This is a genomic window from Sphingobium sp. TA15 (genome assembly GCF_037101235.1).
Taxonomy (GTDB): domain Bacteria; phylum Pseudomonadota; class Alphaproteobacteria; order Sphingomonadales; family Sphingomonadaceae; genus Sphingobium; species Sphingobium indicum.
Map to the genome: position 1 here is coordinate 3,493,072 of NZ_AP025355.1, position 55,639 is coordinate 3,548,710.

55 protein-coding genes and 1 tRNA gene (2 of these 56 running past the window's edge) are annotated in these 55,639 nt (G+C 66.0%); 27 read left to right on the top strand and 29 right to left on the bottom strand.

Annotated features, from left to right (window positions below; genetic code table 11):
* The 8 genes from yihA to Sj15T_RS17115 all read right to left on the bottom strand — a co-directional run.
* Positions 1-471: the 5' portion of a ribosome biogenesis GTP-binding protein YihA/YsxC gene (gene yihA, locus Sj15T_RS17080; protein ID WP_013039270.1), read on the bottom strand. Its footprint begins 177 nt before the window's first position; 471 of the gene's 648 nt are visible here — the first part of the coding sequence; it begins with the start codon at positions 469-471; its stop codon lies beyond the left edge, outside the window.
* Positions 472-481: 10 nt separating this feature from the next.
* Positions 482-2,185: a membrane protein insertase YidC gene (yidC, locus tag Sj15T_RS17085; RefSeq protein WP_013039271.1), complete on the bottom strand. Its 1,704-nt coding sequence runs from the start codon at positions 2,183-2,185 to the stop codon at positions 482-484.
* A 25-nt stretch (positions 2,186-2,210) separates the two neighbouring features.
* Positions 2,211-2,423 carry a membrane protein insertion efficiency factor YidD gene (gene yidD, locus Sj15T_RS17090; RefSeq protein ID WP_013039272.1) on the bottom strand — a complete coding sequence of 71 codons (213 nt, stop codon included), beginning with the start codon at positions 2,421-2,423 and terminating at the stop codon, positions 2,211-2,213.
* Positions 2,420-2,830, bottom strand: coding sequence for a ribonuclease P protein component (gene rnpA, locus Sj15T_RS17095; protein WP_013039273.1), 411 nt, complete (start codon positions 2,828-2,830; stop codon positions 2,420-2,422). Before rnpA ends, yidD begins: the two co-directional genes overlap by 4 nt.
* 32 nt (positions 2,831-2,862) lie before the next feature.
* Positions 2,863-2,997 carry a 50S ribosomal protein L34 gene (gene rpmH, locus Sj15T_RS17100; RefSeq protein ID WP_007683189.1) on the bottom strand — a complete coding sequence of 45 codons (135 nt, stop codon included), beginning with the start codon at positions 2,995-2,997 and terminating at the stop codon, positions 2,863-2,865.
* Positions 2,998-3,346: 349 nt separating this feature from the next.
* Positions 3,347-4,117, bottom strand: coding sequence for a DsbA family protein (locus Sj15T_RS17105; protein WP_013039274.1), 771 nt, complete (start codon positions 4,115-4,117; stop codon positions 3,347-3,349).
* The gene (locus Sj15T_RS17110) at positions 4,114-5,484 is read right to left on the bottom strand and encodes a M48 family metalloprotease (RefSeq protein ID WP_013039275.1); all 1,371 of its coding nucleotides are present in this window, start codon (positions 5,482-5,484) and stop codon (positions 4,114-4,116) included. The genes Sj15T_RS17105 and Sj15T_RS17110 overlap by 4 nt, the downstream gene beginning before the upstream one ends.
* A 569-nt stretch (positions 5,485-6,053) precedes the next feature.
* Complete coding sequence (locus Sj15T_RS17115; protein ID WP_049775029.1) at positions 6,054-8,720, bottom strand: ribonuclease E/G; 2,667 nt, start codon at positions 8,718-8,720, stop codon at positions 6,054-6,056.
* Between the two features lie 469 nt (positions 8,721-9,189).
* Between Sj15T_RS17115 and Sj15T_RS17120 the strand changes: the two genes are divergently transcribed.
* The 3 genes from Sj15T_RS17120 (at position 9,190) to Sj15T_RS17130 (ending at position 14,234) form a co-directional block, all read left to right on the top strand.
* Entirely contained in the window at positions 9,190-10,194 is a 1,005-nt protein-coding gene (locus Sj15T_RS17120) for an N-acetylmuramoyl-L-alanine amidase (protein WP_013039278.1), read from the top strand.
* A 195-nt stretch (positions 10,195-10,389) separates the two neighbouring features.
* Positions 10,390-12,927, top strand: coding sequence for a transglycosylase domain-containing protein (locus Sj15T_RS17125; protein ID WP_013039279.1), 2,538 nt, complete (start codon positions 10,390-10,392; stop codon positions 12,925-12,927).
* Between the two features lie 566 nt (positions 12,928-13,493).
* Positions 13,494-14,234, top strand: coding sequence for a DUF72 domain-containing protein (locus tag Sj15T_RS17130; RefSeq protein ID WP_013039281.1), 741 nt, complete (start codon positions 13,494-13,496; stop codon positions 14,232-14,234).
* A gap of 304 nt (positions 14,235-14,538) precedes the next feature.
* Here Sj15T_RS17130 and Sj15T_RS17135 read toward each other — a convergent pair whose 3' ends face one another.
* Positions 14,539-14,724 (bottom strand): PspC domain-containing protein, encoded by a 186-nt coding sequence (locus tag Sj15T_RS17135; RefSeq protein WP_007687609.1) that lies wholly within the window; start codon positions 14,722-14,724, stop codon positions 14,539-14,541.
* A gap of 308 nt (positions 14,725-15,032) precedes the next feature.
* Between Sj15T_RS17135 and Sj15T_RS17140 the strand changes: the two genes are divergently transcribed.
* Both Sj15T_RS17140 and Sj15T_RS17145 read left to right on the top strand, forming a co-directional pair.
* A complete protein-coding gene (locus tag Sj15T_RS17140; protein ID WP_013039283.1) occupies positions 15,033-15,434 on the top strand; it encodes a gamma-glutamylcyclotransferase family protein in 402 nt (133 codons plus the stop codon).
* A gap of 155 nt (positions 15,435-15,589) precedes the next feature.
* Positions 15,590-16,489: a dienelactone hydrolase family protein gene (locus tag Sj15T_RS17145; RefSeq protein WP_007687615.1), complete on the top strand. Its 900-nt coding sequence runs from the start codon at positions 15,590-15,592 to the stop codon at positions 16,487-16,489.
* Positions 16,490-16,524: 35 nt separating this feature from the next.
* Here Sj15T_RS17145 and Sj15T_RS17150 read toward each other — a convergent pair whose 3' ends face one another.
* A complete protein-coding gene (locus Sj15T_RS17150) occupies positions 16,525-17,058 on the bottom strand; it encodes a peroxiredoxin (RefSeq protein ID WP_025771437.1) in 534 nt (177 codons plus the stop codon).
* A gap of 194 nt (positions 17,059-17,252) precedes the next feature.
* Here Sj15T_RS17150 and Sj15T_RS17155 point away from each other — a divergent pair, with 194 nt between their 5' ends.
* The 4 genes from Sj15T_RS17155 (at position 17,253) to Sj15T_RS17170 (ending at position 20,380) form a co-directional block, all read left to right on the top strand.
* Positions 17,253-17,795: a hypothetical protein gene (locus tag Sj15T_RS17155; protein ID WP_013039284.1), complete on the top strand. Its 543-nt coding sequence runs from the start codon at positions 17,253-17,255 to the stop codon at positions 17,793-17,795.
* 336 nt (positions 17,796-18,131) lie between these two features.
* A complete protein-coding gene (gene prfB / locus Sj15T_RS17160) occupies positions 18,132-19,259 on the top strand; it encodes a peptide chain release factor 2 (RefSeq protein WP_013039286.1) in 1,128 nt (375 codons plus the stop codon).
* Positions 19,259-19,993 (top strand): methyltransferase domain-containing protein, encoded by a 735-nt coding sequence (locus Sj15T_RS17165; protein ID WP_007687622.1) that lies wholly within the window; start codon positions 19,259-19,261, stop codon positions 19,991-19,993. The genes prfB and Sj15T_RS17165 overlap by 1 nt, the downstream gene beginning before the upstream one ends.
* A 90-nt stretch (positions 19,994-20,083) precedes the next feature.
* Positions 20,084-20,380 carry a PilZ domain-containing protein gene (locus tag Sj15T_RS17170; protein WP_013039287.1) on the top strand — a complete coding sequence of 99 codons (297 nt, stop codon included), beginning with the start codon at positions 20,084-20,086 and terminating at the stop codon, positions 20,378-20,380.
* Positions 20,381-20,393: 13 nt separating this feature from the next.
* On the opposite strand, the gene Sj15T_RS17175 is transcribed toward Sj15T_RS17170, so the two are convergent.
* Genes Sj15T_RS17175 through Sj15T_RS17185 form a run of 3 tightly spaced genes read right to left on the bottom strand, consistent with a single transcriptional unit; the run spans position 20,394 to position 22,494 of the window.
* On the bottom strand, positions 20,394-20,549 hold the full coding sequence (locus tag Sj15T_RS17175; RefSeq protein ID WP_007687627.1) for a hypothetical protein: 156 nt from the start codon (positions 20,547-20,549) through the stop codon (positions 20,394-20,396).
* A 15-nt stretch (positions 20,550-20,564) separates the two neighbouring features.
* Positions 20,565-21,278, bottom strand: a complete 714-nt coding sequence (locus Sj15T_RS17180) for a hypothetical protein (protein WP_007687628.1) — start codon at positions 21,276-21,278, stop codon at positions 20,565-20,567.
* A gap of 4 nt (positions 21,279-21,282) precedes the next feature.
* Positions 21,283-22,494: a toxic anion resistance protein gene (locus Sj15T_RS17185; protein ID WP_013039288.1), complete on the bottom strand. Its 1,212-nt coding sequence runs from the start codon at positions 22,492-22,494 to the stop codon at positions 21,283-21,285.
* A 127-nt stretch (positions 22,495-22,621) separates the two neighbouring features.
* On the opposite strand from Sj15T_RS17185, the gene Sj15T_RS17190 reads away from it, so the two are divergent.
* From Sj15T_RS17190 to typA, 3 genes are all read left to right on the top strand, one after another.
* Positions 22,622-22,984: a DUF485 domain-containing protein gene (locus tag Sj15T_RS17190; RefSeq protein WP_013039289.1), complete on the top strand. Its 363-nt coding sequence runs from the start codon at positions 22,622-22,624 to the stop codon at positions 22,982-22,984.
* Entirely contained in the window at positions 22,981-24,687 is a 1,707-nt protein-coding gene (locus Sj15T_RS17195) for a cation acetate symporter (RefSeq protein WP_013039290.1), read from the top strand. The genes Sj15T_RS17190 and Sj15T_RS17195 overlap by 4 nt, the downstream gene beginning before the upstream one ends.
* A 121-nt stretch (positions 24,688-24,808) precedes the next feature.
* On the top strand, positions 24,809-26,629 hold the full coding sequence (typA, locus tag Sj15T_RS17200) for a translational GTPase TypA (protein WP_007687636.1): 1,821 nt from the start codon (positions 24,809-24,811) through the stop codon (positions 26,627-26,629).
* Positions 26,630-26,958: 329 nt separating this feature from the next.
* On the opposite strand, the gene Sj15T_RS17205 is transcribed toward typA, so the two are convergent.
* The 3 genes from Sj15T_RS17205 to Sj15T_RS17215 form a co-directional block, all read right to left on the bottom strand.
* Positions 26,959-28,032 (bottom strand): M48 family metallopeptidase, encoded by a 1,074-nt coding sequence (locus Sj15T_RS17205; RefSeq protein WP_013039291.1) that lies wholly within the window; start codon positions 28,030-28,032, stop codon positions 26,959-26,961.
* 5 nt (positions 28,033-28,037) lie between these two features.
* Positions 28,038-29,114 (bottom strand): YjgN family protein, encoded by a 1,077-nt coding sequence (locus tag Sj15T_RS17210; RefSeq protein ID WP_013039292.1) that lies wholly within the window; start codon positions 29,112-29,114, stop codon positions 28,038-28,040.
* Between the two features lie 120 nt (positions 29,115-29,234).
* Positions 29,235-29,672 (bottom strand): biopolymer transporter ExbD, encoded by a 438-nt coding sequence (locus tag Sj15T_RS17215; RefSeq protein ID WP_013039293.1) that lies wholly within the window; start codon positions 29,670-29,672, stop codon positions 29,235-29,237.
* Positions 29,673-29,845: 173 nt separating this feature from the next.
* On the opposite strand from Sj15T_RS17215, the gene thrS reads away from it, so the two are divergent.
* On the top strand, positions 29,846-31,843 hold the full coding sequence (thrS, locus tag Sj15T_RS17220; protein WP_041385700.1) for a threonine--tRNA ligase: 1,998 nt from the start codon (positions 29,846-29,848) through the stop codon (positions 31,841-31,843).
* Between the two features lie 126 nt (positions 31,844-31,969).
* Positions 31,970-32,503: a translation initiation factor IF-3 gene (gene infC, locus Sj15T_RS17225; protein ID WP_013039295.1), complete on the top strand. Its 534-nt coding sequence runs from the start codon at positions 31,970-31,972 to the stop codon at positions 32,501-32,503.
* 215 nt (positions 32,504-32,718) lie between these two features.
* On the opposite strand, the gene Sj15T_RS17230 is transcribed toward infC, so the two are convergent.
* The 4 genes from Sj15T_RS17230 to gluQRS form a co-directional block, all read right to left on the bottom strand.
* Complete coding sequence (locus tag Sj15T_RS17230; protein ID WP_013039296.1) at positions 32,719-33,594, bottom strand: GGDEF domain-containing protein; 876 nt, start codon at positions 33,592-33,594, stop codon at positions 32,719-32,721.
* A gap of 201 nt (positions 33,595-33,795) precedes the next feature.
* Positions 33,796-34,365, bottom strand: a complete 570-nt coding sequence (locus tag Sj15T_RS17235) for a cob(I)yrinic acid a,c-diamide adenosyltransferase (RefSeq protein WP_025771764.1) — start codon at positions 34,363-34,365, stop codon at positions 33,796-33,798.
* Between the two features lie 13 nt (positions 34,366-34,378).
* Positions 34,379-34,612 (bottom strand): twin transmembrane helix small protein, encoded by a 234-nt coding sequence (locus Sj15T_RS17240; protein ID WP_007687646.1) that lies wholly within the window; start codon positions 34,610-34,612, stop codon positions 34,379-34,381.
* A 9-nt stretch (positions 34,613-34,621) separates the two neighbouring features.
* Positions 34,622-35,524, bottom strand: coding sequence for a tRNA glutamyl-Q(34) synthetase GluQRS (gene gluQRS / locus Sj15T_RS17245; protein ID WP_013039297.1), 903 nt, complete (start codon positions 35,522-35,524; stop codon positions 34,622-34,624).
* Positions 35,525-35,621: 97 nt separating this feature from the next.
* Here gluQRS and Sj15T_RS17250 point away from each other — a divergent pair, with 97 nt between their 5' ends.
* Positions 35,622-36,188: an HNH endonuclease gene (locus tag Sj15T_RS17250; RefSeq protein ID WP_007687648.1), complete on the top strand. Its 567-nt coding sequence runs from the start codon at positions 35,622-35,624 to the stop codon at positions 36,186-36,188.
* A gap of 51 nt (positions 36,189-36,239) precedes the next feature.
* Here Sj15T_RS17250 and Sj15T_RS17255 read toward each other — a convergent pair whose 3' ends face one another.
* Positions 36,240-36,977: a Crp/Fnr family transcriptional regulator gene (locus Sj15T_RS17255; RefSeq protein WP_025160496.1), complete on the bottom strand. Its 738-nt coding sequence runs from the start codon at positions 36,975-36,977 to the stop codon at positions 36,240-36,242.
* A gap of 205 nt (positions 36,978-37,182) precedes the next feature.
* Between Sj15T_RS17255 and murA the strand changes: the two genes are divergently transcribed.
* Both murA and Sj15T_RS17265 read left to right on the top strand, forming a co-directional pair.
* On the top strand, positions 37,183-38,466 hold the full coding sequence (gene murA / locus Sj15T_RS17260) for a UDP-N-acetylglucosamine 1-carboxyvinyltransferase (RefSeq protein ID WP_007687655.1): 1,284 nt from the start codon (positions 37,183-37,185) through the stop codon (positions 38,464-38,466).
* Complete coding sequence (locus Sj15T_RS17265) at positions 38,459-39,982, top strand: PAS domain-containing protein (protein WP_013039299.1); 1,524 nt, start codon at positions 38,459-38,461, stop codon at positions 39,980-39,982. The genes murA and Sj15T_RS17265 overlap by 8 nt, the downstream gene beginning before the upstream one ends.
* Here Sj15T_RS17265 and Sj15T_RS17270 read toward each other — a convergent pair.
* The 3 genes from Sj15T_RS17270 to Sj15T_RS17280 form a co-directional block, all read right to left on the bottom strand.
* Entirely contained in the window at positions 39,927-40,364 is a 438-nt protein-coding gene (locus tag Sj15T_RS17270; protein WP_007687657.1) for a response regulator, read from the bottom strand. The two genes, Sj15T_RS17265 and Sj15T_RS17270, sit on opposite strands and share 56 nt — an antisense overlap.
* 72 nt (positions 40,365-40,436) lie before the next feature.
* Positions 40,437-40,664, bottom strand: a complete 228-nt coding sequence (locus Sj15T_RS17275) for a hypothetical protein (protein ID WP_007687658.1) — start codon at positions 40,662-40,664, stop codon at positions 40,437-40,439.
* On the bottom strand, positions 40,665-41,282 hold the full coding sequence (locus tag Sj15T_RS17280) for a DNA-3-methyladenine glycosylase (protein WP_013039300.1): 618 nt from the start codon (positions 41,280-41,282) through the stop codon (positions 40,665-40,667).
* A gap of 77 nt (positions 41,283-41,359) precedes the next feature.
* Here Sj15T_RS17280 and Sj15T_RS17285 point away from each other — a divergent pair, with 77 nt between their 5' ends.
* Positions 41,360-41,677, top strand: coding sequence for a 2Fe-2S iron-sulfur cluster-binding protein (locus tag Sj15T_RS17285; protein ID WP_007687660.1), 318 nt, complete (start codon positions 41,360-41,362; stop codon positions 41,675-41,677).
* Between the two features lie 183 nt (positions 41,678-41,860).
* On the opposite strand, the gene Sj15T_RS17290 is transcribed toward Sj15T_RS17285, so the two are convergent.
* Together Sj15T_RS17290 and rlmB are read right to left on the bottom strand one after the other, a co-directional pair.
* Positions 41,861-42,601 carry a hypothetical protein gene (locus Sj15T_RS17290; protein WP_041386262.1) on the bottom strand — a complete coding sequence of 247 codons (741 nt, stop codon included), beginning with the start codon at positions 42,599-42,601 and terminating at the stop codon, positions 41,861-41,863.
* Positions 42,602-42,623: 22 nt separating this feature from the next.
* Positions 42,624-43,364: a 23S rRNA (guanosine(2251)-2'-O)-methyltransferase RlmB gene (gene rlmB / locus Sj15T_RS17295; protein ID WP_013039302.1), complete on the bottom strand. Its 741-nt coding sequence runs from the start codon at positions 43,362-43,364 to the stop codon at positions 42,624-42,626.
* Between the two features lie 103 nt (positions 43,365-43,467).
* Between rlmB and Sj15T_RS17300 the strand changes: the two genes are divergently transcribed.
* The 3 genes from Sj15T_RS17300 to Sj15T_RS17310 all read left to right on the top strand — a co-directional run bounded on the left by Sj15T_RS17300 (position 43,468) and on the right by Sj15T_RS17310 (position 48,208).
* Positions 43,468-43,554, top strand: a tRNA-Tyr gene (locus tag Sj15T_RS17300).
* A 115-nt stretch (positions 43,555-43,669) separates the two neighbouring features.
* Positions 43,670-45,928, top strand: coding sequence for a glycoside hydrolase family 3 N-terminal domain-containing protein (locus tag Sj15T_RS17305; protein ID WP_013039303.1), 2,259 nt, complete (start codon positions 43,670-43,672; stop codon positions 45,926-45,928).
* A 396-nt stretch (positions 45,929-46,324) separates the two neighbouring features.
* Entirely contained in the window at positions 46,325-48,208 is a 1,884-nt protein-coding gene (locus Sj15T_RS17310) for an ABC-F family ATP-binding cassette domain-containing protein (RefSeq protein ID WP_013039304.1), read from the top strand.
* Between the two features lie 26 nt (positions 48,209-48,234).
* On the opposite strand, the gene Sj15T_RS17315 is transcribed toward Sj15T_RS17310, so the two are convergent.
* Together Sj15T_RS17315 and Sj15T_RS17320 are read right to left on the bottom strand one after the other, a co-directional pair.
* Positions 48,235-49,344 carry an AI-2E family transporter gene (locus tag Sj15T_RS17315; protein WP_013039305.1) on the bottom strand — a complete coding sequence of 370 codons (1,110 nt, stop codon included), beginning with the start codon at positions 49,342-49,344 and terminating at the stop codon, positions 48,235-48,237.
* A gap of 43 nt (positions 49,345-49,387) precedes the next feature.
* Positions 49,388-50,623 carry a YceI family protein gene (locus Sj15T_RS17320; protein WP_041386263.1) on the bottom strand — a complete coding sequence of 412 codons (1,236 nt, stop codon included), beginning with the start codon at positions 50,621-50,623 and terminating at the stop codon, positions 49,388-49,390.
* Between the two features lie 213 nt (positions 50,624-50,836).
* Here Sj15T_RS17320 and Sj15T_RS17325 point away from each other — a divergent pair, with 213 nt between their 5' ends.
* A complete protein-coding gene (locus tag Sj15T_RS17325; protein WP_013039308.1) occupies positions 50,837-51,274 on the top strand; it encodes a thioesterase family protein in 438 nt (145 codons plus the stop codon).
* Here the strand turns inward: Sj15T_RS17325 and Sj15T_RS17330 are convergent.
* Positions 51,258-51,671 (bottom strand): DUF983 domain-containing protein, encoded by a 414-nt coding sequence (locus Sj15T_RS17330; protein WP_007687678.1) that lies wholly within the window; start codon positions 51,669-51,671, stop codon positions 51,258-51,260. The genes Sj15T_RS17325 and Sj15T_RS17330 overlap by 17 nt on opposite strands.
* 91 nt (positions 51,672-51,762) lie before the next feature.
* On the opposite strand from Sj15T_RS17330, the gene pabB reads away from it, so the two are divergent.
* The 5 genes from pabB to msrA all read left to right on the top strand — a co-directional run.
* Positions 51,763-52,938: an aminodeoxychorismate synthase component I gene (gene pabB / locus Sj15T_RS17335; RefSeq protein ID WP_013039309.1), complete on the top strand. Its 1,176-nt coding sequence runs from the start codon at positions 51,763-51,765 to the stop codon at positions 52,936-52,938.
* A 46-nt stretch (positions 52,939-52,984) separates the two neighbouring features.
* Positions 52,985-53,608 (top strand): aminotransferase class IV, encoded by a 624-nt coding sequence (locus Sj15T_RS17340; RefSeq protein WP_013039310.1) that lies wholly within the window; start codon positions 52,985-52,987, stop codon positions 53,606-53,608.
* Between the two features lie 148 nt (positions 53,609-53,756).
* Positions 53,757-54,959, top strand: a complete 1,203-nt coding sequence (locus tag Sj15T_RS17345) for a pyridoxal phosphate-dependent aminotransferase (protein ID WP_007687681.1) — start codon at positions 53,757-53,759, stop codon at positions 54,957-54,959.
* 452 nt (positions 54,960-55,411) lie between these two features.
* A complete protein-coding gene (locus Sj15T_RS17350) occupies positions 55,412-55,579 on the top strand; it encodes a hypothetical protein (RefSeq protein ID WP_013039311.1) in 168 nt (55 codons plus the stop codon).
* Positions 55,566-55,639 carry the beginning of a peptide-methionine (S)-S-oxide reductase MsrA gene (gene msrA / locus Sj15T_RS17355; protein WP_013039312.1) on the top strand. Its footprint extends 598 nt past the window's final position, so 74 of the gene's 672 nt are visible here — the first part of the coding sequence; the start codon lies at positions 55,566-55,568; the stop codon falls past the right edge of the window. Before Sj15T_RS17350 ends, msrA begins: the two co-directional genes overlap by 14 nt.

A 55,639-nucleotide genomic window follows, 5' to 3' on the forward strand; every position in this document is an offset into this window, starting at 1 on the left:
CACGATGCGGTAGCTGACCGCCGCCGCGTCCAGCATGTCGAGGATGTCTGTATCGACATCCTTGATGCCGTGACGGCTGTCGATCAGCACCAGCGTGCGCTTCAGCTTCGCCCGCCCGCGCAGATAGTCGTTCACCAGGAAGCGCCATTTGCGCACCATGTCCTTGGGCGCCTTGGCATAGCCATAGCCCGGCATGTCGACCAGCCGGAAGCGCAGCGGGTCGCCCACGTCGAAGAAGTTGAGTTCCTGCGTCCGCCCCGGCGTGTTGGACGTCCGCGCCAGCCCGTTGCGGTTGGTGAGCGCGTTCAGCAGCGACGATTTGCCGACATTGGACCGGCCCGCGAAAGCCACTTCGTTCACCGCCATGTCGGGCAGGAATTTAAGGTCGGGCGCGGATTTGAGGAAGGCGATGGGGCCTGCAAAGACCTTGCGCGCTTCCTCGATCAATTCAGCCTGTTCCTGTTCGGTCAACGGGCCGGCCTTATTTCGCGGTCGCTGCGCTGAGTTGCGGGTGGCGCTTGTAGAGCCACCATTGCTGCAACATCGACAGGCAGTTGTTGGTGATCCAGTAGACCAGCAGGCCCGCCGCGAAGGGCGCCATGATGAACATCATCATCCACGGCATGATCGCGAACACCTGCTGCTGCATCGGGTCCATCTGCGCCGGGTTCAGCTTGAACTGAAAATACATGCTGATGCCCAGCAGCAGCGCCAGCACGCCGATCCCCAGGAAGGCGGGCGGGGTGAAGGGCAGCAGGCCGAACAGGTTGACGATGTGCAGCGGATCGGGCGCGGAGAGATCCTTGATCCACAGCACGAAGGGCTGGTGACGCATTTCGATGGTAAGCTGCAACACCTTGTACAGCGCGAAGAAGATCGGAATCTGAATGAAGATCGGCAGGCAGCCGGCCAGCGGGTTCACCTTCTCGCGCTTGTAAAGCTCCATCATCTCCTGCTGGAGCCTGGGCTTGTCGTCCTTATATTTCTCCTGCAGCGCCTTCATCTTGGGCTGCACGGCCCGCATCGCCGCCATGCTGGCGAACTGGCGCTGGGCGACGGGGAACATCAGGCCCCGGACCACGAAGGTCAGGCAGATGATCGCCACGCCGAAATTGCCGATATGTTCGAACAGCCAGTGGAGCAGGGCGAAGATCGGCTTTTCGAACCAGTAGAACCAGCCCCAGTCGATCGCCCGGTCGAACAGCGGAACGCCCGCATCCTGATAGGCTTCCAGCGTCTTCACTTCCTTGGCGCCGACGAACAGCCGGTTGGTCTGCGTCACCGCCTTGCCCGGCGCGACCATGATGGGGGCCAGCGACATGTCGGTCTGGAACTGCGTACCGGCGCCCTTGCGCATCTGGCCGGTAAAGGCGGCCTTCTGGTCCGGGATCAGGGCGGAGAGCCAATATTTGTCGGTGAAGCCGATCCAGCCGCCGGTCGACTGGAAGCTCTGCGTGGCCGGGCCCTTTTCCAGATCCGAATAGTTCACGTCATAATTGGCCGCGCCGTTGAACACGCCCATCGGGCCGACATGGATCGTCCAGGTGTCCGGGTCTGCCGAGGGCGTGGCGCGGCTGACATAGCCATAGCTCTTGACGCCGACCGCGCCGGCGCCGCCGTTCGACACCTTCTGCTGCGCGGTGATCATGTAGTTTTCGTCGATGGAATAGCGGATTTCGAAGGTCTGGCCCGCGCCATTGTTCCAGCTCAGCGTGACGGGGCTGGTCGGGGTCAGTTCCTTGGCGCTGGCGGTCCAGACGGTGCCGCCGTCGGGCGTCTTCACCCCTTCGCCCTGCCAGCCGAAGCCCGCAAAATAGGCATGCTTCGTGCCGCTGGGGCTGTAGAGGCGGATCGCGGGCGAGGATTTCGCGATGGTTTCCTTGTAGGTCGGCAGCACGATGTCGTCGATGCGCGCGCCCTTCAGGTTGATCGACCCGGTGATCTTGGGCGTGCGGATGGCCACGCGGGGGCTGTCCTTCAGCACCAGCGCCAGATCGCGGATCGCGGCCGCGCCTTCGGCAGCGGGCGCGGCGCCGGACGGGGTGAGCGGCGTCGTCTTGCCGCCCTCGATCTTCGTGGCCGGCGGATTGGCGGCGGGGAAGAAATATTGGGCGACATAGGGCCAGCCGAACAGGATCGCCGCGGTCAGCACCACCGCCAGGATGATATTCTTCTTGTCGTCCACGCTTGTCGCTCTCGAATCTCGTCTGTCAGGGAACCGGGTCGTAACCCGAACCGCCCCATGGGTGGCATCGCATTAGCCGCTTCGTGGCCAGCCAGCTACCCTTCACCGCACCATATTTGCCGATCGCCTGAATCGCATATTCGGAACAGGATGGGGCATAGCGGCAGGAGGGCGGCAAAATGCGCGAAGGCCCGATCTGCCAGAAGCGCGCGACCAGGATGAGGATGCGGGATATCACCCTCTCACATCCGTTCGGGCTGAGCCTGTCGAAGCCTTTTTCTTCTCTTTGGAGGAATCCCGCCTCCTTGGCGGCGCTTCACCCAGGGGCCGCGACATCACCTTGCGCAGCGCCTTCTCCAACTCGCCCCGAAGCAGGCCGAAGTCGCGCTCGATACCCTCGGACCGCCCGATCAGCACATGGTCGGCGCCCGCCACGCCATGAACGGGCAGCAGTTCCCGCGCCAGAACGCGAAAACGGCGCTTCATCCGGTTGCGGATGACAGCGCCGCCAATCTTTTTCGTGACCGTGATGCCGTAGCGCATCGCCGGATCGCCGTCGCCGCGTTCGCGCACCAGCAGGACAAAGCCCGGCATGGGCGCGCGCCGCCCGCGATTCGCCGCCAGAAAATCAGCGCGCCGGCTCATGACCGCAGGCGCGCGTTCAAGCGGCGCGTCGTTCAGGCGCTCAGGCTCTTGCGGCCGCGGGCGCGACGAGCGCGCAGCACGTTGCGCCCGCCGGGGGTCGCCATCCGGGCGCGGAAACCGTGACGGCGCTTCCGAACCAGATTGCTCGGCTGATAGGTGCGCTTCATCGTTCATTCCTCAAAAAACTAAAAGAATCGGGCGTGACAAAAAAGGGCCGCCGGGCAGGCGGCCGCATGTCAGGGGGCGTCCGATAGGCAAAAGGGAGAGGCGAGTCAATGGTGGAGGAGGGGGGATCATGGTTTTGAAGATGGTTGAACGGAATGTCGGATCCTGGCCAATCCAAGACTTTCCCCTCCCGCAGGCGGGAGGGGCTAGGGGTGGGCGCGACCCCGGACCTGATCCGGGGGAGCTTCTGGCTTAGCCGTTGCAAAACAACGCTGATGTTGCGCCAGCCCACCCCCTAACCCCCTCCCGCTTGCGGGAGGGGGGATGTCCGATCCACCCGAAAGCCGCCGCTTATTTCCCCCGCGCCGCGCTCACCGCCGCTTTCAGCGCATCATAGCCCACAGCCCCGTTCAGCACCTGTCCTCCGATCACGAAGGTCGGCGTGCCGCTCGCCTGCAGCTTCTGCGCCAGCCCGATATTGGACTGGATCTCCGCATCATATTTGCCCCCGGCGATCGCAGCCTCCGCCGCTTTCGCGTCGATCCCGACCTTCGCCGCCGCCGCCAGGATGGTCTCCCGCGTCACCTTCCCTGCGGCATAGAGCGCCCGGTGGAAGGGCATATATTGGTTCTTCTCCGCCGCCAGCAGCGACACCTTTGCCGCATCGATGCTCTCGTCGGACAGGATCGGCAGTTCGCGATAGACCACCTTCACGCCCTTGTCCTCGCCCACCAGCCGGGCGAGATCGGGCAGCGAGGCCCGGCAATAGCCGCAGGCATAATCGAAGAATTCGACCACCGTCACATCGCCCTTGGCCGCGCCTTCCCACGCCCCGGCATAGGGCGTTTCGATGGTCTGGCGGCTGGCGTCGATGGCGCCGGACATCCGCTTGGCCTGCAATTTCTCGACCGCCTGCGGAATGATCTCCGGATGCTCCAATATATAGTCGTGCACGATCCGCTCGATCGCGGCCTTGTCGCTGGCGTCGACGCGGCCCGTGCTCTGGGTGCCGAGCGCAGCGCCCGTCGCGGTGGCGGCGATGAAGGCGAAGACGCCAAGGGTCATCATCATGGTCCTGTTGGAAAGCGCAGCGCGAAAGCCGGGACGCGATTGGTCTGTCATCTCTTCTTTCGCTTCTGCTCGACGGCTGCGCGGGAAACCATGGCGATATCCTGCGCGCGCAGATAGTCAACCGTGCCCGGCTTCAACCCCTGCATCGCGGCGTCCGCGCTGCGCAGCGCCATCTGGTCCTCGCCCATCATCGAATAGCGCTCCGCCGTCGCCAGCGCGGCGCGGGGCAGGTCGCCGCGATGTTCATAGACCACGCCCAACTGATACCAGGCGAAGGGGTTTTCCCGGTCCCGCGCAATGGCGTTGCGCAGCACCTTCTCCGCCTCCGCGAAATTCGCGTCATTCTCCGTCGCGATCAGCGCATGGCCCAGCAGCGTGGCGATCAGCGGCTGGTTGGTCAGTTGCACCGCCTCGCGCAGCGGCGGGATGGCGTCGGCGGGCTTGCCGCTTTCCAACAGCACCTGCCCTTTCAGCTCCAGAAAATAGGGATCGTGCGGCGCGGCGGCCAGCAACGCGTCGACCTCCGCCAGCGCCTTGTCCGGATAGGCGCTCTTGTGCCAGGCATAGGCGCGGGCATAATGGGCCGGGAGCGATTGGTCGCTTTCGGGATATCTGAGCAGGGTCTGGCTGGGTTCCGACACGAAGCCCACCAGCTTCGCCTTGATCCTTTCGAACCGCGCCTCCAGCTTCGGGTCCATCGGCTTGTCCCAGGCGGGATCGACCGTATAGACTTCCCGCAGCACATTGATGCGCTCGCCCGACAGCGGGTGGGTGCGGCCATAGCTGTCGTCCTGCGGAATGGCGAGGCGATATTCCTGGTTCTGCAGCTTCTTGAAGAATTCCAGGCTGCCCTTGCCCGAAACCCCCGCCTTGCTGAGATAACGCGCCCCGGCAAGGTCGGCGGAGCTTTCCTGCGCCCGCGAAAAGGCCAGGAACTTGCCCATCGCCGCCTGCTGCCCCATGCCGAGGATGCCCATGCCCGCTTCCGCGCCGCCCGCCGCGATGGCCGCCGCGCCCAGCACCAGGCTGAGCAGGGTGATGCCGGTCGCCTCCTTCATCCCCTCGCCGTAACGGATGACATGGCCGCCCTCTATATGGCCGAGTTCGTGGGCGACGACGCCCTGCACCTGGTTCACATTGTCGGCGGCCGCGATCAGCCCGCTATGCACCCAGACATATTGGCCGCCCGCAACGAAGGCGTTGATATTGGGATCGTTGATGACCAGCACCTGGACGTTGCGCGGCTCCATGCCCGCGGCCTGCACCAGCGGCGCGGACATATCGGCCATGAACGCCTCCGTCTCCGCGTCCCGCAATATCTGCTGGGCCGCCGCCGGGCGCGCCAGCAGGGCCAGCGATGCCGCCGCGACGGCCGCGAAACGAAGCCAGCGCGAGGTCATGCGATCACGATTGGGCATGCAGGGGCGGTGCGGGGCAGGGGAAGAGGCTCCATCGCTGACTGTCCATGCCGTCCAGCGGATGAACGGCAACTGAAAGGCGTTATGTAGCCTATTAAGCGGCAGGTCCAATAGCGGCTTTGGGGGGAAAGCGGCCTTTCCGTTTCCATGCCATATGGAACTAGCCAGAGTTCATAACCCGACTTGTGAACGTCCACCATCGGTCCTCTGCAGTCCTGCCCATCTTCGTCACCCCGGACTTGATCCGGGGTCTCGCTGCCTGAGACCAGGCGCAGGGGAGAGAAGAAAAGCGGGATCCCGGATCAAGTCCGGGATGACGAATGCGAAGGACCGACGCCCGTCGAAACCCGGCGTCCTAGGCTGTATCGACATTCAGCCCTGACGGCCTGCAAATGGTTGAAGCGAGTCACGTGTCTCGCTTCAGCCATTTTCGGCTCGCCATCTTCTGAATGTCGATACAGCCTAAATCATTGCAACGCCGCGACATCATTCCCACCCGAAAATAAAAGCGCCGCCGTCTGGCCAGTCGAACCGGCAAGACGGCGGCGTCTTATATTATCGCGTGCGCGTTACTGGCCGAAGGTGCGTTGCCACCAGCCACGGCGCGGGGTGCCGTCATCATTTTCACCGCCGCCCTCGGCATCGCCGTTCACCGTGACCGCTTCGGCGGTTTCGGCAGGCGCGACGGCTTCGACTGGCGCTTCCGGCGCAGCCTCTACGGCGACGGCTTCTTCCGCTACCGGCTCAGCCTTCTTGCGACGGGTGCGCTTGGGCTTGGCGGGGGCCTCCTCAGCCATCGGTGCTTCCGGCACGGCTTCGACGGGCGCGGCTTCTTCCGCTACCGGTTCGGCCTTCTTGCGGCGGGTGCGCTTGGGTTTGGCAGGCGCCTCTTCGGCCACCGGCGCTTCCGGGGCGGCTTCGACAGGCGCCTCGACCACGGCTTCCACTGCCTCGGCGGCAGGGGCTGCGCTTTCCTTCGCCTTGCGTGCGCGGGGACGCCGGCGGATCTTGGGTGCTTCCTCCTCGGCGGGTGCTTCGGGCGCGGCTTCCGCGACCGGCTCGGCGACCGCCTCGGCCTCGACGGCCTCGACCGCTTCCTCGCTCGCGACCGAGCCTTCGCTCACCGCTTCCTCGCCAGTCTCGCGGCGGCGGCGTCCGCCCCGGCGGCCACGACGACCGCGGCGGCGGCCTTCGCCTTCACCCTCGGCGGCGGCTTCCACAGTCGCGGCTTCGCCTTCGCCCTCGGCGTCCTCCTCGGCCACGTCGGCATCCTCGCCGGCTTCGCCCTGCGCTTCGCCCTCGGCGCGATGCTCGTCGCGCTGGCCGCCCCGACGGCGGCGGCGGCGGCGGCGGCGACGGCCGCCTCCTTCCCGATCATCGCCGCGATCCTCGCCACGCTCGGCGCGTTCCTCCTGCGCGGCTTCGACCTCCTCGATCTCTTCCTCGTCCAGTTCCTCCACGACGTCGAGATCGTCATCGTCCTCGACCATCGGCGTATAGTCGACCACCCGCTCCGGACGCGGCCCGCTGGCCTCGACCGACATGCGCGCGCCCTCCACCTCGCCATCGGGCAGGATCGCGATGCGCACGCCATAGCGCTGCTCGATCTCGTCCAGTTCGCGGCGCTTGTTGTTGAGGACGTAGAAGGCCGCCTCCTGGCTCGCCCGCAGCGTGATCAGGTTGCCGCGCCCGCGCGCCGCCTCCTCTTCCAGCATGCGCAGCGCGGAAAGGCCCGCCGACGAAGCGGTGCGGACCAGCCCGGTGCCCTCGCAATGCGGGCACTGGCGGGTCGACGCCTCCAGCACGCCGGTGCGCAGCCGCTGGCGGCTCATCTCCATCAGGCCGAAGCCCGAAATCCGGCCGACCTGGATGCGGGCGCGGTCGTCCTTCAACGCCTCCTTCATCGCCTTCTCGACCTTGCGGATGTTGGAGTTCATCTCCATGTCGATGAAGTCGATGACGACCAGCCCGGCCATGTCGCGCAGGCGCAACTGCCGCGCGATTTCCCGCGCCGCCTCCAGATTGGTGGCGACGGCGGTCTGCTCGATCCCATGCTCGCGGGTCGACCGGCCGGAGTTGATGTCGATCGACACCAGCGCCTCGGTCGGATTGATGACCAGGTAGCCGCCCGACTTCAACTGCACGACGGGATTGTACATCGCCGCCAGCTGGTCTTCGACGCTCGCCCGCTGGAACAGCGACACGGCGTCGGCATATTGCTTCACCCGGCGCGCATGGCTGGGCATCAGCAGCTTCATGAAGTCCTTTGCCGCCTTGTAGCCATATTCGCCCTCGACGATGACTTCCTCGATATCCTTGTTGTAGATATCGCGGATCGCCCGCTTGATGAGGTCGCTGTCATTGTGGATCAGCGCGGGGGCGTCGGATTTCAGCGTCTTTTCGCGGATCTCGTCCCACAGGCGCGCCAGATAGTCGAAGTCGCGCTTGATCTCCGGCTTGGTGCGCTGGAGGCCCGCGGTGCGGACGATGCAGCCCATGGTGGAGGGCAGGGCCATCTCCGCGATGATCGACTTCAGCCGCTTGCGGTCGGCGGCGTTCGAAATCTTGCGCGAAATCCCGCCGCCATGGCTGGTGTTGGGCATCAGCACGCAATAGCGGCCCGCCAGCGACAGGTAAGTGGTCAGCGCCGCGCCCTTGTTGCCGCGCTCCTCCTTGACGACCTGCACCAGCAGCACCTGGCGGCGCTTGATGACGTCCTGGATCTTGTAGCGGCGGCGCAGCGCCATGCGCTTGCGGCGCAGTTCGTCGGCGGCGTCGTCGCCCTTGCCGCGGCGGCCGCGGCCCCTGCCATTGTCACCATTGCCGTTTTCGGCCGCCTCTTCGCCATGATCCTCATCATCATGATGATGGGTCGCCTCGACGACTTCCAGACCGCCATCGCCCGCATCGGCATGATCGTCATCGTCATAGTCGGCGCGCAGCGCGGCCTCTTCCTCCGCATGGGCGCGTTCCTCGCGCAGCAGCGCTTCGCGGTCCTCGCGGGGGATCTGATAATAATCGGGATGGATTTCGCTGAAGGCCAGGAAGCCGTGGCGGTTGCCGCCATAATCGACGAAAGCCGCCTGCAACGACGGCTCTACGCGAGTGACCTTGGCCAGGTAGATATTGCCCTTGAGCTGCTTGTGCTCGGCCGATTCGAAGTCGAACTCCTCGATCCGGTTACCTTTGACGACCGCGACCCGGGTTTCTTCCCGGTGGCGCGCATCGATCAGCATACGCATTGTCATTCATTGTTCTCCGGCGCTGGCGGCCGACGGCACTGGGCCGGGCTGCCGCGCGATAGCAAGGGGGCGGCGCGAATTGCTGCATCGCCCGGTTTGGACAGGAAAATTGCGCGTCTGCTGCCGGGGCAGGGCCGGACCATGTGCCGGACACCGCCAACCACGCCGCATCGCCCGGGATCGGGTTCAGCGTGGATTGGAAATCATGCCTCATGCAGCGTCAACCTGTTCGGGCATCGGTTCCGGGCGTTGCTGCCCGCCGGTGCCATCGTGAATATCCCCGAAAGAACGGCCGCCTGAAAAAAAGACGCGTCTTCAAGGAATGTGAATGGGTAGCAGTCAAACTGGCAAGGAGCAACGGCCCTTGGAAATATTGTTTCACGTTGCGCCATTCCGGCCGGGACGAACCCCGGGCGATTTACCGCCCTTATGGTAAATATGTCGTTAAGCCTGTCGTTGGGCAATGCCTGACCCGCCATTCGGCTTCAGGCCGGACGCCGCGAAATTGCGCTGGACGGCGATGGGCCGCCCGGTGCACAAGCGGCCCATGCTTCAAAGTCTTGCGCTCGCAAGCATGATCCTTTCGGCCGCGCCCCTTTCCGCCGCCCCCCTTCATGGCGATCGGGCGAGCATCCGCTTCGACGCGCCCGCGCACATGGCGGCCCGTCCGGCGAAGCGCCTGCACGGCATCACCGTTCCCATCCCCCCCGTGGCGCGCGGCGTCTCCCTGCCGCCGGTGGAGGGGCCTCGCGACGCATCGCGCCCGCTGGTCGTGATCGACGCCGGCCATGGCGGCCATGATCCGGGCGCGGTCAACCGCGACAATGGAGAGCGAGAGAAGGACGTGACGCTCGCCATCGCATGGGCGATCCGCGACCAACTGCTGCGGTCGGGCCGCGTCCGCGTGGCGCTGACCCGCAATGACGACCGCTTTCTGGTGCTTCAGGAACGCCACGGCATCGCCCGCCAGCTCAATGCGGACCTGTTCATCTCCATCCACGCCGATTCGGCCGACAATGACAAGGCGCGCGGCGCGACCGTCTATACCCTGTCCGAAACCGCCTCCGACCGGGAGGCTGCGCGGCTTGCGGCGCGCGAAAACGGGGCGGATGTGCTGAACGGCGTCAATCTGGGCAGCCAGTCGAGCGATGTCTCCTCGATCCTCATCGACCTGACGCAAAGGGAAACGATGAACGTTTCGGTGGCATTCGCCCGGCTGCTCCAGCGCGAGGCGGCGCCCTATGTCCCGTTCCGCGGCACGGCGCATCGCTTCGCCTCGCTGATGGTGCTGAAGGCGCCCGACACGCCGTCCGTGCTGTTCGAGGCCGGCTATCTCTCCAACGCCGCCGACGCGGCTTTCCTGGCGTCCAGGGAGGGACGGGCAAATATCGCCAGGGGCGTCGCCCGCGCCATCGAGGTGCATTTCGCCCGCAGGCTGGCGGCAGGCGACAAAGGGGCGGGCGGCTAGATATTTCGGTGCTCCTGCGCAGGCAGGAGTCCAGTCCCGACGCTTGAACCCGGTTCTCACGAGCCACTCGTCTCGTTCGAATGCCTGCGCCGGAACACACGCCGTTTTGATCGACGGGCGGCGCAGGGCTTCTGCCCATGCCCTGCCATTCCACGCTGGCGCTTCCCGCATTTTGACCTTACAGCCTCGACCATCATGGAAGAGGCACGCCCCGAAAACGCCGCATCGTCCTTCGTTCAGCGCCTGCGCCAGGGCGCGATCGGCTTTCGCGAACGCTTCCGGCCTCATTGGGACAAGCGCTGGTTCCGCTGGATCGCGACGGGCCTGGGCGGCCTCATCCTCGCCTATGCGCTGTTCTGGCTGGTCTTCGCGCGCGGCCTGCCTGATGCTGCGACGCTGCTCAACTATGAGCCGCCGCTGCCGACCATCGTGCGCGACACCAACGGCCAGCCGGTCCACAGCTACGCCCGCGAACGGCGCGTGCAGCTCCAGTACAGCGACTATCCGCCGCTCCTCATCCGCGCCTATCTGTCGGCGGAGGACAAGACCTTCTTCGAACATCATGGCGTCGACATTCCCGGCTTCATCGGCGCGGTGTTCGACTATGCGACCAAGATCGGGTCGGGCCAGCGCGCCCGCGGCGGCTCCACCATCACGCAGCAGGTGGCGAAGAACCTGCTGATCGGCGACGAATATTCGCCCACGCGCAAGGTGAAGGAGATGATCCTCGCCTATCGCATGGAAGGGGTGCTGACCAAGCAGCAGATCCTCGAACTCTACCTCAACCAGATATTCCTGGGCCGCAACGCCTATGGCGTGCAGGCGGCGGCGCGCGCCTATTTCGACAAGGACGTGGCCGACCTCAAGCTGCATGAAATGGCCTATCTGGCGATCCTGCCCAAGGGTCCGGCCAATTACCGCCCGGAAAGCCCCACCGGCCATGAACGCGCCCTGGAACGCCGCAACTGGGCGCTGGGGGAAATGTACAAAAATGGCTGGATCACGGAGGCGCAGCGCAATGAGGGGCAGGCCCAGCCGCTCGGCACCGTGGCCGCGCACGGCTCCAGCTTCGACGCCCGCGCCGGCGGCTATTATATGGAGGAGGTGCGCCGCCGCCTGATCCAGCTTTTCGGGGAAAAGGCGGAGGATGGCCCGAACAGCGTCTATGCCGGCGGCCTCTGGGTGCGCAGCCCCTATGATCCGAAGATGCAGGATCTGACGACGACGGCGCTGCGCAACGGGCTGTTGCGCTTCGACGCGGGCAAGGGGTGGTCCGGCCCGGTCGCCAGGATCGACATGGATCGCGGCTGGCATCGCGAACTGGCGGCAAGCTATATCGACGTCGACTATGCCGGATGGCGCGTCGCGGTGATCGTCAGTCGCGATTCCTCTGCCGCGCAGATCGGCTTTTCCGACGGATCGACCGGCACCTTGCCCGCCGACGCCGCGCAACTGCCCTATCGCAGGACCGGCGGCCCGGCCTTTGCCGCGATGAAGCCCGGCGACCTGATCGTGGTGGCGCGCAACGGATCGAGCTGGGCGCTGCGCAACGTGCCCGAAGTGTCCGGCGGCATGGTGGTCGAGGAAACCCATTCGGGCCGCGTCCGCGCCATGCAGGGCGGCTTCGACAACCGCCTGTCCTCCTATAACCGAGCCACCCAGGCGATGCGCCAGCCCGGCTCGACCATCAAGCCCTTCGTCTATGCCGCCGCGCTGGACAATGGCATGACCCCGGCCTCGATCATCGTCGACGGGCCGCTGTGCGTCTATCAGGGCGCGGGCCTGGGCCAGAAATGCTTTCGCAACTTCACCGGCGGCAGCGCCGGGCCGCAGACGATGCGCTGGGGCGTCGAGCAGTCCCGCAACCTGATGACCGTGCGCGCCGCCAGCCAGACCGGCATGGACCGCGTCGTTCGCACGATCAAGGCGATGGGCATCGGCGATTACCAGCCCTATCTCTCCTTCGCCTTGGGCGCGGGCGAAACCACGGTGGAGCGGATGGTGAACGCCTATGCCATGCTCGCCAATCAGGGGCGGCAATTGACGCCCAAGCTGATGGATTATGTGCAGGACCGGCGCGGCAAGGTGATCTGGCCGCTGCGCTGGCGCGCCTGCGACGGCTGCAACATGGCCAATTGGGACGGCAAGCCCATGCCCCGCTTCGGCTTCGAGGGGCGGCAGGTGATGAACCCGATGACCGCCTATCAGGTCGTGCACATTGCCGAAGGCGTGATCCAGCGCGGCACCGCGACGGTGCTGGCGGACCTCAAGCGCCCTCTGTTCGGAAAGACCGGCACCACCAACGGCCCGACCAATGTCTGGTTCGTCGGTGGATCGCCCGACATCGTCGCGGGCGTCTATATCGGCTACGACCAGCCGCGCAGCCTGGGCGGCTGGGCGCAGGGCGGCCGCGTCGCCGCGCCGATCTGGAAGGCGGCGATGGCGCCGGTGCTGGAAACCATGCCCAAAACGCCCTTCATCGCGCCGGCGGGCATCCGCATGGTCACCATCGACCGCCGCTCCGGCAAGCGCGTCTACGGCGTCTGGCCCACCGACGAACCCAAGCCCGCCGTGATCTGGGAAGCGTTCAAGCCCGAATCCGAACCCCGCCGCTCGATCCGCAAGGAAGAGGTCGCCGCCCAGGACAAGGCCGCCGCCCGCATCGAAGCGACCGTCCAGCGCCGCCAACGCACCGACAGCGACTTCCTGCAAGACCAGGGTGGGATCTACTGACCGGCGGTTGGGGGTGGAGATCGGACGTTCCCTTATTCGTCACCCCGGGCTTGACCCGGGGTCCCGCTGCCTTTTCAGGCGGGCACTCAGAAAGAAAGCGGGACCCCGGATCAAGTCCGGGGTGACGGGAAACTGATGTCCGCAACTGGCCAATTGCGGCTATCAGGCGCGCCGTGTTCCTGCGAAGGCAGGACGCAGTCCGGCTCTCTGCGGGGTATCGGACCTTCCGAACTGGACTTCTGCCTCCGTAGGAGCACGCTGTGCTTCAAGGAAATGGGCCTGTCCGCTCCCCACCCCTGTCGCTCGGTCAGGCAAATCCGGAATTTGCCCGTCTCCTCAGGCGAAGGCGGCCTGGTGGCGCATCCATTCGCACTCGGCGCGGCGGGGTGGACGGGCGGTGCCTGTTCGTGGAGGAAGAAGGCGACGGCGGTTCGACCAGATTTGCTGACATGGCTCTTGGTTCCTGTCGCCGCCTGATTAAGGGGCGGCCGAAACAGGCGCCGGCAGCTTTTCCTCTGGCTCTGATCGTCTTTGCCGATCAGGATGGCGGCAAAGGAGAGTCCAGGATGAGCGGAAAGATCAGGGTCGGCATCGGCGGTTGGGTCTTCGAACCGTGGCGCGGCACCTTCTATCCCGAAGGACTGCGGCAGAAGGACGAGCTGGCCTATGTGGGACAGCATCTGACCGCGACGGAGATCAACGCCACCTATTACAGCACGCAAAAGCCAGCGACCTTCGCCGGCTGGGCGAAGGCCGTTCCGGAGGGCTTCCAGTTCGCCGTCAAGGCCTCGCGCTTCTGCACCAATCGGCGCGTGCTGGCGGAAGCTGGCGAGTCCATCGCCAAATTCGTCAACCAGGGGTTGATCGAACTGGGCGACCGGCTGGGACCGATCCTGTGGCAGTTCATGCCGACCAAGACATTCGATGCGGAGGATTTCGGGGCTTTCCTGCAGCTGCTGCCGGCCAGCGTCGACGGCGTGCCGCTCCGCCATGCGCTGGAGGTGCGGCATGACAGCTTCGACGATCCGGCCTTTTTCGACCTCGCCCAAAAGGCCGGAGCGGCCGTGGTGCATGCCGACCATCCGGAATATCCCGCGCTCTGCGGTCATGATGTCGGCTTTTCCTACGCCCGGCTGATGCGCACGCGGGAGGAGGAGCCGACCGGCTACTCGGCGGAGGAGATCCAGGGCTGGGCGGACAAGGCGCGCGAGCGGACGGCCAGAGGCGACGTCTACGCCTTTTTCATCAGCGGCGCGAAGGTCCGGGCGCCCGCCGCGGCGCAGGCCATGATTGTGGCTTTGCGGTAACATCGACTGTTGCATTTGCTGCAACTGCGGAACCGTCCTTTGCGATTGTTACAATGGCATGTCGGGCGCATAGGCCCGCTCGCCCTTGGGGGCGATAAAGAACAATGATTGCAGGACGAACGATATGCGACACACGGTTCAGGGCGTTGCCCTTATGGTTGCGGTCGGCGCGCAGATGCTGACCTTCTATTCGGTGCTGTTTGCCTGAGCGCAACATGGCCCGATCCAAAAAGTCCGTCATGGACATAGAAAGAGCCGCCCTGGATATTGCCACGGGCGGCTCTTTCATTATCGCGGGACTGGATCAACCTTCCGCCAGCCAGCCCGCCAGCAGATAGGCGACGACGCCGACCGGACCCAGGGCGCACAGCGTCAGCAGCACGAGCGCGATCCGGATCAGCGTGACATCCAGGCCAATGCGGTTGGAAAGCCCGGCGCACACGCCCATGATCTTTCCATTGCGGCGGTCGAGGGTGAAGCTGTTGTTCATGAATCTGGCCTTCTTGAAGATGCGACGGGATCAGGCGATCGGCGCGACCGGAACGGCGGCGCCGATGAAGATCGCGGAAACCAGCAGGGCGCCGGTAAGGGCGAAGGCGGCGTTTTGCAGCTTGGCGAACATGATATACTCCCTGATATGTGCCTGGCCGGACCGTCCGGCCGTGATGCCGGGAAGATTGCAGGAGCCGTGCCAATTTCGATTTCAACCGGAATTTCAGGGGATTTTGCGAACTGCCCGCCATCTATTGGTGGGAAAATTTCCGTTAATTGGGTAAATTTCCTGCAAGTCGGGAATATTTGCAGCGTGTTTGTCTGAACGAGCCGCTCCTCTTCGTCTATGGCACGCTCCGGCCCGGCTGCGACGATCCGATGGCGCGCTGGTTGCGCGATGCGGCGCTCCATGTCGGCCCGGCTGTGGCGCAAGGCGGGCTCTATCGCGTGGCCGCCTATCCGGGCTTCGTGCCAGGCGAAGCCGGCGATGTGGCGGGCGACCTGTTCGCGCTAGCCGATCCGGGGGCGGTTCTCGCCGCGCTCGACGATTATGAGGAATGCGCCGCCCATTTCGCCCGGCCGCATGAATATCGCCGCGAACGGCTGACCGTCCGCGGCGAAAATGGGCCGGTGGAGGCGTGGACATACATCTACAATCGCGACGTCGCCGGGCTGGAGCGGATAGAGAGCGGGGATTTCCTGAGTTGAAATGGCTTGCTCCGGGCGTGGGCGCGGCTGGGGCATTTTCGAGTTGACCGTTCACGGTCAACGGCTCGGAAAATGCGACATCAAAGGACAAGAGCGTTTTCGCTCATTGTGAAAAGGCTCTAGGTTCTTCCGCCATGGCTTGAGGAGAGACGCGCATGACCGACCAACAGGATCAGCCCGAACGTTTGCCCGAAGACAGCAACTGGATCGGTTCGACCGGCCTCGACCGGCGCAAGCTGCTGGTGGGCGGGGCGTTCGCCGCCGGTTTCGCCGCCGCGTGCCGCCCCGTGTCCAGCAGCGCGGTCCAAACCTCCGGCGAGGGGCTGAAGGAGGAAGCGGTGTCGATCGAAGCGAGCGACGGCTTCGCCATGCCCGCCTTCGTCGCCCGGCCCGCCGCCGCCAAGGCCGCGCCGATCATCGTCGTCGTGCACGAGATATTCGGCGTGCATGAATGGATACGCGACCTGTGCCGCCGCTTCGCCAAGGCGGGCTATCATGCCATCGCGCCCGACCTGTTCGCCCGCCATGGCGACGCGACCAAGGTCGCCGATTTCAAGCAACTGGTCGGCACCATCGTGTCCAAGGCGTCCGACGAGCAGGTGTTGAAGGACATCGACGCCACCTATGCCTGGGCCGGCAGCCATGGCGGCGACGGCAGGCGGCGCGGCATCACCGGCTTTTGCTGGGGCGGGCGAGTGGTGTGGCTCTACGCCGCCCACAGCGCGGAACTGGACGCGGGCGTCGCCTTCTACGGCCGGCTGATCAGCGACAAGACCGAATTGCAGCCGCTCAGCGTCATCGAGCAGGTGAGCGCGCTCAAGGCCCCGGTGCTCGGCCAATATGGCGCGTTGGACAAGGGCATCCCGCTGTCCGATGTCGAGAAGATGCAGGCCGCGCTGAAGATCGCGGGAAAGTCGCCGCCGGATGCGATCACCGTCTATCCCGGCGCCGACCACGGCTTCATGGCCGACTATCGCCCCAGCTACAACGAAGCCGCCGCCAAGGCCGCGTGGGACGCGACGCTCGGCTGGTTCGGCAAATATGTGAAGGGATAAGGATCGTTCGGCCGGGGCCGGCCTGAACCGATGCCTTATTTCTGCTTCATCGCCTCCACGGCGGCCAGCGTGCTCTTCACATGGCCGGCATAGTTCATCTCGCTGTGGACGAAGGCGATGCGGCCGCTGGGCGCGATGACATAGGAGGTGCGGTCGGTCATGCCCGGCCGCATCTTCAGCGCCACGTCATAGCCCGACACGATGTTGGGACCAGCCGACGCCACGGCGAACTTGCCCGCGCATTCCTTGGTGGAGAAGGCGACCAGATCGTCCACCGGATCCGCCGACATGCCGATGACGGTCGCGCCGGCCTTCCTGAAATCCTCGATATGCTCCGCGAATTCCCGCGCTTCGGCGGAGCAGCCCGGCGTGAACGCCTTGGGGAAGAAATAAAGCACCACCGGCCCGCGCTTCAACTGGTGCGACAGGGTCAGGGTGAAGGTCTTGCCCGCCATTGCGCCGCGGGTGGTGAAGTCGGGCGCCTTGGCCCCGATGGCCAGCGCCGCCATGGCGCCCTGCGAACCGACGGCGGCAGCGGCAAGGGCGAGAGCGATGTTCAGGCTTCTCATCATCGGCTTCCTCTTCTTTCAGGCGGTGGGGCGGCGGACATGCGATAGTCCATCCCTTCGGCCATGGTGATGACTGCAACGTTCGCCGCGCGCAAGTCCGCCATTGGACCGGCCGGATCGCGGGACAAGAAAAGTCCGCCCATTTCCGGCGCGCCATGGCATAACCCCCTTGGTCGAGAAGGAGTGCGGCAGGGATGAAGCAGGAACGCGGGCAGGCCGGAACCCATTGGCGCAACGCCGGTTTCCTTTCCATGCGCGCGATGATCCTCCTGCCGCTGCTCGCCCTTGCGGCGTGCGGCGACAAGCCGGGCGAACAACCCGGCATCGCCACTAATATCGTCGATGAGGCGATGAACGAGGTCCAGCAGGTGCCGGAGGGCGCGAACGGCATGCAGACCGCAGAGCCCGCGCCGGAAATGCCATCCTCCGTAGCGCCGGTCGGGTCGACCATCCCCGCCAGCGTGCAGGGGCGATGGGCGGGCCTGGACGAAAGCTGCGCCGACCGCGCGACCGAACTGGAACTGACGATCACGCCCACCAGCCTGGTCTTCCTGGAGAGCGAGGGGAAGGCGACCGGCGTGTCCCATGGCCCGGACGGCCGCATTCGCATCGACGCGGCCTTCACCGGCGAAGGGCAGAGCTGGAACCGGAAGCTGGAATTGCATCCCTCGGCTAGCGGGCGGGAATTGACGGTGATCGACGACGGCCGGGCGGTGACGCGGAAACGGTGCAGTTAGGCGGCGCGGTCGAGTTCAGGGCTGGCGGGGTGGGTGATTTTGGTGGATTGCGGACATCCCCCCTCCCGCAGGCGGGAGGGGGTTAGGGGGTGGGCCGGCGCAACATCCGCGTTGTTTTGCAACGGCCAAGTCAGAAGCTCGCGCTGCTCGCGCCCACCCCTGGCCCCTCCCGCCTGCGGGAGGGGAATGTCCTGGATTGGCCAATTCCAGCCACTCCTTCTCCACAGGCTGCGCAAGGATTGAATCTTCCCAAATCCGCCGCCCTCGGATAGGGGCAGGCACTTGATGCGTTTGCCCGTCTGAAGGCCAGGCGCCCCGACATTCTGGAGACCACCCATGCGCGCCGAAGCGCAGCAATATATCGACCGCATCGACGCCGCGCTGGACCTGCTGCGGCGCTTCCTCGACTGGGACCGCGCCCTTCGCCGCCTCGACGAGCTGAACGCCCGCGTCGAAGACCCGACGCTCTGGGACAATCAACGCCAAGCGCAGGAGGTGATGCGCGAACGCACCCGGCTGGACGCCGCCATCGGCGCGACCCGCGCCATCGACAGCGAGAAGACCGACACCGCCGAACTCATCGAAATGGCCGAAGCCGAAGGCGACGAGGACATGGTGAACGAAGCCATCGCCTCCTTGAAGGCGCTGGCCGACCGCGCCGATGAGGACAAGATCAAGGCGCTGCTGGCGGGCGAGGCCGACGCCAGCGACACCTATCTGGAAATCCATGCGGGCGCGGGCGGCACGGAAAGCCAGGACTGGGCGGAAATGCTCAGCCGCATGTACCGCCGCTGGGCGGAACGGCGCGGCTACAAGGTGGAGCTGGTCGACTATCAGGCGGGCGACCAGGCGGGCATCAAGTCCGCCACCTTCCTGTTCAAGGGCGAGAACGCCTATGGCTATGCCAAGACCGAAAGCGGCGTTCACCGCCTGGTCCGCATCAGCCCCTATGACAGTTCGGCGCGCCGCCACACCAGCTTCTCGTCGGTCTGGGTCTATCCGGTGATCGACGACAATATCGAGATAGAGGTCAATGAAAGCGACCTCAAGATCGACACCTACCGCGCTTCGGGCGCAGGCGGCCAGCACGTCAACACGACGGACTCCGCCGTCCGCATCACCCACGTTCCGTCGGGCATCATCGTCGCGTCCCAGAACGACCGATCGCAGCACAAGAACCGCGCCACCGCGATGAACATGCTGAAGGCGCGCCTTTACGAAGCGGAACTGCGCCGCCGGGAGGAAGCCGCCTCGGGCGAATATCAGGCCAAGACGGAGATCGGCTGGGGCCACCAGATCCGCTCCTATGTCCTTCAGCCCTATCAGTTGGTGAAGGATCTGCGCACCGGCGTCACCTCCACCTCGCCCGACGACGTGCTGGACGGCGCGCTCGACCCCTTCATGGCCGCCGCCCTGTCGCAGAAGGTGACGGGCGAGAAGGTCGATGTGGAGGATGTCGACTGATGAAGGGTCCGATGCTGGCGGCCGGAACACTGCCAGCATGCTTGCTCCTGCTGGCGGGCTGCGGCCCGTTGTCGCCGGACAGCAATGGCGACCGCCCGGCAGGCGCCCGCGCCTTCCCCCGCGCCGACCGCCCGGTGGCGCCCATCGTCTCCACCCGCTGGTCCAGCGAGGAAGCCCGCGACCGGGTGAACGAGGCCGAGGACATCATGGACCGCGCCGGCATCCGCCCCGGCATGACCGTGGCGGACATCGGCGCGGGCGAGGGCTATTATACCGTCCGCCTCGCGAAAAGGGTGGGGAGCAATGGCCGCGTGCTGGCGGAGGACATCATGCCCGAAGTGATCGAGGCGCTGTCCCGCCGCATCACCCGGGAGGACTGGCGCAATGTCAGCGTCCGCCTCGGCGCGCCGGAGGATCCGAAGCTGCCGGAAAACAGCTTCGACCGCATCCTCATGGTCCACATGTACCATGAAATCGCGGAGCCATACGCCTTTCTCTGGCATGTGAGTCCCGCGCTCAAGCCGGACGGCGAGCTGATCGTGGTCGACGCCGACCGCCCGACCGACCAGCATGGAACGCCGCCGCGCCTGCTGGCCTGCGAACTGGCGGCCATGGGCTTCCGGCTGGAGGAACTGATCCCCAAGCCGACGGCCGGCGGCTATTTCGCCCGGTTCAAGCGCATCGCCGCCCGCCCCGAACCCGCCTCCATCGTGCCTTGCGCCCTGCGGTCCTGAACCCTTGCCGCCCTGAAATGCTTTCCTTCGCCCGTAATATGATTAAGGGGCGACCAACATGATTCTCATACCGGGGGGAGAGGCCGGGATATGACTGATCTGACTGGCGCCGGGGAAAGGCGGCTCGAACCGCGCCGCAAGATGTTCGGGCCGGTGGCGCTGCGTTTCGGAGGCATGGCGGCCAGGGCGCATTTTCTGGACCTGTCCTGCTGGGGCGCGCTGGCCTATTGCGAAACGCCGCCGGGGCAGGGCGCCTATCTCGTCGTCGAAGCGCTGGGCGTGCAGGCCAGCGCCCGCGTCATCTGGGCAAACGGCAAGCGTTTCGGCATCCAGTTCAGCCAGCCCCTGACCCAGGAGGCGATGGACGCGTGGATAGAAGGCGCCTGAACTTCCGGTTCCGTCAGCCCTTCCGCCGCCACCTCCGAAAGAAGGACATGCCCAGCAATCCGCCGCCGACCAGCGCCGCGATCGCCCCTCCGGCGCTTGCCAGCGCCCAGGCGCCGGCCGCCAGCAGGCCTGTCAGGAAATCGACGATGATCAGCGTCAGATGGATCATCGGCGTAGGAAGGCGTCAATCCTGCCCAAGTTCCTTCGCTTCCTGATATTTGAGTTCCAGAAAGCGGTTCTGCACCGCCAGCTTGTCGAGGTCGCCGCTCGCCAGATTTTCGCTCATCCGCGCGATTTCGGCGTCGATCACGCCCAGTCCGTCGATCAATTGCCGTTCGGGAACGCGCCCATTGCGCTCCTCCCGCCGAAGCGGCTCGGGAATGGATCGGTAGCCGGTGACGAGTTCGGGCAGGTGATCGGCCAGCAATTTGCGGATTTCCTGCGCCGCCGGGTCCTGCTCGCCCAGCCGTTCGAGTTGCGGCGCCAGAGCTTCCAGCTTGACGCCGATGCTGTCGACCAGCGTGACGGCGGGCGCGGGCAGCGCCTTGCGCTGGTTTTCCAGCCAGATTTCGGTTTGCAGGGGCAGGGCGGTGAGCGCGGTGTCCGCCAGCGCCTCCGTCCGCACCCTTTTCTCGCCGGGCAGCATGGCGACCAGCAGCACGGCCGCCAGCATGACCCCCAGCGCGATCATCACCCCGGTCGTGCCCAGCGGGGTCACGAAACCCGCCACCGCGCTGGCGACCAGGACCGCAACCACCGCCCAGAAGGCATGTTTGACCTTCCGCATCAGCGCCGCGTTGCGCCGCTGCCGGGCGCGCGCCGACAGGCTCTGCCCGCGCTCGCTGTGGCGGCGGAGGACGGCCTCCGCATCGGCCAGCACGCGGTCGGAACGGCCCATTCCCTTACGCCTCGATGGAACTCAGCAGCGGATTGTCGGCCCGCGCCTGGCTCGCCGCCTGCGCCTGTCCTTCGGCGCGGGCGATATAGCCCTTGGACTTTTCCACCTCGTTCGACAGCGTGTTCACCGTCGTCTTCATATTTTCCAGCGCCTTCAGCTTGAACGCATCGATATTGTCCATCGTGTCGTAGATATTCTGGAAGGCGCGTTGCAGCGTCTCGATGGGAATGGTGCTGGACGCGGCCTGCTCGTGGATCTGCGCCGTCTGGTTCTTCAGCATCTCGCCGGTGGAATCGATCATGTTCGCGGTCGTCGTGTTGAGCGCGGTGATCTGCTCCAGCACCAGGCGTTGCCCGACCAGCGCCTGCGCCACGGTCACGGCGGTGCGCAGCGCGGCGACGGTCGTGGTGCTGGCGCGGTCCACGCCCTTCACCAGCTCCACATTGTTCTTTTTGACCAGGTCCAGCGCCAGATAGCCCTGCACCGTCACCGCCATCTGCGTCAGCAGGTCCTGCGTGCGCTGGCGGATGTAGAAGAGGGCGCTTTCCCGGATCGCCTTGGCCTTGGCCGGATCGGTCGAATCCAGTTCCAGCGCCTTCGCCTCCAGCCGGGCGTCCAGCGTCTTGGAGATGTGGATCATCTGCTCCAGGCGGCCCATCGTGGCCCACATATTCTGCCGCTCGACATCGATGGCGGCATTGTCCTTGATCAGCACGTCCTTGCCGCTGGCGAGGGAGCCCAGGATCGAATTGATGTGGCTCTGCGCGCTCTTGTAGCTGTCGAAATAGTCGCGCATCCGGTTGCCGAAGGGGATCAGGCCGAACAGCTTTTTCGGCGCCGTCAGGCTGCCGCGCTTGCCGGGGTCGAGATCCTCGATGGTGCGGCGCAGTTCCGCCAGGTCGACCCCGACCTTGTTGTCGCTGTCCATCGCCCGCACCGGCCGGTCGAGGAAGCGGTTGCTGTGCCCGGCCGCCTCCGCGATTTCCTTGCGTCCCATATTGGTAAGCTGGTCGACCCGCTGGCCGAATTCGGGCGAATTGGCGTCCTGCGCCACCAGATCGTCGATGAAGGCATCGACCTTCTCGTCCAGCTTCGAGCGTTTCTCCTCGTCCAGCGGCACCAGCCCTGCCGCCTTTTCAGGCGCGACCGGCGGCACCGGATCGGGCGGGGTCAGGTTCAGCGTGTCAGCGGCGGCGGTCGGCGCGGTCGAAGCCATGTCATCTCCCAGGGGCCAGGGGCGGTTCGAACTGTTATATGCGTATAGAACAGTTGGCCCGCAAGTCCATGATGCGAGCTTTAAACCCTCACCCCTTGCCATTGCAATCGCCCGGCGCCCGGTTAGCATGGCGCAAGGCATGAAGGAGGGCGCATTGAACGACGGACCGGACGAACAGAGGATCGCAGCCGTGGCGGCCGATCCGCGCTATGCCCGGCTGGTGGCGCGGCGGGCGCGGCTCGGCTGGCTGCTGTCCGCCGTCATCTTCTTCGCTTTCGTCGGCTATCTGCTGCTGGTCGCTTTCGACAAGGCGCTGCTGGGCATGCCGATCGGCCAGGGCGTGACCTCGATCGGCATTCCGCTTGGCCTTGGCCTCATCCTGCTCGCCATCGCGCTGACCGGCGCTTATGTGGCCCATGCCAACCGCCATCATGACGCCCAGATGGCCGCGCTCCTGATCGACCACGGCTTCCAGGATCGCGCCGCATGACGGCGTGGCTTGCCGCGCTCGCCGCCGCTTCCATCGCCCTTCTCCCGCTCCCCGCGCTCGCGGCGGCGCTGGAGGGGGAGGCGCAGCGCCAGCCCGTCAACTGGGTCGCGATCCTGATGTTCGTCGCCTTTGTCGGGCTGACGCTCTGGATCACCAAGGCGGCTGCGGCGCGCACCCGCACCGCGTCCGACTTCTACACGGCGGGCGGCGGGATCAGCGGTTTCCAGAACGGCCTCGCCATGGCGGGCGACTATATGTCGGCCGCCTCCTTCCTCGGCATCTCGGCGCAGATCTTCAACGACGGCTATGATGGCCTCATCTACTCCACCGGCTTTCTGGTGGGCTGGCCGATCCTGCTGTTCCTGATGGCGGAACGGCTGCGCAATCTCGGCCGCTTCACCTTCGCCGACGTCGCCTCCTACCGCTTCGCCCAGCCGCCGGTGCGCAGCTTCGCGGCGGTCAGCACCTTGCTGGTCGTCAGCTTCTACCTGATCGCGCAGATGGTCGGGGCGGGGCAGCTCATCAAGCTGCTGTTCGGCCTGCCCTATGCCGTGGCGGTGGTGATCGTCGGCGCGCTGATGATGCTCTATGTGCTGTTCGGCGGCATGCGCGCCACCACCTGGGTGCAGATCATCAAGGCGGTGCTGTTGCTGGGCGGCGCCAGCTTCATGGCGCTGATGGTGCTGGCGCATATGGGTTTCAGCCTTGAAGCGCTGTTCGCCCGCGCGGTGGAGGTGAAGACGCAGGCGGCCCTTGCCGATGGCGCGACCACGGCCGAAGCAGCCGAACGGGGCCGGTCCATCATGGCGCCGGGCAATTTCATCAAGGACCCCGTCTCCGCCATTTCCTTCGGCCTCGCGCTGATGCTGGGAACCGCGGGCCTGCCGCACATATTGATGCGCTTCTTCACCGTTCCCGATGCGAAGGAAGCGCGCAAGTCGGTGCTGTGGGCGACCGGGTGGATCGGCTATTTCTACATCCTGACCTTCATCATCGGCTTCGGCGCCATCGTGCTGGTGGGGACGGAATCCAGCTATCTGGACGGGCAGGGCGCGCTTCGCGGCGGCGGCAACATGGCGGCGATCCATCTGGCCCATGCGATTGGCGGCAACGCCTTTCTGGGCTTCATTTCGGCGGTGGCCTTCGCGACCATCCTCGCCGTGGTGGCGGGGCTGACGCTCTCTGCGGCGTCGGCGGTCAGCCACGATCTCTACGCCACGGTCTTCAAGCATGGCCAGGCGAGTTCGGCGGACGAACTGCGCGTGTCGCGGCTGACCACGCTGGCGCTGGGCGCGCTGGCGGTGCTGCTGGGGCTGCTGTTCGAAAAGCAGAATGTCGCCTTCATGGTCAGCCTGGCCTTCGCGCTGGCCGCGTCGGGCAATTTCCCGGTGCTGATCCTCTCGCTGCTCTGGAGCGGATGCACCACGCGGGGCGCGGCCTGGGGCGGGACCATCGGCCTGCTGACCGCCTTCGTGCTGACGCTGCTGTCGCCCGCCGTGTGGACGGCGACCTTCAACCTCGGCCCCGCGCCCTTTCCCTACAGTTCCGCGGCGATCTTCTCCGTCCCGGCGGGCTTCCTCTCGATCTGGCTGATCTCTTTGCTCGACCGCTCGCCCCGCGCCGCGGTGGACAAGGCGGGCTATCCGGCGCAGCGGGTGCGGGCGGAAACCGGGATCGGCGCCTTCGCGGCATCCGACCACTGAGCCTTTCTCCCAGCCGACGCGCCGCCCTTGCCGCAGCGCGTCATTTCCTGTAGGGGCGCGCCCGATAGTCCTGAGCAGGCGCGGTGCCCGCCGGGAAACCTTAAATCCCGAAGGCAGTTGCATGTCCCTGCGTAATATCGCGATCATCGCGCACGTCGACCATGGCAAGACCACGCTCGTCGACCAGCTTTTCCGCCAGTCCGGCACCTTCCGCGACAACCAGCGCGTCGAGGAACGGGCGATGGACTCCAACGACCTGGAAAAGGAACGCGGCATCACCATCCTGGCGAAGCCCACCTCGGTCGAATGGAACGGCACGCGCATCAACATCGTCGACACGCCCGGCCACGCCGACTTCGGCGGCGAGGTGGAGCGCATCCTGTCCATGGTCGACGGCGTGATCCTGCTGGTCGATTCGTCGGAAGGCGCGATGCCGCAGACCAAGTTCGTGACCGGCAAGGCGCTGGCCCTGGGTCTTCGCCCCATCGTCGTCGTCAACAAGATCGACCGCCCGGACGAGCGCATTCAGGAAGTGCTGGACGAGGTGTTCGACCTGTTCGTGACGCTGGACGCCACGGACGAGCAGCTCGACTTCCCGGTCCTCTATGCGTCGGGCCGCAACGGCTATGCCAATGAAGACCCGTCGCTGCGTTCGGGCACGCTGGAGCCGCTGTTCCAGAAGATCGTCGACCATGTGCCGCCTCCGGCGCTGGACGTGGACGCGCCGTTCAGCTTCCTGGTGACGCTGCTCGACCGCGACAATTTCCTGGGCCGCATCCTCACCGGCCGCGTCAATTCCGGCACGCTCAAGGTCAACCAGCCGATCCATGCCATCGACGCGGACGGCAATGTGCTGGAAACCGGCCGCGCGTCGAAGATCCTGTCCTTCCGCGGGCTTGACCGGGTGCCGGTGGAAGAGGCGAAGGCGGGCGACATCATCAGCCTTGCCGGCCTGACCGTCGCGACCGTGGCCAACACCATCGCCGACCCGTCCGTCACCACCGCGATCCAGGCCCAGCCGATCGATCCGCCGACCCTCTCGATGCGCTTTGCCGTCAATGACTCGCCGATGGCGGGCCGCGAAGGCAGCAAGGTGACGAGCCGCATGATCCGCGACCGCCTGATGCGCGAAGCGGAATCCAACGTCGCGATCAAGGTGACGGAATCGGCCGACAAGGACAGTTTCGAAGTCGCCGGTCGCGGCGAACTGCAGCTTGGCGTGCTGATCGAGACGATGCGCCGCGAAGGCTTCGAACTCGGCATCTCCCGCCCCCGCGTGCTGTTCGGCGAGGATGAGAACGGCAACAGGACCGAGCCTTATGAAACCGTCGTCATCGACGTGGATGATGAATTCTCCTCGACGGTCGTCGACAAGATGAACCAGCGCAAGGCGGAAATGACCGACATGCGCCCGTCGGGCGGCGGCAAGACCCGCATCACCTTCTCCGCGCCCTCGCGCGGCCTGATCGGCTATCATGGCGAATTCCTGTCCGACACGCGCGGCACCGGCATCATGAACCGGCTGTTCGAGAAATATGGCCCGCACAAGGGCAATATCGAAGGGCGCAAGAACGGCGTGCTGATCTCCAACGGCGCGGGCGAGGCTGTCGCCTACGCCCTCGGCCCGCTGGAGGAACGCGGCGTGCTGATGGTCGGCGTGGGCGAGGCGCTCTACGAAGGCATGATCATCGGCCAGAACGCCAAGCCGGAAGACCTGGAAGTCAATCCGATGAAGTCGAAGGCGCTGACCAACTTCCGCGCCAGCGGCAAGGACGACAGCATCCGCCTGACCCCGCCCTGGAAGATGACGCTGGAACAGGCCATCGCCTATATCGACGACGATGAGATGGTCGAGGTGACGCCCAAGAACATCCGCCTGCGCAAGCGCTATCTCGATCCCAATGAACGCAAGCGCATGTCGCGGGCCAAGGCTGCCGCCTGATCGTTGGAGGTATGAAAAAGGGGCCGGGTCGCGAGACGCCGGCCCCTTTTCATGAGAGGCCGGCAACGATGCCAGCCATACGCCCTAAAGCGGGTTTCGACCTGATTGAATCAGATCACCGCTCTGGATTCCTTGTTTTCGGCGATTTCTTGGCCAGCGATCGGTTCCGATCGCTTGGAAATCGCTCTAGGGCGTGTGGGGGTTCAGTCCATGGCGGGCTGCAAATAGCGGCGTTCTCCGCTTCCGGTGCTCACGTACTGAAGTACGCTGCGCGCCGGTTCTCGAAATCCACTATTTTCGCCGCGCCCTGAACTGAATCCCCACACACCCTAAAAGGATCGCCCCCAGAATTTGGCGACCTTCGGATCGCTGGCGCAGGAGGTTCGCAGCGCCTGCCATTGCGCCTGATCCAGCGCCGGGCGATAGGCCGCGCCCGGCTTCACGGCAGCGGTAAAACGGCGGCGGCGTTCGGCGGAGAGCGGATGGGAGGAAAGCCAGCTCATCGCCCGCGCCTCCCTTCCTTCCTCCTTGCCGCCGATCCGTTCGAAGAAGGCGGCGGTCGCGGCGGGCGAAATCCCGGCGGCGCGCATCTGCTCGATGGCGACGCCGTCCGCAGCGGTTTCCGCGCCCCGGCCATAGCTCAGCGACAGCACGCCGTTCAGATAATTGCCCGCATTGCCCCCCGCGCCGCCCAGCACGACGCTGAGGCCTAGCTGGCGGATGAGGCCCGTCATCGTGTCGCGGTGGCGCACATGGCCCAGTTCATGGCCCAGCACGCCCGCGACTTCATCGGCGGACTTGGCCTGCTGGATCAGCCCGTCGAACAGGATGATACGCCCCCCTGGCAATGTCACCGCGTTTACCATCGGAATGTTGGCGAGCGCTATGTCGCGGGCCTCGCCGTCGGGGTCGACCTGCGCCGCCAGCCGCCTGAGCGCGGCGTCGCCCGCCGGCGTGCGGCAGAACCGGCCGCCGAAATCGCCCACCATGGCGTCGCCCATCCGGTTCTCCCAGCTTTGCGGGACGAGCGGGGCGACGACGGCGGGCGCTTCGAGCGCGCCCCAGACGATCAGCGCGGCGGCGATGGTGAATATCCCCGCCGCCGGCCACAGGCCGAAGCGGTCGATCCAGCGGCCATAGCGTTCGCCCTTCGGCAGATGGGCGGCGATGTCGGGAGGCGCTTCGCCGGAAAAGCCCAGGCGCCAGCCGGGCACCGCCTTATGCCCATAGGCCGAACGGTCGTCGTGCAGGCCGATGACGGTAAGGTCGCTCCAGTCGGCGGGCAGGCCCGTCCAGCCGCTTTCCGGCTCCTCCAGAACGAACCCGGCCCCGGCGGGACGAAGCAGGACGTTGCGCCGCACCGCCGTCACGCCGTCATAATGCCAGAGCCGGAAGTCCGACATGCCGTTCAGAAAGCGCCGACGTCCAGCGCGTCGAGCAGTCCCTCGCCATGGCGGCTGGTCTTCGTCTGCGACTGGGTGAGTTCATCGGTATAGATGGTGCCGGTCGCGCCCATATGGGTGACAAAGAATTTCCAGTGCCGATATTGCAGGAAGATCGCCCCGATGCCGATCGTGCAGACCACCAGCGCAACGTCGCCCAGGAACAGCAATATCCAGTCCTTGGTCCGGGCGTAGAAATGGAAGTCGAGGCCGGTGAGCGACAGTCCCTCCACCGCTTCCCGGAAGAAGCTGGCGTAGAAGGCGAGAGCGATGAGGCCGAGACCGAGATAGAAGATCAGCACGAATCCGATCACGCCCAGGATCGCGCCGGCCATTTGCGATCCGGCGCCTCCCTGCCCCGGCAAGCCCAGCATCGCCGCCATTGCCGCGCCGCCCACGAACAGCAGGATCGGCAGCAGGTAGAAGAGGAGGAAGCGCTTGAAGGTCGGGCCATGATCGCCCGCCGCTTCGAAGGCGTGCGGGCCGAAGCTCATCTTGTTCCAGCGCTCGTTCCACAGCGACATCATCGACCAGGGGATGAGCAGGCCGAGAGCCATGCTGCCCACGGCCGACTTCCACATATAGGAAATGCCGTAGCCGAAGCCCTGATCGTCGCTGCCGCCCCGGATGCCGTGCCACCATGTCCGGCTCAGGCGGTAGCGCAGCGCGCGGAAGCGGGCGAGGCCGACCATGTAGAAGATCGTCACGAACGCCGCCAGCGTCAGTATCGCGGCGATGCCCCCATGCCCCTGGAGGACGAGGGCCTGCGCGCCGAATTGCAGGAAGAGGAACGGCAGGCCGATCAGCGCCAGCACCATCAGGAAGCCCAGGAACAGCTCCTTGCCCGTTCCCGTCCATTCCAGCCTGTCGTCGATGAAGCGCGTGTTCGCCCAGAGATAGCGTCGCGTGCGCGTCGTCGCCCAGAAGCGGTATATGCCCAGCGTGACGATCGTCAGCAGCAGGTTGGTGAAGGCGATGGGCGCATAGTCGCGCCAATTGCCCTCGAAAGCGAAGCCGTCGCCGCCAATGCGTTCCTGATCCATGAATGCCCCCTTTGTCCCCGGCGGCAGAAGACTATGCCGGGGACCGTCGGTCAAGGGGTTTCGTGACCGTGCCGGACGCTATCCCGCTGAAATGGCGGGGATTGCTCTTTTTACGGTCGATCAGAAGCGGGCATATCGTTCATTGCCGACAAAGCCGAGCTTCGTCACGCCTGCCCGGCGGATGTCGGCCAGCACTTCATCCACCGTCACGTAACGCGCTCCGGCATCGGGCTGGAACTGGAGTTCCGGTTCGGCAGGCAGGCGCAGCGAGGCGGCGAGATATTGGCGGAGGGTCAGCCGGTCGACGGCCTCGCCGTTCCAGCGGACAGTGCCGTCGGCGTCGATGCCGACCCTGTTCTTGACGGCGTCGATCGGCGGCGGGGTCAGCTCCTTGGGGGTCTGCGGCAGGTCGACGCCGACGCTGTGCGTCTGGAGCGGGATCGTGATGATGAACATGATCAGCAGCACCAGCATCACGTCGATCAGCGGCGTGCTGTTCATGTCCGACATCGGCGTTTCCCCGTCGCCCGGCCGGGGTCTTGCGAAGCTCAAGGCCATATGCGTCCCTCCCATGGGAATAATGATATAACAGCACATACATCATGCGCTGACCGCGATGCGCTGGCAAGAGGGCTTCTATTGACAGGGCGGGCGGCCCATTTATGGGGAAGGCGCGGCTTTTTCCGGCTGCGCGATCCGCCATTTCAACAGAAAGACCCTCCGTGTCCGCCATGCTCAAGATCACCCTGCCCGACGGTTCCGTGCGTGAAGTCGCGCCCGGCACTACCCCGGCGGACATTGCGGCGGCGATCGGGCCGGGGCTGGCCAAGGCGGCCATCGCGGCGCGGGTCGATGGCGAGCTGCGCGACATCATGCGGCCGCTGGAGGCCGATGCGCAACTGGCGCTGGTGACGTCGCGGGATGAGGCGGACGCGCTGGAACTGGCGCGGCACGACTTCGCCCATGTGCTGGCCGAAGCGGTGCAGGCGCTGTTTCCGGGAACGCAGATCACCTTCGGCCCGGCGACGGACGACGGCTTCTATTATGACTTCGCGCCCCCCCTCGTCGAAGGAAAGCCGCGACCCTTCACGGAGGAAGACCTGCCCGCCATCGAGGCGAAGATGCGGGAGATCATCGCCGCCGACAAGCCGCTGCGCCGCGAGGTGTGGAAGCGCGAGGACCTGATCGCGCGCTGGCGGGCCGGGGGCGAGACCTTCAAGGCCGAATGGGCTGCCGAACTGCCCGAGGGCGAGGAACTGACCGTCTATTGGTCGGGTGGCGACTGGCTCGACATGTGCCGGGGACCGCATCTGGCCTCGACGGGCAAGCTCGATCCCGCGGCGTTCAAGCTGACCCGCGTGTCGGGCGCCTATTGGCGCGGCGACCAGAAGAACGCGATGCTGAGCCGCATATATGGCACCGGCTGGCTCAACCGGAAGCAGCTCGACGCGCACCTCACGCGGCTGGAGGAAGCGGCCAGGCGCGACCATCGTAAGCTGGGCGCGGAGATGGACCTGTTCCACCTCCAGCAGGAGGCGCATGGATCGGTCTTCTGGCACCCCAAGGGCTATATCATCTGGCGGGCGCTGGAGGCCTATATGCGCCGCGCCATCGACGATGCGGGCTATCGCGAGGTGAAGACGCCGCAGGTCATGGACGCCCGCCAGTGGGAGCAGTCCGGCCACTGGGGCAAATATCGCGAAAATATGTTCGTCATCCCCGACGAGGTGCCCAATGTCGAGGATGAAGGGCCGCTGGTGTCGGACGATGCCGACTGGATGGCGCTCAAGCCCATGAACTGCCCGGCGCATGTCCTGATCTTCCGCCAGGGGATCAAGAGCTATCGCGACCTGCCGCTGCGCTTCTACGAAAATGGCTGCTGCCACCGCAACGAGCCGCATGGCGCGCTGCACGGGCTGATGCGCGTGCGCCAGTTCACGCAGGACGACGCGCATATCTTCTGCCGCGAAGACCAGATCGTGGAGGAAGTGCGGGCCTTCTGCGCGCTGGCGGACCGCATCTACAAGGATTTCGGCTTCACCTATTCGATCAAGCTGGCCCTGCGTCCCGAAAAGCGCTTCGGCAGCGATGCGATGTGGGATCAGGCGGAAAACGAACTGCGCGACGCGGTGGCGGCGGCTGGCCTCGACACGCCCGAATATGGCTGGGAGGAGCTGCCGGGCGAGGGCGCCTTCTATGCGCCGAAGCTGGAATGGCACCTGACCGATGCGATCGGGCGGACCTGGCAGGTGGGCACGATCCAGTCGGACCGGGTGCTGCCGGAGCGACTCGACGCGTCCTATGTCGGCGAGGATGGCGAGCGGCACCGGCCGGTGATGCTGCATCGGGCGATCTTCGGTTCCTACGAGCGGTTCATCGGCATCCTCATCGAACATTATGCGGGCCGTTTCCCGCTCTGGCTGGCGCCGGTGCAGGCGGTGGTGGCGACCATCGTGTCCGATGCGGACGGCTATGCAATCGAGGTGGCGGAAAAGCTGCGCGCCGCGGGAATCCGGGCGGAAACCGACCTCCGCAACGAGAAGATCAACTACAAGGTGCGCGAACACAGCCTGGCCAAAGTGCCCAATCTGCTGGTCGTCGGCCGGCGGGAGGCGGACGAGGGCACGGTGGCCCTGCGCGAGCTTGGCAAGGAGGGGCAGAGCGTCCTTTCTGTCGACGACGTCATCGCCCGTCTTGCAAAAGAGGCGCGGGCGCCCGATATGCGGTGAGGCAGCAATGCCACATGGGGCCGGTAAATCCGCGTTGCGGACTTGCCGCCCCTTTCGGCTTTGCGCTAAAGGGCCGCCAGAGTCGATCGATCAACTACCATAGGAGAAGCCACTATACGTCCCCCAATGATGCGCCGTCCCATGGCGCCGCCGCCGAAGTCCGGTCCCCGTTACAACGAGTTCATCAACGTGCCCAAGGTGCGCGTGATCGATGACGAAGGCGAAAATCTGGGCGTGATGTATACGCAGGAAGCGATAGAGCGCGCCTATGAGATCGGGCTGGACCTGGTCGAGGTGTCGCCCAACGCCGATCCGCCGGTGTGCAAGTTCCTGGACATCGGCAAGTACAAGTACGAGGCGCAGAAGAAGGCGAACCTCGCCCGCAAGACCCAGAGGACGCAGGAGATCAAGGAGATCAAGATGCGTCCGAACATCGACGATCACGACTATGATACGAAGATGAAGAAGGTCCATGATTTCATCGGCGAGGGCGACAAGGTGAAGATCACCCTGCGTTTCCGCGGCCGTGAATTGTCGCATCAGCAGCTTGGCATGCAACTGCTCCAGCGCGTGGCGGAGAATGTGGGCGAGATCGCGAAGGTCGAAGCCTATCCGCGCATGGAGGGCCGCCAGATGCTGATGGTGCTGGCGCCGAAATAAGGCCGCCGATTTTTAGACGAGCTTTGTCGATCGGTCCTGATCCTCCCCATCGAAAGATGGGGAGGGGGACCGGCCGAAAGCTGCTGGCGGAGGGGAGCGCCGCAGGCCCTTGCGCGAACTGCAAGGCCGGGCCTCATTCGGCTTGGCCGCCGAGAATCGACGCGGATGTCGCGCCGCATTTCATCCTTCGCTCCCAAACGGGACTGTCGCCGAACTCAGCCGTAAACCGGCGTGGAGGGCCGTTCCGCCCGCTGGATGCGGTCGCGGCCCGACTTCTTGGCGCGGTAGAGCGCTTCGTCGGCCTGGCCGATGGCCGTCATCACCGGCCCACCCCGCCATGCGCATAGCCCTGCGGAAAAGGTGATCGGCTGGTCGCCCACCATGCCGACAGGTTCCCGCCGCATCCGTTCCGCGATGCGCGCCAGCGACCAGCTCGCCTCATCCTCTATCGCGTCCTGATAGAAGATCGCGAATTCCTCGCCGCCCCAGCGGGCGATGATGTCGATGCGGCGGGTCTGCGACGACAGGCGAGAGGCGAAATCGGCCAGCACGCGGTCGCCCTCGTCATGGCCCAGCATATCGTTGACCTGCTTGAAATGGTCGAGATCGATGATCGCGATGCAGCCCCTGCGCCTGGCGAGCGGCAGCGCGTCGAGCTGCGCCAGGAAGCCGCGCCTGTTGGCGATGCCGGTCAGCGCATCCTCATTGGCGGCGATGTTCAGTTCGTCGATCCGCTCCCGCGTCGCGACGGCGGCTCCGCGCACCCCATGGAAAAGCCTGGAAATAATGTCCCCCACTTCCGGCAGGGTCGGCCCGCCGCGTTTGCGGGCGGACTGCTCGGCCGGGTCCAGCGCGTCCGCCAGCGCGTGGATCGGGTCCAGCAAGGCGCCGATGCCGATCAGCGCTCCGGCTGCGCCCGCCATGGTCGCCAGGGCGAGGACGATGAATTCCGCCCAGGCGATCCGCCCCGTCGCCGCGCCCCAGACGATATAGCCCAGCAGCGGCAGGTGGGTGGTCAGGAAGCAGAGGGTGAAGAGGCGAAACCGCAGCGAGCGGGGAAAGATGAAGGATGTCGCGAGGTAGAATTGCATCCCGTGGCCCTGTCATTGCAATCGGGGCAAAATTGGCGCGGCGCGTAAAGAGGGGATGAAGGAAGAGGGTTAACGCCCGGCTCAAGGACGAACCGTGCCGTGCATGAGTCGAACGGTTGGAACGTCATGCGGAAAAGCCCGTCTTGCAGCCTGTGGAAGGGCAGGATCGCTCTCCGCCGCAAGGGATGCTCTGAAACTGCTTCAGCGGGACGCGCCCGGCACCCATTTCACATCGCCCGCGCCATTGCCGTTCAGGCGCCGGGCCAGCACGAACAGCAGGTCGGACAGGCGGTTGAGATAGGCCAGCGCGTGCGGATTGAGCGCGACCTCGGCCGCCGCCGCGGTGGCGGATCGTTCGGCGCGACGGGTGACGGCGCGGGCCAGGTGCACGGCCGCGGCCGCCGCCGACCCGCCGGGCAGGACGAAGCTGTCCAGCGGCGCCAGGTCCGCGTTCATGACATCGATCTGCCGCTCCAGCCGCTCGACCTGGAGGGCGACGATCCGCAGCGCCCAGGGTTCGTCCTCTCCGTCCGGGATGGGCGTGGCAAGGTCGGCGCCCAGGTCGAACAGGTCGTTCTGGACCGTCGTCAGCCACCCCGCCTCCGGCCTGTCGCCGATGGCGATGACGGCAAGCCCGATGGCGCTGTTCGCTTCGTCGACATCGCCCACCGCCTGCATGCGCGGGGCATGCTTGGGCAGGCGCGAGCCGTCGACCAGCCCGGTGGTTCCCCCGTCCCCGGTGCGGGTGTAGATCTTGTTCAGCTTCACCATGCCGGGCGGCGCATCAGCCATTGCCCTTCATCAGCAGCAACAGCGCGACGATGATCACCGCCACCGCCTGGAACAGGATGCGGTTCATCATCATCCTGTTCTGCTTCAGGCTGGACGGGCTGGGCCCGCCCTCGGGCGAGTTCAGCTGTTCCTTGGTCATCTGAAGAAAGGCGACGATCCCCCGGATCAATGCGAACAGGGTGGCGCCCATGGCCAGGATCAGGGCGATGACGAGCAGCGTGTTCATGCGCTGAATCTAGGCGCTGGCCAGCGAAATGCCAATCGGAAAGCGCGCATGGCGCAGATCGTCGGCCAGGCGCCGGGGGTCCACGCCCTCCGCCCGCAGATCGGCAAGCGCGATCGACCCTTCCCGCTTGGCCAGCCGCCTGCCGTCCGGCCCGGCCAGCAGCGGATGATGGACATAAAGGGGGGACGGCAGGCCAAGCAGCGCCTGGACCAGCCGGTGGATGTCGGTCGCGCTCCGCAGGTCGTCGCCGCGCAGCACATGGGTCACGCCCATCGCCGCATCGTCCAGCGTGCAGGAGAGATGATAGCTGGCGGGCGCGTCCTTGCGCGCCAGCACGACGTCGCCGGCGGCAAGCGGCTCGGCGCGGACGGGCGACGCCGCGTCGTCGGCGGGCGGGAAGGGCAGGGCGCGCCAATGCAGCGGCCCGGCCTGCGCGACCGCGCGCGCCATGTCGATCCGCCAGGCATGCGGCTCCCCCGCCGCGATCCGCCTTGCCCGCGCCGCTTCGTCCAGCCGCCGGCATGTGCCGGGATAGACCGGCCCCTCCGGCCCATGCGGGGCGGCGGCGCTGGCGGCGATGTCGGCGCGGGTGCAGAAACAGGGATAGAGCAGGCCCATCGCCTCCAGCCGCTCCAGCGCGGCCCGGTAGCTGTCCAGCCGCGCCGACTGGAAGACGATCTCCCCGTCCCAGGCGACGCCCAGCCAGCGCATGTCCTCGACGATGCCGTCGACATGCTCCGGCCGGCTGCGGGTGCCGTCTATGTCCTCGATCCGCAGGCGGAAGGAACCGCCCCGCGCATGGGCCAGGTCCATCGCCAGCAGCGCCGACCAGGCGTGCCCCACATGCAACCTACCCGTGGGGCTTGGGGCGAAGCGAGTCACCACATGCTGTGGCTGTGCCGATTGAGTCATACAGGCCCTTGACGGGGTGGGGGTGTTAATGCTGTCATGCCGGCGTCACGTTTCTGAACGATCAGGGCGGTGGCGAAAGGGGGTTGAAGGGTAATATATGTACCATCCCGACCTGATACGACATCCGGAAAACTGTCCGGCTTTGGTGCTGAATGCGGACTACACGCCTTTAAGCTATTATCCACTGAGCCTCTGGCCCTGGCAAACCGCCATCAAGGCGGTTTTTTTGGATCGGGTGGACATCGTCGCCAGCTATGAGCGGCAGGTGCACAGCCCCAGCCTTCGGATGCAGATCCCATCGGTGATCGCGCTGAAGCAATATGTGAAGCCGTCGGAACATCCCGCCTTCACCCGGTTCAACCTGTTCCTGCGCGACAAGTTCGCCTGCCAATATTGCGGCTCCCCGAACGACCTGACCTTCGACCATGTCATTCCGCGCCGCGCCGGCGGGCGGACGACCTGGGAAAATGTCGCGACGGCCTGCTCGCCCTGCAACCTCAAGAAGGGCGGCCGCACGCCGAAGGAGGCGCATATGCAATTGCACGTGACGCCGATCCGCCCGACGAGCTGGCAGTTGCAGGAACATGGCCGGGCCTTCCCGCCCAACTATCTGCACGAAAGCTGGCACGACTGGCTTTACTGGGACGTGGAACTGCTGGCTTGAAATCCTGGGGGGACCGCATGCGCCCGCCCGCGCGGGAACAGGCCGCGTCCCTCATTCCATTCCCGGCAGCCAGTCCAGGTCCATATCCTTGTGCCGGTTGGTGTAATGGCCGATCTCCTCCAGCCGCGCCATGTCGCGCAGGGTGATCCGCCCATTGGCCCGGCTGATCAGCCCTTCCTGCTCCATCTGCCGGATCATCCGGTTCACATGGACGGAGGTGAGGCCGATGGCGTCGCCGATCTCCTCCTGCGTCAGCTTGAGGTCGAAGCTGTCGGTGATGCTGTCGTCCGTCACCCGCAGGCGATCGAATATGTCCAGCAGGAAGGACGCCACCCGCGCCTTGGCCGACGTCCGCCCCAATGAGGCGAGCCGGTCGGTCAGCGCGACGCGCTCCGCATTGGACAGCAGGAACAGCAGCGCCGCGACGCGGGGATATTCCTCCAGCAGGCGGCGCAGCGCATGCTTGTCGAACGGGCAGATGATCGCGTCCGACAGAGCCACCAGCGATTCCGGCGCCCGGCTGTAGATCGTGCTGGCCGATCCAATGAAATCGCCGGGAAAATAGACGCGCAGGATCTGCCTGCTGCCGTCGGGCAGGATGACGAAGCTCATCACCCGCCCTTCGCGCAGGACGAACAGTTCGGTCACCATCTCGTTGACGCGCTGGATCATCGCGCCGCGCCTCACCTTGCGGGGATTTTCCTCCAGCCTCGTAAGCGCCTTCTTCTCCGCATCGGACAGGGGCACATGCTTCGCCAACCTGTCCGCGAAACAACTTGTTGCCACCAAAAACACCTTTTTGCTTGCATTGTCGTTACGATGGCAAAACGCCCCACGCGTCTTTTGGCTGCATTTCCGCAAACTGCACTAAACTCGATCAATAATGGGCGGGTGAACGCACAAATGTTTCAACGGCCCGCAGAAACGCGCCCATGAACGGACAGCCGCGCCGCACGCCTTGCGGAAACCGGAATTAACGTTAAGAACCCAGCCGATGGACCGCATTCACATCCGCGGCGGCAAAGCGCTGAACGGCCGCCTTCCCATTTCCGGCGCGAAGAACGCCGCGTTGACCCTGCTGCCCTGCGCGCTGCTGACCGACGAGCCGGTGACGCTGCGCAACCTGCCGCGCCTGGCGGACGTGGACAGCTTCGGCCACCTGCTGAACCAGCTTGGCGTGTCGACCATGGTGGAGGGCGCCCGGCCGGAGGATTTCGGCCGCGTCATGACCATGCGGGCAGGCCGCGTCACCTCTACCGAGGCCCCCTATGACATCGTGCGCAAGATGCGGGCGTCGATCCTGGTGCTCGGCCCGCTGCTCGCCCGCGCGGGCGAGGCGCGGGTGTCGCTGCCCGGCGGCTGCGCCATCGGCAACCGGCCCATCGACCTGCACCTGAAGGCGCTGGAGGCGTTCGGCGCGGTCATAGAGATCAACGCCGGCTATGTCCGCGCCAGTTCGCCCGACGGGGGCCTGCCGGGCGGCATCTACACCTTCCCGGTGGTGTCGGTCGGCGCGACGGAAAATGCGCTGATGGCCGCCGTGCTGGCCAAGGGCACCTGCACCCTGGAAAATGCCGCGCGGGAGCCGGAGATCGTCGACCTCTGCAAGCTGCTGATCGCCATGGGCGCGGACATAGAGGGCGTGGGTTCCGACAAGCTCGTCATCCACGGCCGCGACCGGCTGCACGGCGCGACCTACAGCGTCATGCCCGACCGGATCGAGGCGGGCAGCTATGCCTGCGCCGCGGCGATCACCGGCGGGTCGCTGGAACTGGCGGGCGCCTGCGCCGACGACATGCACGCCATCCTGGCCGCGCTGCGCGACGCCGGGGTCCATGTCGAGGAACTGAGGGACGGCATCAGGGTGTCGGCGGACGGCCGGCTGCGCCCGCTCACCATCTCGACCGCGCCTTTCCCGGCCTTCCCGACCGACATGCAGGCGCAGTTCATGGCGATGCTGACGCTGGCCGACGGCGCATCGGTGCTGACGGAGACGATCTTCGAAAACCGCTACATGCACGTGCCCGAACTGGCCCGCATGGGGGCGGACATCGGCGTCAACGGCCGCACGGCGGTGGTGCGCGGGGTCGACCGGCTGGTGGGCGCGCCCGTCATGGCGACCGACCTGCGCGCCTCGATGAGCCTCATCCTCGCCGGACTGGCGGCGGAGGGGGAGACCCAGGTCAACCGCGTCTATCATCTCGACCGCGGCTATGAACGGCTGGAGGAGAAGCTCTCCGCCGTCGGCGCGGACATAGAGCGCGTCAGCGATGGCTGAAGGACGCGGGCTCGAGACGGACCGCGCGGCGCTGCTGGCGCGCTACGATCTCGATACCGGGGGCTTCGACACGCTCGACCAGATCGCCGCCTTCGCCGCCGCGCTGTGCGAAGCGCCCATCGCCCTGGTCAGCGTCGTCGAGGACGAACGCCAGCGTTTCCTCGCCCGCAACGGCCTGGATGTGGAAGAAACCCCCCGCGACATATCCTTCTGCGCCCATGCCATGCAGGGTCCGGAAATCTTCGTGGTGTCCGACGCGACGCGGAACCCCGATTTTCGCGACAACGCCCTCGTCACGGGCGCGCCCTTCATCCGTTTCTACGCCGGTGCGCCGCTGATCGACGGCGAAGGGGCGTCGCTGGGCGCGCTCTGCGTCATCGATGACAAGCCGCGCGACGACCTGACGGATCTTCAGCGCCAGGGGCTTTCCCTGCTCGCCCGCCAGGTCATGGTGGAACTGGAGGGCCGCCGCCGCGACCGCGACGTGATCGCCCGGCAGCAAAGGGATGCGCAGGCGGTGGCGGAAAGCGACCGCATGTTCCGGACCCTGGCCGACACCATGCCGCAAATGGTCTGGTCGACGCTGCCGGACGGCTATCATGATTATTACAATGCCCGCTGGTATGAATTCACCGGCGTTCCCGCGGGATCGACCGATGGCGAGGGATGGAACGGCATGTTCCATCCGGACGATCAGGAACGCGCCTGGGGGCGCTGGCGCCATTCGCTGGAAACCGGCGAACCCTATGAGATCGAATATCGGCTGCGCCATCATGGCGGCGATTATCGCTGGACATTGGGCCGCGCCCTGCCGATCCGGGACGAACATGGGGCGATCGTGCGCTGGATCGGCACCTGCACCGACATCAACGACCAGATCGCCATGGTGGAGGAGCGGGAGGTCATCGCCCATGAACTCTCCCACCGGATCAAGAACATATTTTCGGTGATTTCCGGCCTGATCGGCCTGTCGGCGCGCCAGCATCCGGAAATCCGCGCCGTCGCCGACGACCTGCGCGACCGCATCATGGCGCTGGGGCGCGCCCATGATTTCGTGCGGCCCCACGGCCCCAATTCGCAGCCGGACAAGGGCGAGGGGCGGCTCTGGGGCATATTGGAACAGATTTTCGCGCCCTATCGCGACGCGCTGGGTCCGCGCATCCATTTTTCCGGCGACAATCCCGAAATCGACGACCGCTCGGCCACGCCGCTGGCGCTGCTGTTCCATGAACTGGCGACCAACGCCGCCAAATATGGCGCGCTCTCCCTGCCCGACGGGCGGGTGAAGATGGAGGTGAAGGACGAGGAAGGCCAGATCCGCATCGACTGGCGGGAGGAGGGCGGTCCGTCGACCGTCCCCCCGACCGGCGAGGGTTTCGGCAGCCGCCTGATGCAGCTCAGCGTCGAACGGCAACTGGGCGGCCGCATGACCCGTGACTGGCGGCCTGAGGGCCTTAGCCTCAGCCTCTGGATTCCAGCGCGCTCCATGAGCCGGACGCCGGCAGGAAAGGGGTGAAGCCGGCGATTTCGGCGGCTTCCAGTTCGGGCCGCTCGGTGGCGGCCAGATGCAGCGTCTCGGCGATGCTGCGGGCGCGGAAAGGCTTGGTGATGACGCCGAGCGCGGCGACGGAGGCGGCGCCGATCTGCGCCGGATTGGCCGTCACATAGATGACGCGGATGCCATATTGGCTGGCCAGTTCGACGCCGATGCCCGGCCCGGTCGGGCCGTCGCGCAGGTTGAGATCGACCAGGGCGATGTCGCAATCATAGGCCGCGTCGAGCGCCGCCTGGCGATCCGCCGCGATGGCGCCGACGGTAAAGCCCGCGTCCTCCACGATATGCTCGATTTCCAGCGCGACGAAAATCTCGTCTTCTACGATCAGAACCTTTTTGCTCATTCCAACGTCCAGGCAACCGGAGGCGTAAAATGCGCAAATCGCCGGGCGGTTCCCCAAGGCGCTGAAATTTTTTCAGGCGCCGTCGGGCGGCACGCTGGTCCAGAGCGTTTCGAACGCGGTGCCCCGCATCAGCAGCACGGAGGCGGGATAGCCCGCGCCGCTGGCCTTGCGGGCGGTGTCGGTGGCGTTTTGCACCGCCGCCTCCCGCGTCGCGAAGGGGCCGTAATAGCGGTTGTCGAGGTTGATCTTCCACACGCCCTCATGTTCCAGGACGATGTAGCGGGCATGGGGCAGGGGCACTTACAAGACCTCCGTATTATAATGGTGCCAGGCCATGATCGCCGCCGCGCCGCGATGGGGGCGCCAGCGTTCGGCCAGCTCGCGCGTCAGCTTCTCGCCGGGCCGTTCGGGCAGGCCCAATATCCGCCCGATCTCGATCTGCACCGCCAGGTCTCCCGCCGGCCAGACATCCGGCCGCCCTTCCGCGAACAGCAGGTAGATTTCCGCCGACCAGCGCCCGATCCCCTTGATCCGCACCAGTTGCGCGATGGCTTCCTCATCGTCCTGGGGCAGGTCGTGCAGGTCGATGCCGCCGCTCACCACCAGTTCCGCCAGGCTGCGGGCATAGCCCTGCTTCTGCCGCGACAGGCCGCAGGCGCGCAGCGCGTCGAAATCGCGGGAGAGCAGGGCGTCCGGCGCGCAGCCCGCGCCCAGTTCCGTCTCCAGCCTGCGCCAGACGGCGGCGGCCGCGGCGACGCTCACCTGCTGGCCGACGATGGTGCGCAGCAGGGTTTCATAGCCCGGTTCGCGCATGCGGGGCAGGGGATAGCCGACCCGGCCGATCGCCGCGGCGAAACCCGGCTCCATGGCGGCGATGACGTCCAGGCTGGCCCGCAACTCTTCCGCTGTATTCACCATCAATTGTCGCCCGGCCCTTGATTTCCCGTCGCCCGTCCGACATGAGCGGCGGGAAAAGATATGAGGGATCTGGGTACATGGCGAAACTGATCGTGGTCAACCGTTCGGGCGAAGAACAGGCGGTGGAGGCGCAGAGCGGCCTTTCCGTGATGGAGATCATCCGCGACAACGGCTTTGACGAACTGCTGGCGCTGTGCGGCGGCTGCTGCTCCTGCGCGACCTGCCATGTCTTCGTCGACCCGGCCTTCGCCGACAGCCTGCCCGCGATCAGCGAGGATGAGAACGACCTGCTCGACAGTTCCGACCATCGCAACGAGACCAGCCGCCTGTCCTGCCAGTTGCAGTTCAGCGATTCGCTGGACGGCCTGCGCGTGACCATCGCCCCGGAAGACTGAGTCCCCCCAAAAAATTCCTCCCTATGCGAAGCATGGGGAGGGGGACCGCTCGCGCAGCGAGTGGTGGAGGGGAAATTCGGAGGTCGTGCCCCTTTCCCCTCCACCAGCCTTCGGCCGGTCCCCCTCCCCATCTCTCGATGGGGAGGAATAGGATAGGTCCGCACCCCCAACCGCCCACCGCCGCTAAGGCCGCACCCTCAGCGTGGCCGCAGGCGCCTCGCTCGTCAGCGGCGTCACCTTCCACACGATCCGCTTGCCCTGCGGCATATCCTGCGCGCCGTCCTCCTGATTCTGGCTGACGATCTCCGCATCGGTGGTCAGCGTGAACAGCCCGTCCAGCGCCTTGGCCGCATCCTCGCCCGCGCCGCCGCCCATCGGATTCTGGCTCTTGTCATAGCCGTTGGAATAGCCCGGCGCCTTCACCCGCACCCGGTCCTCCCCGCGCAGTTCCACCGCGACGAAGGGCAGCACGATCTGCGCGTCGCTGTTGAACGGAAAGAGGAAGGCGTGGGTTAGCCGACCGCTGATCGCATAGTCGATCTCGAACCGCCGGTTCCCCATATAGCGGGCCGACCGAAATCCCTTTTCCTTCGAAAGCGCCGCCGCGATGGCCTGCATCTGCTGCTCGTCACCCTTGTCGCCCTTGGCGTCGAAACTCTCCCCCTGCTCCTTCGATTGAAGCGCGGTCCGCAGGCTGCTCTGCCTATCCTTGGGCGCGGCATCGTCGATCGGATCGTCGCCCGACGGCATGGAGCCAAGCCCCTTGCCGACATCCGACGCCAATATCTCGCCCTTATAGGTGAAGCTGAAACTCCGGTCGGCGCGGATATCCAGCGTCGATTCGAACCTGCCCGGCGTCACCAGGCAGGCCGACAGCAGCAGACCGGCCGCCAGCACCCCGGCGAAGCGAAGAAAAGCGCCCATGTCCACCCCCCGTCAGTCCCTCTTACCGGCTGGCCGCCGCATAAAGGGCAATCGCCGCCGCATTGGACACGTTCAGGCTCTCCATGCGCGGACTGATCGGCAGTTTAGCCAAAATGTCGCAATGCGCCATGCTGTTGTGCCGCAGCCCTTCGCCCTCGGCCCCCAGCACCAGCGCGACCCGCGACGTGCCGATGGCCTCGCCCAAAGTCTGCTCCGCCTCGCCGTCCAGCCCGATGCGCCAGTAACCCGCCTCCGCAATCTCATCCAGAGCGCGGGCCAGGTTCACCACCCGCACCCAGGGCACGATCTCCAGCGCGCCCGAAGCCGAGCGGGCCAGCACCCCCGATTCGGGCGGCGCGTGCCGGTCCTGCGTCACGATGCACAGTGCGTCGAACGCCGCCGCCGACCGCAGGATCGCGCCGACATTATGCGGGTCCGTCACCTGGTCCAGCACCAGCACCGGGCGCTTGTCGTCCTGCCCCGCCTCCAGCACGTCGCCCAGCCACACATCGTCCAGCGGCTCCACCTCCGCCACGATGCCCTGGTGCGGCGCGTCCGACGGCACCATGCGGCCCAGATCGGCGCCGTCGGCATAGACGATGGGCAGGACCGGCGGCAGGTCGAGCGCATTCAAAGCCTCCCGCGTCCCCCATATCTTGCGCACCACCCGGTCGGGATTGGCCAGCGCGGCGATGACGGCATGCCGTCCATAAAAACGGGGGAAAGTGCCCTTGGCCTTTCCGGTGCGATTTCCTCTTTTCATGGGAAGCGCTCTTTTCACATTGAGCCATTGACAGGCAAGTCTCCTTTCGCCATTGGAGCGCCCTCCAGCCGGTCGGGGCACTCTCCGAAACGGTATGGCGACTGGACAGGTGGCCGAGTGGTTAAAGGCAGCAGACTGTAAATCTGCCCGGGTTTCCCGTACGCTGGTTCGAATCCAGCCCTGTCCACCATCGCCCCCCTCGGCCGCACTGACCGGCCTTATGGCTCAGCCCATCTCTCCGCCGGTTGCTTGCGCGCTTCGACGGGATAAGTGCGGTTCATCCGACATCTGCTACACTTCCCCTGATGAGCATCAACCGCCGCGCCGTCCTGACCGCTGCCCTTGCCGGCTTCCTCACGCTCCCGCTCCCCCGCCGCGCCCTCGCCGCGGGCGAGGTGGAGCGCGTGGACGACCTGATCGCCCGCATGACCATAGAGGAAAAGGCGGGCCAGATGACCTGCCTGGCCGACAGTTTCCGCCCCTACAACCCGCCCAACCCGCAGGTCGGCATCCAGAATGAAAGGCAACTGGCGGACGAAATCCGCAAGGGCAGGGTCGGCTGCCTGTTCAACGGCATCGGCGTGGCGGGCGCCCGCCGCGCACAGGACATCGCGCTCAAACAGAGCCGCCTCGGCATCCCCCTGCTGTTCGCGGGCGACGTGATCCATGGCCTCAAGACCATCTTCCCCGTGACCCTGGCCGAATCGGCCAGCTTCGACCCCTCGCTCGCCGAACGCACCGCCCGCGCCATGGCGGTGGAGGCGACGGCGGCGGGCCTGCACCTCACCTTCGCGCCGATGGTCGATGTCGCCCGCGACCAGCGCTGGGGCCGGGTGGTGGAGGGGGCGGGGGAGGACGTCGCCCTCGGCAGCCTCTTCGCCGCCGCCCGCGTGCGCGGCTTCCAGGGCCGCGACCTGCGCCGCGACGACAGCCTGCTCGCCTGCCCCAAACATTTCGCCGCCTATGGCGCGGTCGCGGGCGGCCTGGAATATGGCAGCGTCGACATCAGCGAAGAGACGCTGCGGGAGACGCATCTGCCCCCCTTCGGCGCGGCCTTCGCGGCGGGCGCGCTCACCACCATGGCCGCCTTCAGCGAGATCAACGGCGTCCCCGCGACAGCCGACCGCGACCTCCTCACCGACCTGCTGCGCGGCGAGATGAAATTTCGCGGCTTCGTCTTTTCCGACTATACCGCCGACGAGGAACTGATCGCCCATGGCTATGCGGAGGATGAGCGCGACGCCGCCCGCCTCGCCATCCTCGCGGGCGTCGACATGTCGATGCAGAGCGGCCTCTATATCCGCCACATCCCCGATCTGGTGAAAAGCGGCGCGGTGCCGATGGAAACGGTCGACGTCGCCGTTCGCCGCATCCTCTACGTCAAGACCGCCATCGGCCTGTTCGAAAACCCCTACCGCTCATTGAATGAGGAAGTGGAAAAGACCCGCATCTTCACGCCTTCCCATCGCGCCCTTGCCCGCGAAGCCGCCACCCGCTCCATCGTGCTGCTCCAGAACAACGGCGTCCTCCCCCTCGACCCCGCCAAAGGCCAGACCATCGCCCTGATCGGCCCCTTTGCCGAGGACAGGATGAACGTCTACGGCCCCTGGGCCTTTTACGGCGACAAGGGCAAGGGCGTCGACATCGCCACCGGCCTGCGCGCCGCCATGCCGGACCCCGCCAAATTGCTGATCGCGCCCGGCAGCGGCATATTGACGCCCATCGACGGCGGCGTCGCCAAGGCGGTGGAGACCGCGAAGGCGGCGGATGTCGTCCTCCTGGCGCTGGGTGAATCCCAGGACATGTCGGGGGAGGCGCAATCGCGCACCGCCATCGAAATCCCCATCGTGCAGCAGGCGCTGGCCGACGCCGTCGCCGCCACCGGCAAGCCCGTCATCGTCCTGCTCCGCCACGGCCGCGCCCTCGCGCTGCATGACGGCGTGGCCAATGCGCAGGCGATCCTCGCCACCTGGTTCCTCGGTTCCGAATCCGGCCATGCCATTGCCGACATAGTGTTCGGCAAGGAAAACCCCTCCGCCAAGCTGCCGGTCAGCTTCCCCTGGGAATCGGGGCAGGAGCCTTTCTTCTACGACCGCAAGTCGACCGGCCGCCCGGTGATCGACAACCGCACCGAATATCGATCGCGCTACACGACCACCGACAACAGCGCCCGCTTTCCCTTCGGCCACGGCCTCAGCTACAGCGAGTTCGTCCTCGACCAGCTCAAATTCTCCGACACCGCGCTCCGCTGGGACGCCGCCATCGGCATCACCGTCCGCGTCACCAACAAGGGCCAGCGCAAGGGCAGCGAAGTCGTCCAACTCTACATCCGCGACCGCGTCGCCAGCCGCACCCGCCCCATCCGCGAACTCAAACGCATAGAGCGCGTCACGCTGGGACCGGGCGAGAGCAAGACGCTCCGCTTCTCCCTCTCCCGCATCGACCTGGAATTCGTCGGCGCAGGCAACCGCCGCCTCGCCGAACCCGGCGCCTTCGACCTGTGGATCGGCCAGTCCAGCGTCGGCGGCCTGCAAGGCGCCTTCACCCTCTACGCCGCAGGGTAGCAGCGGCCATGGACCTTCACCCCATAACGTCATCCCGGGCTTGACCCGGGATCCCGCTTTCTTTTCTTCCGCCGCGTCAGGGGAAGCTGGACCCCGGGTCAAGCCCGGGGTGACGAAACCCGGATGGAGTGGACGAAGCCCTGTCCTACACCCCCGCGACCATGCCATAACCCCGCTGGCTCTTTCCCACCGTCAACCCATTCACCCCGCGCCGCGCGGGCACCCTCCGCACACCCATTCCGCAAAAATTCTCCTATTGCGAAATCAACGCCACCACTCCGCACCCACGCAAATGCGTGAGCCACAACGCTGTGAACTTCGCAACGACAGCACCTGCTGCAAAACTCCACCGGAGCGCCTTCACCACGCCTTGCCGCTCTGCTAGAGGCCCCCTCCATGCTCAACCTGAACGGCATCACCGTGCGCCTCGGCGGCCGCGCTATTCTCGACCGCGCCAGCGCCGCGCTGCCGCCGCGCAGCCGCGTCGGCCTCATCGGCCGCAACGGCGCGGGCAAATCGACCCTGATGAAGGTGATGATCGGCCAGATCGACCCGGACGAGGGCAGTTGCGACATGCCCCGCGACACCCGCCTCGGCTATATCGCGCAGGAAGCGCCGTCGGGCACCGCCACCCCCTTCGACACCGTCCTCGCCGCCGACAGGGAACGCGCCGAACTGATGGCGGAGGCGGAACATACCGAAGATCCCGACCGGCTCGGCCATATCTACGAACGGCTGAACGCCATCGACGCCTACACCGCCCCGGCCCGCGCCGCCCGCATCCTGGTCGGCCTGGGCTTCGACGAGGAAATGCAGGGCCGCCCGCTCGACAGCTATTCGGGCGGCTGGAAGATGCGCGTGGCGCTGGCCGCCCTGCTCTTCTCCAATCCCGACCTGCTGCTGCTCGACGAACCGTCCAACCATCTCGACCTGGAAGCGACGCTCTGGCTGGAAAATTTCCTCAAAAGCTATCGCGGCACCGTGGTCGTCATCAGCCACGAACGCGACCTGCTCAACAATGTGGTCGACTATATCCTGCATCTGGAGGGGGGCAGGGTCACCCTCTATCCCGGCGGCTACGACGCCTTCGAACGGCAGCGCGCCGAACGCCTCGCCCAGCAGGAGGCCGCTCGCGTCAAGCAGCAGGCGGAGCGTGAGAAATTGCAGGATTATGTCGCCCGCAACTCCGCCCGCGCCTCCACCGCGAAACAAGCCCAGTCCCGCGCCAAGGCGCTGGCGAAGATGCAGCCCATCGCCGCCGCCATCGAAGACCCGACGCTGCATTTCGGCTTCCCCAGCCCGCCCGAACTGCGCCCGCCGCTCATCACCATGGACATGGCGGCGGTCGGTTACAACGACACGCCCGTCCTGCGCCGCGTGAACCTGCGCATCGATCCCGACGACCGGCTGGCGCTGCTCGGCCGCAACGGCAACGGCAAGACCACGCTGGCCCGCCTGATCGCCGCGCAGTTGAAGCCGATGGAAGGCGCGATGAACGCTTCGGCCAAGATGAATGTCGGCTATTTCACCCAATATCAGGTGGAGGAACTGGACGTTGGCGACACGCCGCTCGAACATATGAGCCGGGTGATGAAGGGCGCAACCCCCGCCGCCGTCCGCGCCCAGCTAGGCCGCTTCGGCTTCTCCGGCGAGCGCGCCACGCAGAAGGTCGGCTCCATGTCGGGCGGGGAGAGGGCGCGGCTGGCCCTCGCCCTCATCACCCGCGACGCGCCGCACCTGCTGATCCTCGACGAGCCGACCAACCATCTCGACGTCGACAGCCGGGAGGCGCTGGTGCAGGCGCTGAACGACTATTCGGGCGCGGTGGTCATCGTCAGCCACGACCGCCACATGATCGAACTGGTGGCCGACCGCCTCGTGCTGGTCGACAACGGCACGGCCCAGCCCTTCGACGGCAGCCTGGAGGATTATACCGACATCATCCTGCGCAAGGCCGACGGAAACGGTGGCGGCAATGGGGGTTCGGGGGGCGATGCGCCGAAGACCGACCGCAAGGCGGAAAAGCGCACCGCCGCGCAATGGCGCGAACGGCAGAAGGCGGCGAAGAACGCCGTCAGCAAGGCGGAAAAGGAAATGGCCGCGCTGGCCGCCGAACGCAGCCGCATCGACCAGGCGCTGTTCGACCCCAAAAGCGCGACCGGCGCGGAGGCGAAGATGACCATGACCGAACTGATGGTGAAGCGCGCCGACCTCGAAAAGAAGCTGGAAGCGGCCGAAGAAAGCTGGATGGAAGCCAGCGCCGCGCTGGAGGAACTATAAGAGCCTGTTCGCACTAGCGCTGGCCTTCACCCGCCCGAAGGTTCCTCCGTCAAAGGTCCCTCCAGCCCATCCGCCCCCGTCCGCATCTTCGTCACGATATTCCAGGTCGCGATGAACAGCGCCGCGATCACCGGCCCGATGACGATGCCGTTGAACCCGAACAGGTCGATCCCGCCCAGCGTCGTGATCAGCACCACATAGTCGGGAATCCGCGTATCCCGCCCGACCAGTATCGGACGCAGGATATTGTCCACCATCCCGATCACGAACATGCCGCAAAAGGCGAGGATCAACCCCTCCACCACCGCCCCGGTCACGAACAGATAGATGGCCACCGGCACCCAGACCAGCCCCGTCCCAACCGCCGGGATCAGCGAGAACGCCCCCATCAGCACGCCCCACAGCAACGCCCCCGGCAGCCCCAGCGCCCAGAACACCACGCCGCCGATCACCCCCTGCACGATGGCGACGACGATGCTGCCCTTGATCGTGGCGCGGATGACGATGACGAACTGCTGCATCAACGCCTGGCGATAGGCGGTGCGCATCGGCGCCGCCCGGTCCACCATCGCCGCCAGCTTCGGCCCGTCGCGCAACAGGAAGAAGGTCAGGTACAGCATCACGCCCAGCGCCATCAGGAAGCTGAACGCGCTCTGCCCGATCTGCAACGCCTGCGTCGCCACCGTGCGGAAACTGGACGTTATGCCTTCGCTCAGCATCTCGCGCACCGCGGCGAAATTGGTGATGCCCAGCCGCTCCAGAAAGGCCGCGGCCCATCTGGGCAGGCTCGCCTGGAACTGCGCGAACATGCGGGCGAAGTTGATCTCGCCGGTTTGCACCTTGGCGTAGAAGAGGGTCGCTTCCTGCACCAGCGCCATGGCCAGGATGATGGCCGGCACGATCACCAGCGCGACGATCAGCAGCAGCGTCAGCGCCGCCGCGCTGTTCCGGTGCCGGGGCATCATGCCGACCAATCCCTGGTTGACGGGGGCGAACAGGATGGCGGCGATCACGCCCCACAATATGGCCGCGAAAAAGGGCTCGATCACCAGGGCGAAGGCGACCGAGACGATGAGGACGAAGCCCAGGAAGACTCCATCCTCTATCCGCGCTGCTGACGGCTCTTTATTGTCCATGACGCCGCTTTGGCAGAAGTCCCGATGTAAATCTATCCGCCGGTCATTCCGCCTTGGCACTGAACCCGAAGCTGACAGATACCTTGGGGTCCAGCCCCGCGCTGCTGTCGCCATTGCCGACGCCGAAGGATGCGCGGGCTATGGTGGCCGATCCGGAAACCTTGCGCGCCTTGCCGGTGCCGGACAGGGTGAAGCGGATGCTCTGCGGCTTGCTCACGCCCTTGAGGGTCAGGGTGCCAGAGGCGCGATAGCCGTTCGCGCCGGCCTTCTCCGCGCCCTTTGCGGTGAAGACGGCCTTGGGGTGCGCCGCCGCGCCGAAAAATTCGTCCCCGGCCAGCATGCCGTCCTTGTAGCTGTCCCCGACGCTGGCGCTTGCCAGGTCGATCTCCACGCGGATGTCGGCGCTGTCCGGATGGGCCGGGTCCATCGCGATCTTCGCCGTCCATCTGGAAAAGCCGCCGCTGATCGTCTCGCCGCCGTTCCCGACGTAAAAGCCGATGGTCCCGCCGGGCTGCACCGCCCAGGAGGGCGGCGGGCCGGCCGGTTCTTCCGCCGCCGCATTGTCGGCTTCGGCCGGGACAGCAGCATTGCCGGCATTGTCGGCCGGCTCTGCGGCATTGGCGGGCGTTTCTTCTTCCTCCTCGACCGCCGCTGGCAGGACCGGCGCGGCGGCCGCCTTCGGAGCGGGCGCAGGCAGGATGACGCGCCCCAGGACGAACCCCAGCGCGATCAGCGCGGGCAAGGCCGCCAGCCACAGCGGAGAGCGGGCGGGCATCATCCGCCACAGCAACCCGTCGCCCTTCAGGACATGATGCCGCAGCGCGCCCGCGACATGCAGCGCGAACAGCGCGATGCCGATCCAGGCGATCAGGCCGTGCCCGCCCTCGGCCAGTTCATGCGCGGTCATGGGCAGGGGCAGGTGGGGCAGGGGGACGATGCCGAAGAACAGGGTCGGCACCTTCACCTTAGCGGTCGACACCAGCGCCCATCCCGTCAGCGGCGCACCCAGCATGAAGAGGTAGAGCCCCGCGTGCACCGCCTTGGCCAGGGCGCCCTGCCAGCCGCGCTCGACCGGCGCCGGGCGCGGCTTCCAATAGCGTATGGCGATGCGGGCGCAGGTCAGCAGCAGGATAGAGATGCCTATCGACTTGTGCCATTGGAACAGCGCGAAGCCGCGCGCGCCGAGATCTTCCAGCGCCCATCCCACCGCGATCTGGAAGGCGAGCAGGGCGGCGATCGCCCAGTGCAGGAAAATGGCCAGCCGGCTATAGCGTTGCATCAAGACCCCCATGCGACAATGTGGCGCGGAAGCTATGCCGCACCTGCGCGGAAGTCCACCGCCGCGCCGGGAAACGATCCGTTACCTCAACGGATGAACGGCCTTCGCGCCTGTGTCATAAAGGTCGCAGCCCGACCAATTTCCACCTGATGATTGCATCCCGGCGGCCAGTGGCTAAGAGCATAGGAAAACAGGACACAGGACAAGCAGGACATGGCCAAACCCGAATCCTGGCGCCTTAGCCCGGCAGCTTATCGTTTCGTCACCAGCATCGACACCCGCTTCCAGGACATCGACACGATGGGCCACATCAACAATGTGGCGATCTCCGGCATATTCGAAACGGCCCGCATCCGGTTCCACCATCATCTGGGCCGCCATCCGCAGGAACAGGGGGTGCGCTGGCTCGTCGCGAACGTGAACCTGAATTTCGTCGAGGAAGCCCATTTCCCCTATCCGTTCGAGGTGCATTGCGCGATCGGCCATATCGGCCGCACGAGCTGGACCATCAGTTCGGCCGGCTTTCAGAAAGGGGTGTGCGTCGCGACCGCAGACACCACCGTCGTCACCCATGGGTCGGAGGGACGCCGCGCCATCGACGAAACCCTGCGCGCGGCGATGGAACGCAATTTCATCATCCGCCCCGACTGAATGTCGATCGGTCCTGGCGGAAGCCGTCCATGCGGCGGCTCCACTGGAAGGCGATGACCGCGGCCTTGGCCGGCTGGATCATCGCCAGCGCGAGCAGGATCGCAAGGCCGGGCCATAGCGCCGCCTGCACCCCCAGCGGAATGTCCAGCGCCGCGTTCACCTCTATCATCAGCGGCACGAGCAGGTGCCCCAGCAGCAATATGACGATATAGGCGGGGAAATCGTCCGCCCGCGACGCGTCCCACGCCTGCCCGCAATGGCGGCAGGCGGGGCTTGGCTTCAGGAAGCGCGCGAACATGCGGCCTTCGCCGCAGGCGGGGCAACGGCCCCTGAGGGCAAGCGCCAGCGCCGGCCGCAAAGGCCGCGCCGCATCGTCATGGGGCAATCCCTGATCCATCGCCTTCCCCTATGGCCAATGGACGGTCCGCGCAATATGCGCGCATCCTGTTAGAGCTTCCGCGCCGCGCAAAGCCTGTTAAGAAGCGGCCATGCGCCTTCCGGGACCGACCGAAACCTTCGTCCTGTTCGACGACGCCCGCACGCGGGCGCCCGCCCCCGCGCGCCTCTATCGCGATCCGGTGTCGGTCATCGCCGCCCATCGGCTGGCGGAGGTGCAGCCGGCGCTGGACCGCCTGGCCGAAGCGGCGGAGGCCGGGCTGCACGCCGCCGGCTTCATCGCCTATGAAGCCGGGCTGGCGCTGGAGGATCGCCTCCACCCGCTGGCGGAGCGGCACCGGCAGGACCGGCCGAAGACGCCGCTTCTCTGGTTCGGCCTGTTCGAAGGGGTGCGCCTGATCGATCCGGGTGCCATGACCGGCCTGCTGCCCGACCCGGCGGGCGCCGGGGTGGACCGCGTCCAGCCGCTGATCGACGAGGGCGCCTATCGCGCCGCCTTCGCCCAGGTCCAGGACTATATCCGCGCCGGCGACATCTATCAGGTCAACCTGACCTTTCCCTGCGCCGCGCATTTCACCGGCGATCCCATGGCGCTCTATGCCGCGATCCGCCCGCGCCAGCAGGCCGGCTATGGCGGCATGCTGCGCACCGGCGACCATATGATCCTCTCCTTTTCGCCGGAGCTGTTCTTCACCCATGTCCGCGGCCAGTTGACCGCGCGCCCGATGAAGGGCACCGCCCCCCGCGATCCCGACCTGGCCCGCGACGCCGACCTCATCCAATGGCTGGAGCGGGACGCCAAGCAGCGCGCCGAAAACCTGATGATCGTCGACCTGCTGCGCAACGATCTGTCGCGGGTCTCCCGCGCTGGCACGGTCACGGTGCCCGACCTGTTCAAGGTGGAAACCTATCCGACCGTCCACCAGATGGTGTCGACCGTCCGGGCGCGGCTGCTGCCTGGCCTTTCCCCGGTCGACGTGCTGCGCGTCCTCTTCCCCTGCGGGTCGATCACCGGCGCGCCCAAGGTCCGGGCGATGGAGATCATCGATGCGGTCGAACCCTTCGCGCGCGGCGTCTATACCGGCTCCATGGGCTGGATCGATCCGTCGGGCGACGCCGCGTTCAATGTTGCCATCCGCACCATTTGCGTCGAAGAAGGCAGCAGGGAGGGGCGCCTGGGTCTGGGATCGGGCATCGTCGCGGATTCGGATGTCGCGTCCGAATGGGCGGAATGCCTGGCCAAGGGGCGCTTCCTCGCACCGGCCTGATTCATCGGCGCCATCATCGATCGGCATAAGGGGTTTGCGGTTTTCCATGGCATTGGCTGACGGACGGTTCGATCTGCTCGAAACCATGGCCTTCGATCCGGTCGAGGGCATCAGATTGCTGGAACTGCATCTGGAGCGGTTGAAGACCAGCGCGGAGGCGCTCGACTTCGCCTTCGACCGTCATGACGTGCGCAATGAGCTTCAGGCCGCGACCTTCCGCCTGCGGGAGCGCAGCCGCCTTCGCCTGCTGGTGTCGCGCCGGGGCTCCATCGCCATCGAAGTGCGCGAATATCGCACCTGGCCGCAGGCGATCATGCAGGTCGCGCTCGTCCCCCGCAACGCGCCCGCCGCCGATGCGCGGCTGGCGCACAAGACGACGGACCGCTCCATCTACCGCGACGCCTTGCAGCGCGGGGGCACCTATGAGGTGGTGATGACGGATGAGGAGGGCTTCGTGACGGAGGGCAGCTTCTCCTCCATCTTCATCGAACGCGGCGACAAGCTGCTGACGCCGCCTTTGTCGCGCGGCGTGCTGCCGGGCGTGCTGCGCCGCAGCCTGCTCGACATGGGCGAGGCGGTGGAGGCGGACCTGCGCCCCCGCGACCTGGAAAATGGCTTCTTCATCGGCAATGCCGCGCGCGGCATGGTGGCGGCGTCGCTGTCGCGTTGACGCGCCGAACCGATTTTCCCTGACCCTTATATCCGCACCTGCGGCCACCGGACGCCAACTGGCGGTTGCCCCTTCTTTCGTTGCGCACTAAGGAGCCTGCCGTCCGTATCATTGCGGGCCTTGGGGATTCTTCAGAAAGATTGTCACGATGAGCCAGACTTCCGCAGCCCTCGGTCGCATCCAGCCCTCCGCCACCCTGGCGATGAGCGCGCGCGTGAATGCCCTGAAAGCCGAAGGCGTGGACGTCATTGGCCTCTCCGCCGGCGAACCGGACTTCGACACGCCCGACTTCGTGAAGGAGGCGGGGATCCAGGCGATCCGCAAGAACCTCACCCGCTACACCGATGTCGACGGCACCGCCGACGTCAAGGACGCCGTCGCCTTCAAGTTCAAGCGCGACAATGGCCTGCTCTACAAGCGCAGCCAGATCAGCGTGAACTCGGGCGGCAAGCACACGCTGTTCAACGCGCTGGTCGCGACTGTCGATCTCGGCGACGAGGTCATCATTCCGGCGCCCTATTGGGTCAGCTATCCCGACATCGTGAACTTCGCGGGCGGCACCCCGGTCTTCATCGAGGCGCCGGCGAGCCAGGGCTACAAGATCACCGCCGCCCAGCTCGACGCCGCGATCACGCCCAGGACCAAGTGGGTCATGCTGAACTCGCCCTCCAACCCGTCGGGCGCGGCCTATTCGGCGACGGAGCTGAAGGCGCTGGGCGAGGTGCTGCTGCGTCATCCGCATGTGCTGGTGATGACCGACGACATGTATGAGCATGTCTGGTATGCGCCGACGCCCTTCGCCACCATCGCGCAGGTCTGTCCCGACCTCTACGACCGCACGCTGACGGTCAACGGCTGTTCCAAGGCCTTTTCCATGACGGGCTGGCGCATCGGCTTTGCCGGCGGCCCGGAATGGCTGATCAAGGCGATGGGCAAGCTCCAGTCGCAGTCGACCAGCAATCCCTGCTCGATCAGCCAGGCGGCCGCCGTCGCCGCGCTGACCGGCGATCAGGATTTCCTGGAGGAGCGCAATGCCGCCTTCAAGAAGCGCCGCGACATGGTCGTCGCCATGCTGAACGACGCGCCGGGGCTGGACTGCCCGACGCCGGAGGGCGCCTTCTACGTCTATCCCGACGCCAGCGGCCTGATCGGCAAGACGACGCCCAAGGGGCAGGTCATCGACAGCGACGAAGCGCTGATCGGCTATTTTCTGGACGAAGCCAAGGTTGCCGCCGTCCATGGCGCGGCCTTCGGCCTCTCCCCGGCCTTCCGCATCAGCTACGCCACCTCCGATGAGGTGCTGCGCAAGGCCTGCACCCGCATCCAGGAGGCCTGCGCCGCCTTGAAGTGACCGTTTCAATCCCCCTGTCGAAGACGGGTGAGGGATTGAAGCTGGAGAGGGGAAGGGCGGAACAGGCCTGCCTTCCCCTCCCGACCCCCCTCTTTTAGGCTGTATCGACATTCAGCCCTGACGGCCTGCAAATGGCGCTTTTCCGTGCTTCCGGTGCTCACCTACTTTGAGTAGGCTGCGCGCCGGGTCACGGAAAACCACCATTTTCGGCTCGCCATCTTCTGAATGTCGATACAGCCTAGGAAACGGAAAATTTCCCCGTCGCCGTCTTGCGGATGGAGAGAGGGAGTTTATATCCCGTTTCGAACCGAAACTGGCTTGGTCCGACATCCATCGTTCCGCATCGGGCGTTGGTCGAAACTGCCCTGGCGCAGCGTTCATCCGGGATTAAGCCGCGCGACATTCATGGCCGCCCGCTTGCGGCGGTCGAGACGACCGAAAGGAAGAACGCCATGTTGGCCTTCTTGAAATCCGACCTGTTCCTGCGCTTTCTGGGCGGGTTCGCGATCGGCGCGATCGGCGTCTTCGTGCTTCAGCCGAACAGCGACGCGCCGCCGCTGACCGGCCAGGCCATGGCGGCGTCGGCCCCGGCTCCGGTTGTGGACGATGCGGCGCGCTGACGGCATCGCCCTTGCCTTTCTGGCGGCTTTGGCCGTCGCCTCCCCCTTGCGCGCGGAACG

Coding starts and splice junctions, on each gene's coding strand:
- Sj15T_RS17180 (WP_007687628.1), bottom strand. CDS start 21,278: ATGGGCCGTTCCGACCGCGTGCTGGCCGATGCGGAGGCCGTCCTCCGC.
- infC (WP_013039295.1), top strand. CDS start 31,970: ATGATGCGCCGTCCCATGGCGCCGCCGCCGAAGTCCGGTCCCCGTTAC.
- thrS (WP_041385700.1), top strand. CDS start 29,846: ATGCTCAAGATCACCCTGCCCGACGGTTCCGTGCGTGAAGTCGCGCCC.
- Sj15T_RS17150 (WP_025771437.1), bottom strand. CDS start 17,058: ATGAGAAGCCTGAACATCGCTCTCGCCCTTGCCGCTGCCGCCGTCGGT.
- Sj15T_RS17185 (WP_013039288.1), bottom strand. CDS start 22,494: ATGGCTTCGACCGCGCCGACCGCCGCCGCTGACACGCTGAACCTGACC.
- Sj15T_RS17175 (WP_007687627.1), bottom strand. CDS start 20,549: ATGATCCATCTGACGCTGATCATCGTCGATTTCCTGACAGGCCTGCTG.
- Sj15T_RS17325 (WP_013039308.1), top strand. CDS start 50,837: ATGGCCAAACCCGAATCCTGGCGCCTTAGCCCGGCAGCTTATCGTTTC.
- Sj15T_RS17330 (WP_007687678.1), bottom strand. CDS start 51,671: ATGGATCAGGGATTGCCCCATGACGATGCGGCGCGGCCTTTGCGGCCG.
- Sj15T_RS17285 (WP_007687660.1), top strand. CDS start 41,360: ATGGCGAAACTGATCGTGGTCAACCGTTCGGGCGAAGAACAGGCGGTG.
- Sj15T_RS17290 (WP_041386262.1), bottom strand. CDS start 42,601: ATGGGCGCTTTTCTTCGCTTCGCCGGGGTGCTGGCGGCCGGTCTGCTG.
- Sj15T_RS17195 (WP_013039290.1), top strand. CDS start 22,981: ATGACGGCGTGGCTTGCCGCGCTCGCCGCCGCTTCCATCGCCCTTCTC.
- Sj15T_RS17115 (WP_049775029.1), bottom strand. CDS start 8,720: ATGCTGATCGATGCGCGCCACCGGGAAGAAACCCGGGTCGCGGTCGTC.
- gluQRS (WP_013039297.1), bottom strand. CDS start 35,524: ATGACTCAATCGGCACAGCCACAGCATGTGGTGACTCGCTTCGCCCCA.
- pabB (WP_013039309.1), top strand. CDS start 51,763: ATGCGCCTTCCGGGACCGACCGAAACCTTCGTCCTGTTCGACGACGCC.
- Sj15T_RS17105 (WP_013039274.1), bottom strand. CDS start 4,117: ATGACAGACCAATCGCGTCCCGGCTTTCGCGCTGCGCTTTCCAACAGG.
- Sj15T_RS17250 (WP_007687648.1), top strand. CDS start 35,622: ATGTACCATCCCGACCTGATACGACATCCGGAAAACTGTCCGGCTTTG.
- Sj15T_RS17310 (WP_013039304.1), top strand. CDS start 46,325: ATGCTCAACCTGAACGGCATCACCGTGCGCCTCGGCGGCCGCGCTATT.
- Sj15T_RS17235 (WP_025771764.1), bottom strand. CDS start 34,365: ATGGTGAAGCTGAACAAGATCTACACCCGCACCGGGGACGGGGGAACC.
- Sj15T_RS17165 (WP_007687622.1), top strand. CDS start 19,259: ATGAAGGGTCCGATGCTGGCGGCCGGAACACTGCCAGCATGCTTGCTC.
- Sj15T_RS17215 (WP_013039293.1), bottom strand. CDS start 29,672: ATGGCCTTGAGCTTCGCAAGACCCCGGCCGGGCGACGGGGAAACGCCG.
- Sj15T_RS17125 (WP_013039279.1), top strand. CDS start 10,390: ATGGAAGAGGCACGCCCCGAAAACGCCGCATCGTCCTTCGTTCAGCGC.
- Sj15T_RS17120 (WP_013039278.1), top strand. CDS start 9,190: ATGCCTGACCCGCCATTCGGCTTCAGGCCGGACGCCGCGAAATTGCGC.
- Sj15T_RS17350 (WP_013039311.1), top strand. CDS start 55,412: ATGTTGGCCTTCTTGAAATCCGACCTGTTCCTGCGCTTTCTGGGCGGG.
- Sj15T_RS17155 (WP_013039284.1), top strand. CDS start 17,253: ATGAAGCAGGAACGCGGGCAGGCCGGAACCCATTGGCGCAACGCCGGT.
- Sj15T_RS17210 (WP_013039292.1), bottom strand. CDS start 29,114: ATGGATCAGGAACGCATTGGCGGCGACGGCTTCGCTTTCGAGGGCAAT.
- Sj15T_RS17320 (WP_041386263.1), bottom strand. CDS start 50,623: ATGCAACGCTATAGCCGGCTGGCCATTTTCCTGCACTGGGCGATCGCC.
- Sj15T_RS17265 (WP_013039299.1), top strand. CDS start 38,459: ATGGCTGAAGGACGCGGGCTCGAGACGGACCGCGCGGCGCTGCTGGCG.
- Sj15T_RS17110 (WP_013039275.1), bottom strand. CDS start 5,484: ATGCCCAATCGTGATCGCATGACCTCGCGCTGGCTTCGTTTCGCGGCC.
- rnpA (WP_013039273.1), bottom strand. CDS start 2,830: ATGAGCCGGCGCGCTGATTTTCTGGCGGCGAATCGCGGGCGGCGCGCG.
- Sj15T_RS17145 (WP_007687615.1), top strand. CDS start 15,590: ATGACCGACCAACAGGATCAGCCCGAACGTTTGCCCGAAGACAGCAAC.
- Sj15T_RS17280 (WP_013039300.1), bottom strand. CDS start 41,282: ATGGTGAATACAGCGGAAGAGTTGCGGGCCAGCCTGGACGTCATCGCC.
- murA (WP_007687655.1), top strand. CDS start 37,183: ATGGACCGCATTCACATCCGCGGCGGCAAAGCGCTGAACGGCCGCCTT.
- Sj15T_RS17315 (WP_013039305.1), bottom strand. CDS start 49,344: ATGGACAATAAAGAGCCGTCAGCAGCGCGGATAGAGGATGGAGTCTTC.
- typA (WP_007687636.1), top strand. CDS start 24,809: ATGTCCCTGCGTAATATCGCGATCATCGCGCACGTCGACCATGGCAAG.
- Sj15T_RS17170 (WP_013039287.1), top strand. CDS start 20,084: ATGACTGATCTGACTGGCGCCGGGGAAAGGCGGCTCGAACCGCGCCGC.
- rpmH (WP_007683189.1), bottom strand. CDS start 2,997: ATGAAGCGCACCTATCAGCCGAGCAATCTGGTTCGGAAGCGCCGTCAC.
- Sj15T_RS17130 (WP_013039281.1), top strand. CDS start 13,494: ATGAGCGGAAAGATCAGGGTCGGCATCGGCGGTTGGGTCTTCGAACCG.
- Sj15T_RS17345 (WP_007687681.1), top strand. CDS start 53,757: ATGAGCCAGACTTCCGCAGCCCTCGGTCGCATCCAGCCCTCCGCCACC.
- Sj15T_RS17230 (WP_013039296.1), bottom strand. CDS start 33,594: ATGCAATTCTACCTCGCGACATCCTTCATCTTTCCCCGCTCGCTGCGG.
- Sj15T_RS17190 (WP_013039289.1), top strand. CDS start 22,622: ATGGCGCAAGGCATGAAGGAGGGCGCATTGAACGACGGACCGGACGAA.
- Sj15T_RS17205 (WP_013039291.1), bottom strand. CDS start 28,032: ATGTCGGACTTCCGGCTCTGGCATTATGACGGCGTGACGGCGGTGCGG.
- Sj15T_RS17270 (WP_007687657.1), bottom strand. CDS start 40,364: ATGAGCAAAAAGGTTCTGATCGTAGAAGACGAGATTTTCGTCGCGCTG.
- Sj15T_RS17135 (WP_007687609.1), bottom strand. CDS start 14,724: ATGAACAACAGCTTCACCCTCGACCGCCGCAATGGAAAGATCATGGGC.
- rlmB (WP_013039302.1), bottom strand. CDS start 43,364: ATGAAAAGAGGAAATCGCACCGGAAAGGCCAAGGGCACTTTCCCCCGT.
- Sj15T_RS17305 (WP_013039303.1), top strand. CDS start 43,670: ATGAGCATCAACCGCCGCGCCGTCCTGACCGCTGCCCTTGCCGGCTTC.
- prfB (WP_013039286.1), top strand. CDS start 18,132: ATGCGCGCCGAAGCGCAGCAATATATCGACCGCATCGACGCCGCGCTG.
- Sj15T_RS17240 (WP_007687646.1), bottom strand. CDS start 34,612: ATGAACACGCTGCTCGTCATCGCCCTGATCCTGGCCATGGGCGCCACC.
- Sj15T_RS17340 (WP_013039310.1), top strand. CDS start 52,985: ATGGCATTGGCTGACGGACGGTTCGATCTGCTCGAAACCATGGCCTTC.